54 protein-coding genes, 1 tRNA gene and 1 pseudogene (2 of these 56 cut by a window edge) are annotated in these 57,146 nt (G+C 50.9%); 29 read left to right on the top strand and 27 right to left on the bottom strand.

Annotation, left to right across the window (positions count from 1 at the left end; translation table 11 throughout):
- Positions 1–358, top strand: partial view of a heavy metal translocating P-type ATPase gene (locus EL143_RS11660; protein ID WP_085416258.1) — the 3' end only. Its footprint begins 2,072 nt before the window's first position; 358 of the gene's 2,430 nt are visible here — the last part of the coding sequence; its start codon lies off the left edge, out of view; it ends in the stop codon at positions 356–358.
- Positions 359–621: 263 nt separating this feature from the next.
- Here EL143_RS11660 and rsmI read toward each other — a convergent pair whose 3' ends face one another.
- The gene (gene rsmI, locus EL143_RS11665; RefSeq protein ID WP_085416260.1) at positions 622–1,503 is read right to left on the bottom strand and encodes a 16S rRNA (cytidine(1402)-2'-O)-methyltransferase; all 882 of its coding nucleotides are present in this window, start codon (positions 1,501–1,503) and stop codon (positions 622–624) included.
- A gap of 53 nt (positions 1,504–1,556) precedes the next feature.
- Here rsmI and EL143_RS11670 point away from each other — a divergent pair, with 53 nt between their 5' ends.
- The 4 genes from EL143_RS11670 (at position 1,557) to EL143_RS11685 (ending at position 3,899) form a co-directional block, all read left to right on the top strand.
- A complete protein-coding gene (locus tag EL143_RS11670) occupies positions 1,557–1,904 on the top strand; it encodes a YraN family protein (RefSeq protein ID WP_009117275.1) in 348 nt (115 codons plus the stop codon).
- A gap of 4 nt (positions 1,905–1,908) precedes the next feature.
- On the top strand, positions 1,909–2,502 hold the full coding sequence (locus EL143_RS11675; RefSeq protein WP_009117276.1) for a phosphoheptose isomerase: 594 nt from the start codon (positions 1,909–1,911) through the stop codon (positions 2,500–2,502).
- A gap of 131 nt (positions 2,503–2,633) precedes the next feature.
- Complete coding sequence (locus tag EL143_RS11680; RefSeq protein WP_085416261.1) at positions 2,634–3,236, top strand: BON domain-containing protein; 603 nt, start codon at positions 2,634–2,636, stop codon at positions 3,234–3,236.
- 81 nt (positions 3,237–3,317) lie between these two features.
- Positions 3,318–3,899, top strand: a complete 582-nt coding sequence (locus EL143_RS11685) for a hypothetical protein (RefSeq protein ID WP_085416262.1) — start codon at positions 3,318–3,320, stop codon at positions 3,897–3,899.
- Positions 3,900–4,023: 124 nt separating this feature from the next.
- Here EL143_RS11685 and EL143_RS11690 read toward each other — a convergent pair whose 3' ends face one another.
- The 4 genes from EL143_RS11690 to EL143_RS11705 all read right to left on the bottom strand — a co-directional run bounded on the left by EL143_RS11690 (position 4,024) and on the right by EL143_RS11705 (position 5,995).
- Positions 4,024–4,728: an LrgB family protein gene (locus EL143_RS11690; protein WP_126326791.1), complete on the bottom strand. Its 705-nt coding sequence runs from the start codon at positions 4,726–4,728 to the stop codon at positions 4,024–4,026.
- Positions 4,725–5,060, bottom strand: a complete 336-nt coding sequence (locus EL143_RS11695) for a CidA/LrgA family protein (RefSeq protein ID WP_085416282.1) — start codon at positions 5,058–5,060, stop codon at positions 4,725–4,727. The genes EL143_RS11690 and EL143_RS11695 overlap by 4 nt, the downstream gene beginning before the upstream one ends.
- A 148-nt stretch (positions 5,061–5,208) precedes the next feature.
- Positions 5,209–5,424, bottom strand: coding sequence for a hypothetical protein (locus EL143_RS11700; RefSeq protein ID WP_085416263.1), 216 nt, complete (start codon positions 5,422–5,424; stop codon positions 5,209–5,211).
- Between the two features lie 10 nt (positions 5,425–5,434).
- Positions 5,435–5,995 carry a C40 family peptidase gene (locus tag EL143_RS11705; RefSeq protein ID WP_085416264.1) on the bottom strand — a complete coding sequence of 187 codons (561 nt, stop codon included), beginning with the start codon at positions 5,993–5,995 and terminating at the stop codon, positions 5,435–5,437.
- A gap of 185 nt (positions 5,996–6,180) precedes the next feature.
- On the opposite strand from EL143_RS11705, the gene EL143_RS11710 reads away from it, so the two are divergent.
- Both EL143_RS11710 and EL143_RS11715 read left to right on the top strand, forming a co-directional pair.
- The gene (locus tag EL143_RS11710; protein WP_085416265.1) at positions 6,181–7,836 is read left to right on the top strand and encodes an ABC1 kinase family protein; all 1,656 of its coding nucleotides are present in this window, start codon (positions 6,181–6,183) and stop codon (positions 7,834–7,836) included.
- 202 nt (positions 7,837–8,038) lie between these two features.
- Positions 8,039–8,728: a Bax inhibitor-1/YccA family protein gene (locus EL143_RS11715; RefSeq protein ID WP_085416266.1), complete on the top strand. Its 690-nt coding sequence runs from the start codon at positions 8,039–8,041 to the stop codon at positions 8,726–8,728.
- A 78-nt stretch (positions 8,729–8,806) separates the two neighbouring features.
- Here EL143_RS11715 and ftnA read toward each other — a convergent pair whose 3' ends face one another.
- Positions 8,807–9,301 carry a non-heme ferritin gene (ftnA, locus tag EL143_RS11720; RefSeq protein ID WP_085416267.1) on the bottom strand — a complete coding sequence of 165 codons (495 nt, stop codon included), beginning with the start codon at positions 9,299–9,301 and terminating at the stop codon, positions 8,807–8,809.
- A 227-nt stretch (positions 9,302–9,528) separates the two neighbouring features.
- Here ftnA and coaD point away from each other — a divergent pair, with 227 nt between their 5' ends.
- A complete protein-coding gene (gene coaD, locus EL143_RS11725; RefSeq protein WP_085416268.1) occupies positions 9,529–10,035 on the top strand; it encodes a pantetheine-phosphate adenylyltransferase in 507 nt (168 codons plus the stop codon).
- Between the two features lie 136 nt (positions 10,036–10,171).
- On the opposite strand, the gene waaF is transcribed toward coaD, so the two are convergent.
- The gene (waaF, locus tag EL143_RS11730) at positions 10,172–11,182 is read right to left on the bottom strand and encodes a lipopolysaccharide heptosyltransferase II (RefSeq protein WP_085416284.1); all 1,011 of its coding nucleotides are present in this window, start codon (positions 11,180–11,182) and stop codon (positions 10,172–10,174) included.
- A gap of 77 nt (positions 11,183–11,259) precedes the next feature.
- Entirely contained in the window at positions 11,260–11,448 is a 189-nt protein-coding gene (locus tag EL143_RS11735) for a zinc-finger domain-containing protein (protein WP_009116093.1), read from the bottom strand.
- Between the two features lie 194 nt (positions 11,449–11,642).
- On the opposite strand from EL143_RS11735, the gene EL143_RS11740 reads away from it, so the two are divergent.
- From EL143_RS11740 to rraA, 8 genes are all read left to right on the top strand, one after another.
- Positions 11,643–11,984 (top strand): LapA family protein, encoded by a 342-nt coding sequence (locus tag EL143_RS11740; RefSeq protein ID WP_085416269.1) that lies wholly within the window; start codon positions 11,643–11,645, stop codon positions 11,982–11,984.
- Positions 11,984–13,156 carry a lipopolysaccharide assembly protein LapB gene (lapB, locus tag EL143_RS11745; RefSeq protein ID WP_085416285.1) on the top strand — a complete coding sequence of 391 codons (1,173 nt, stop codon included), beginning with the start codon at positions 11,984–11,986 and terminating at the stop codon, positions 13,154–13,156. The genes EL143_RS11740 and lapB overlap by 1 nt, the downstream gene beginning before the upstream one ends.
- Before the next feature lie 64 nt (positions 13,157–13,220).
- Positions 13,221–13,703, top strand: coding sequence for a DMP19 family protein (locus EL143_RS11750; protein WP_085416270.1), 483 nt, complete (start codon positions 13,221–13,223; stop codon positions 13,701–13,703).
- Between the two features lie 34 nt (positions 13,704–13,737).
- Positions 13,738–14,469, top strand: a complete 732-nt coding sequence (pyrF, locus tag EL143_RS11755) for an orotidine-5'-phosphate decarboxylase (protein WP_085416271.1) — start codon at positions 13,738–13,740, stop codon at positions 14,467–14,469.
- A 51-nt stretch (positions 14,470–14,520) separates the two neighbouring features.
- Entirely contained in the window at positions 14,521–15,468 is a 948-nt protein-coding gene (gene rfaE1, locus EL143_RS11760; RefSeq protein ID WP_085416272.1) for a D-glycero-beta-D-manno-heptose-7-phosphate kinase, read from the top strand.
- A gap of 145 nt (positions 15,469–15,613) precedes the next feature.
- Complete coding sequence (locus EL143_RS11765) at positions 15,614–16,015, top strand: hypothetical protein (RefSeq protein WP_085416273.1); 402 nt, start codon at positions 15,614–15,616, stop codon at positions 16,013–16,015.
- Between the two features lie 190 nt (positions 16,016–16,205).
- A complete protein-coding gene (rfaD, locus tag EL143_RS11770; protein ID WP_085416274.1) occupies positions 16,206–17,210 on the top strand; it encodes an ADP-glyceromanno-heptose 6-epimerase in 1,005 nt (334 codons plus the stop codon).
- A 74-nt stretch (positions 17,211–17,284) separates the two neighbouring features.
- A complete protein-coding gene (gene rraA / locus EL143_RS11775) occupies positions 17,285–17,773 on the top strand; it encodes a ribonuclease E activity regulator RraA (RefSeq protein ID WP_085416275.1) in 489 nt (162 codons plus the stop codon).
- A 191-nt stretch (positions 17,774–17,964) separates the two neighbouring features.
- Here rraA and EL143_RS11780 read toward each other — a convergent pair.
- Positions 17,965–18,040: transfer RNA gene (locus EL143_RS11780), tRNA-Ile, on the bottom strand.
- 217 nt (positions 18,041–18,257) lie between these two features.
- On the opposite strand from EL143_RS11780, the pseudogene EL143_RS11785 reads away from it, so the two are divergent.
- Positions 18,258–19,181: pseudogene (locus tag EL143_RS11785) on the top strand (IS30 family transposase).
- 137 nt (positions 19,182–19,318) lie between these two features.
- Here the strand turns inward: EL143_RS11785 and fabB are convergent.
- Both fabB and fabA read right to left on the bottom strand, forming a co-directional pair.
- Positions 19,319–20,530 (bottom strand): beta-ketoacyl-ACP synthase I, encoded by a 1,212-nt coding sequence (fabB, locus tag EL143_RS11790; protein ID WP_085417407.1) that lies wholly within the window; start codon positions 20,528–20,530, stop codon positions 19,319–19,321.
- A gap of 74 nt (positions 20,531–20,604) precedes the next feature.
- A complete protein-coding gene (fabA, locus tag EL143_RS11795; protein WP_085417406.1) occupies positions 20,605–21,129 on the bottom strand; it encodes a 3-hydroxyacyl-[acyl-carrier-protein] dehydratase FabA in 525 nt (174 codons plus the stop codon).
- A gap of 535 nt (positions 21,130–21,664) precedes the next feature.
- On the opposite strand from fabA, the gene EL143_RS11800 reads away from it, so the two are divergent.
- From EL143_RS11800 to nhaA, 3 genes are all read left to right on the top strand, one after another.
- Entirely contained in the window at positions 21,665–22,861 is a 1,197-nt protein-coding gene (locus EL143_RS11800) for an acetate kinase (protein WP_085417405.1), read from the top strand.
- A 396-nt stretch (positions 22,862–23,257) separates the two neighbouring features.
- Positions 23,258–24,775: a sodium/proline symporter PutP gene (putP, locus tag EL143_RS11805; protein ID WP_085417404.1), complete on the top strand. Its 1,518-nt coding sequence runs from the start codon at positions 23,258–23,260 to the stop codon at positions 24,773–24,775.
- A gap of 227 nt (positions 24,776–25,002) precedes the next feature.
- Entirely contained in the window at positions 25,003–26,148 is a 1,146-nt protein-coding gene (gene nhaA, locus EL143_RS11810) for a Na+/H+ antiporter NhaA (protein ID WP_085417403.1), read from the top strand.
- Between the two features lie 126 nt (positions 26,149–26,274).
- Here the strand turns inward: nhaA and EL143_RS11815 are convergent, their stop codons facing one another.
- Positions 26,275–26,769, bottom strand: coding sequence for a GlcG/HbpS family heme-binding protein (locus EL143_RS11815; protein ID WP_126326793.1), 495 nt, complete (start codon positions 26,767–26,769; stop codon positions 26,275–26,277).
- 403 nt (positions 26,770–27,172) lie between these two features.
- On the opposite strand from EL143_RS11815, the gene putA reads away from it, so the two are divergent.
- Both putA and EL143_RS11825 read left to right on the top strand, forming a co-directional pair.
- Positions 27,173–30,775 carry a bifunctional proline dehydrogenase/L-glutamate gamma-semialdehyde dehydrogenase PutA gene (putA, locus tag EL143_RS11820; protein WP_085417402.1) on the top strand — a complete coding sequence of 1,201 codons (3,603 nt, stop codon included), beginning with the start codon at positions 27,173–27,175 and terminating at the stop codon, positions 30,773–30,775.
- A gap of 195 nt (positions 30,776–30,970) precedes the next feature.
- Positions 30,971–31,105, top strand: a complete 135-nt coding sequence (locus tag EL143_RS11825; RefSeq protein WP_085417401.1) for a DUF3149 domain-containing protein — start codon at positions 30,971–30,973, stop codon at positions 31,103–31,105.
- Positions 31,106–31,304: 199 nt separating this feature from the next.
- Here the strand turns inward: EL143_RS11825 and EL143_RS11830 are convergent, their stop codons facing one another.
- The 5 genes from EL143_RS11830 to EL143_RS11850 form a co-directional block, all read right to left on the bottom strand.
- Complete coding sequence (locus tag EL143_RS11830) at positions 31,305–31,613, bottom strand: hypothetical protein (RefSeq protein WP_085417400.1); 309 nt, start codon at positions 31,611–31,613, stop codon at positions 31,305–31,307.
- Positions 31,614–31,681: 68 nt separating this feature from the next.
- Complete coding sequence (locus tag EL143_RS11835) at positions 31,682–32,173, bottom strand: peptidylprolyl isomerase (protein WP_085417399.1); 492 nt, start codon at positions 32,171–32,173, stop codon at positions 31,682–31,684.
- A gap of 117 nt (positions 32,174–32,290) precedes the next feature.
- The gene (locus EL143_RS11840) at positions 32,291–33,673 is read right to left on the bottom strand and encodes a NarK family nitrate/nitrite MFS transporter (RefSeq protein WP_085417398.1); all 1,383 of its coding nucleotides are present in this window, start codon (positions 33,671–33,673) and stop codon (positions 32,291–32,293) included.
- Between the two features lie 17 nt (positions 33,674–33,690).
- Entirely contained in the window at positions 33,691–34,920 is a 1,230-nt protein-coding gene (locus tag EL143_RS11845) for an MFS transporter (protein ID WP_085417397.1), read from the bottom strand.
- Between the two features lie 265 nt (positions 34,921–35,185).
- On the bottom strand, positions 35,186–35,566 hold the full coding sequence (locus EL143_RS11850; RefSeq protein ID WP_085417396.1) for a hypothetical protein: 381 nt from the start codon (positions 35,564–35,566) through the stop codon (positions 35,186–35,188).
- Positions 35,567–36,056: 490 nt separating this feature from the next.
- Between EL143_RS11850 and efeU the strand changes: the two genes are divergently transcribed.
- The 4 genes from efeU to efeB all read left to right on the top strand — a co-directional run bounded on the left by efeU (position 36,057) and on the right by efeB (position 40,011).
- Positions 36,057–36,875: an iron uptake transporter permease EfeU gene (gene efeU, locus EL143_RS11855; RefSeq protein ID WP_085417395.1), complete on the top strand. Its 819-nt coding sequence runs from the start codon at positions 36,057–36,059 to the stop codon at positions 36,873–36,875.
- 13 nt (positions 36,876–36,888) lie between these two features.
- Positions 36,889–38,064, top strand: coding sequence for an iron uptake system protein EfeO (efeO, locus tag EL143_RS11860; RefSeq protein ID WP_085417394.1), 1,176 nt, complete (start codon positions 36,889–36,891; stop codon positions 38,062–38,064).
- 123 nt (positions 38,065–38,187) lie between these two features.
- On the top strand, positions 38,188–38,457 hold the full coding sequence (locus tag EL143_RS11865; protein WP_085417393.1) for a class IIb bacteriocin, lactobin A/cerein 7B family: 270 nt from the start codon (positions 38,188–38,190) through the stop codon (positions 38,455–38,457).
- Between the two features lie 282 nt (positions 38,458–38,739).
- The gene (efeB, locus tag EL143_RS11870) at positions 38,740–40,011 is read left to right on the top strand and encodes an iron uptake transporter deferrochelatase/peroxidase subunit (RefSeq protein WP_085417391.1); all 1,272 of its coding nucleotides are present in this window, start codon (positions 38,740–38,742) and stop codon (positions 40,009–40,011) included.
- Between the two features lie 209 nt (positions 40,012–40,220).
- On the opposite strand, the gene radA is transcribed toward efeB, so the two are convergent.
- Both radA and EL143_RS12990 read right to left on the bottom strand, forming a co-directional pair.
- Positions 40,221–41,606: a DNA repair protein RadA gene (radA, locus tag EL143_RS11875; protein ID WP_085417390.1), complete on the bottom strand. Its 1,386-nt coding sequence runs from the start codon at positions 41,604–41,606 to the stop codon at positions 40,221–40,223.
- Between the two features lie 615 nt (positions 41,607–42,221).
- Positions 42,222–42,980, bottom strand: a complete 759-nt coding sequence (locus EL143_RS12990) for a hypothetical protein (RefSeq protein ID WP_408634072.1) — start codon at positions 42,978–42,980, stop codon at positions 42,222–42,224.
- Between the two features lie 300 nt (positions 42,981–43,280).
- Between EL143_RS12990 and EL143_RS11885 the strand changes: the two genes are divergently transcribed.
- On the top strand, positions 43,281–49,121 hold the full coding sequence (locus EL143_RS11885) for an Ig-like domain-containing protein (protein ID WP_408634073.1): 5,841 nt from the start codon (positions 43,281–43,283) through the stop codon (positions 49,119–49,121).
- A gap of 266 nt (positions 49,122–49,387) precedes the next feature.
- Here the strand turns inward: EL143_RS11885 and EL143_RS11895 are convergent, their stop codons facing one another.
- Positions 49,388–50,638, bottom strand: coding sequence for an ABC transporter permease (locus EL143_RS11895; RefSeq protein ID WP_085416542.1), 1,251 nt, complete (start codon positions 50,636–50,638; stop codon positions 49,388–49,390).
- Positions 50,635–51,531: an ABC transporter ATP-binding protein gene (locus EL143_RS11900; RefSeq protein WP_085416543.1), complete on the bottom strand. Its 897-nt coding sequence runs from the start codon at positions 51,529–51,531 to the stop codon at positions 50,635–50,637. Before EL143_RS11900 ends, EL143_RS11895 begins: the two co-directional genes overlap by 4 nt.
- 182 nt (positions 51,532–51,713) lie before the next feature.
- On the opposite strand from EL143_RS11900, the gene prmB reads away from it, so the two are divergent.
- Complete coding sequence (prmB, locus tag EL143_RS11905) at positions 51,714–52,616, top strand: 50S ribosomal protein L3 N(5)-glutamine methyltransferase (protein WP_085416544.1); 903 nt, start codon at positions 51,714–51,716, stop codon at positions 52,614–52,616.
- A 251-nt stretch (positions 52,617–52,867) separates the two neighbouring features.
- Here the strand turns inward: prmB and EL143_RS11910 are convergent, their stop codons facing one another.
- A complete protein-coding gene (locus EL143_RS11910) occupies positions 52,868–53,227 on the bottom strand; it encodes an ArsC family reductase (protein WP_197719603.1) in 360 nt (119 codons plus the stop codon).
- Positions 53,228–53,342: 115 nt separating this feature from the next.
- Between EL143_RS11910 and EL143_RS11915 the strand changes: the two genes are divergently transcribed.
- Positions 53,343–53,981, top strand: coding sequence for a hypothetical protein (locus tag EL143_RS11915; RefSeq protein ID WP_085416545.1), 639 nt, complete (start codon positions 53,343–53,345; stop codon positions 53,979–53,981).
- A 114-nt stretch (positions 53,982–54,095) separates the two neighbouring features.
- Here EL143_RS11915 and EL143_RS12855 read toward each other — a convergent pair whose 3' ends face one another.
- The 5 genes in view from EL143_RS12855 to EL143_RS11940 are tightly spaced (at most 21 nt apart) and all read right to left on the bottom strand, a layout consistent with a single transcriptional unit that may run on beyond the window.
- Entirely contained in the window at positions 54,096–54,539 is a 444-nt protein-coding gene (locus EL143_RS12855; protein WP_158087835.1) for a prepilin-type N-terminal cleavage/methylation domain-containing protein, read from the bottom strand.
- A 20-nt stretch (positions 54,540–54,559) separates the two neighbouring features.
- Positions 54,560–55,159: a pilus assembly PilX family protein gene (locus EL143_RS11925; protein WP_085416547.1), complete on the bottom strand. Its 600-nt coding sequence runs from the start codon at positions 55,157–55,159 to the stop codon at positions 54,560–54,562.
- Positions 55,144–56,274, bottom strand: a complete 1,131-nt coding sequence (locus EL143_RS11930; protein WP_085416548.1) for a PilW family protein — start codon at positions 56,272–56,274, stop codon at positions 55,144–55,146. The genes EL143_RS11925 and EL143_RS11930 overlap by 16 nt, the downstream gene beginning before the upstream one ends.
- A gap of 9 nt (positions 56,275–56,283) precedes the next feature.
- On the bottom strand, positions 56,284–56,964 hold the full coding sequence (gene pilV, locus EL143_RS11935; RefSeq protein WP_158087836.1) for a type IV pilus modification protein PilV: 681 nt from the start codon (positions 56,962–56,964) through the stop codon (positions 56,284–56,286).
- Positions 56,965–56,985: 21 nt separating this feature from the next.
- Positions 56,986–57,146: the 3' portion of a GspH/FimT family pseudopilin gene (locus EL143_RS11940; RefSeq protein ID WP_085416550.1), read on the bottom strand. The gene runs 520 nt beyond the window's last position; only the last 161 of its 681 coding nucleotides appear in the window; its start codon lies beyond the right edge, outside the window — the gene reads right to left on this strand; the stop codon is at positions 56,986–56,988.

A 57,146-nucleotide genomic window follows, 5' to 3' on the forward strand; every position in this document is an offset into this window, starting at 1 on the left:
GGAAAACTTGCAGCGGCAGGGGAAGAAAGTGCTGATGGTGGGCGACGGCATCAACGACGCGCCCGTGCTGGCGGCGGCGGATGTGTCCGTGGCCGTGGCGGGCGGTGCCGATGTGGCGCGGGACGGTGCCGACGTGGTGTTGTTAAACGAAGACATGGCCGTGTTGCCCGAAATGCTGGAGCAGGCAGCGCGCACCCAAGCCAACATCCGGCAAAACCTGATTTGGGCAAGCCTGTATAACATTATCGCCGTGCCGCTTGCCGCCGCCGGCTATGTAACGCCGTGGGTCGCCGCGCTGGGTATGAGCAGCAGCTCTTTATTGGTGCTGATGAATGCACTGAGGCTGGGCAGGAAATAAGCCGCTTCGTGGCGGGCGAATTGAGTAATGCCTGTCTGAAAAGTTTGACGGTCGGCAAACTTTTCAGACAGGCATTGTATCCTTGCAAGGCTATAGTTAATCAACACATTTTTAATACAAGGCAGCAAGCCGCAGACAGTACAGATAGTACGGGACTGATTGTGTTGCTGCTTCAGCAGCTTACAAAATCGTTCTCTTTGAGCTAAGGCGCAGCAACGCCGTAGTAAAATTTAAGTTGATTAACTATATACAAAAACAATGGCTTATCCGCCGCTTTTCTTCCATTCCAGCGCCAAATCATAAAGCGCTTTTTTACTTTTGCCCGTAATCTTCGCCGCCAATTCCGCCGCTTGTTTGGTCGGCAATTCGGCGGCCAGCACCTTCATCACATGTTGCGCGTCTTCCGGCAGCGTTTCACTGCGTTGCACGGCCTGCGGCTGCAACACCAGCACCATCTCGCCGCGGCTCTGATTGCTGTCGGCTTGCAGCATGGCGCGCACTTCTTCCACCGTGCCACTCAAAAAAGTTTCAAAAGTTTTGGAAATTTCCCGCGCCAGCATGATGGTGCGTTCGGGAAAATATTCGGCCATCTCGTTGAGCGCCGCTTCGATGCGGTGCGGCGTTTCAAACATCACCACCGGATAATCCGCCGTTTGCCAACGCTCGAATAATTTTTTGCGCTCGCCCGATTTGTGCGGCAGAAAGCCGTGAAAATAAAAATCGGGCTGCGTAACGCCCGCCACGCTCAAAGCCGCCATCACGGCGCTCGGTCCCGCCACAGGCACCACTTTATACCCGACCTCTCGGACCAGCGCGGCAAGCTTGGCGCCCGGATCGCACACGGCGGGCGTACCCGCGTCGGAAACCTGCGCCACGCTCTGCCCCGCCGCCAACGCTTGGATGATTTTGTCGGCCATTTGGCGCTCGTTGTGCTCCCGCACGCTCACCAGCCTGCCCTGTATGCCGTAAGCGCCCAGCAGCTGCACCGTTACCCGCGTATCTTCCGCGCAGATAATGTCCGCGTTGGCCAACACCGCCAGCGCGCGCAGCGTGATGTCGCCCAAATTGCCGATAGGCGTGGCAACCACGTATAATGTCTGCTTCTCAACACTTTCGCAGGCTTTTTGGTAATGTTTCTGCATCATATCGGAATGCCTGTCTGAAAAACTAAAACCACATTATACGGGCGAATCGGATTATGCGCTTAAACCACACATCAGGCGCGGCGGGCGAAGATGCGGCGCTGGCGTTTTTAGAAAGCCGCGGCTGCACATTGGTCGAACGGAACTGGCATTGCCCCTTCGGCGAGATTGATTTAATCGTCAAACACGGTAAGATGTTGCTTTTCGTAGAAGTCAAATACCGCAAAAGCAGCAGCTTCGGCGGCGCGGCACACAGCATCACCCCGGCCAAGCTGGCCAAGCTCACCCGCAGCGCCGAGCATTATCTGCAAACCCGCAAAGCAGGCAGGCTACCCTGCCGCCTCGATGCGGTATTGATTCAGGGCAGCGACGCGCCCGTATGGATTCAAAACATCACAGGTTAAACCCATGACAACATTGCAAGAGCGCGTAGCCGCGCATTTCGAAGAAAGTATCCAAGTCAAACAGCAGGCAGCCGAAGTGCTGGCCGAACCCACCGCCGAAGCCGCCGTGCTGATGATGAACTGCCTGATGAACGACGGCAAAATCCTCGCCTGCGGCAACGGCGGTTCGGCTGCCGATGCCCAACATTTCGCCGCCGAAATGACCGGCCGTTTTGAAAAAGAGCGCATGGAGCTGGCCGCCGTGGCGCTCACCACCGACACATCCGCCCTCACCGCCATCGGCAACGATTACGGCTTCGACCATATTTTCAGCAAACAGGTGCGCGCATTGGGCCGCGCAGGCGACGTGTTGATCGGCATTTCCACTTCCGGCAACTCCGGCAACGTAATCGAAGCCATCAAAGCCGCCCACGAGCGCGACATGCACGTTATCGCCTTTACAGGCCGCGACGGCGGCAAAATCGCCGGCATGCTGAAAGACAGCGACGTGCTGCTCAACGTGCCCCATCCGCGCACCGCCCGCATTCAGGAAACCCATATTCTGCTGATACACGCTCTGTGCGACTCTATCGACACCATGCTGCTCGAAGGCATGTAAATGCCTGTCTGAAAGCTTTTGGCAACCGATTATCGGCAAAAACGTGCCAAACCGGCGATAAACCGTTAAAATATTTTTCTTTTTTCAATACCGGCCGCCAAAGGCCGGATTGCCGCATTAAGGAATACAGCATGAACAAAACCTTAAAAACCCTATTGCTGGCCGCAACCGTATCCGCCGGCCTGAGCGGTTGTGCCGCAGCCTTGCTCGGCGGTGCCGCCGTCGGCACGCAATCCGGCCTCGACCGCCGCAGTACCGGCGCCCAAGCCGACGACCAAGTGATGGAGCTGCGCATCCACAATACCGCCATTTCCTATCTGAAAAACAATAATCAAACCACCGGCTACACGCCGCGCCTCTCCGTGGTGAGCTACAACCGCCACGTTCTCCTGCTCGGCCAGGTTTCCACCGAACAGGAAAAACAGTTCGTCGAACAAATCGCGCGCTCCGAGCAGGCCGTGCAAGCCGTTTACAACTACATCGACGTAGCCTCGCCGCAACGCACGTTTAACGACGTAGGCATCGACACATGGAGTACCACCAAAGTGCGCACCACCCTGCTCGGCATTCAAGGCGTGTATCCCGGCCGCGTCAAAATCGTTACCTACAACGGCATAACCTATGTAATGGGCATCCTCACGCCTGAAGAGCAAGCCGCGGTAACCCAAAAAGTGAGCACCACCGCCGGCGTGCAAAAAGTGATAACCCTCTATCAAACCTACACCCAGCAATAATGCCCGCCTGAACCGCTTCAGACAGGCATACCGCGCCGCCGCACCACGCGGCGGCCAAGCTATACACATCTGAGAAAAATAATGAGCGACACCCAATCCGGTTTCAAATTAACGCCCCGCAAACTGTTATTTATCGCACTGGCCATTGTGGCATTGATCGTATTTGCCTTGGTGGGTTACACCTTTTCCGTCGTAACCACTAAAGAACAAATCAAGCGCACCGACCAAACCGGCACCGGCGCCGAACAGCCCCAAGTAGAGCTGTTGTCGCCCAACGGAGGCAAATCCACGGTCATCAGCGTTCAAAGTGCTTCGCAGGCTCCTAAAGAGAGCGATGAAGAAGGTAAAGACAAAGAGCCGAAAGACGGCGAAAACCAGCCTGAACACGATCAAGAAAGCAGCCGGGAAGAGCCGCCTGCCGAAGAAACAAGCAACAATCCTCCGCCTGCGCCACGCGCCGCTCCCAAACCGCAAGCCGCTCCCAAACGGAATACCCAGTCTGCTGCCGAGAGCGCCGAGCACAACACTCTAAAAGAAACACCGGTAGAACCCATCCGCCGTTCCCGCGAACCGGTACACAACACAGAGCAGCCCGGCCGCAGCCACCGCAACGAACGCCCGGCTCCCGCCCCGCAGCGCGAAGTGATGGATAACTTGTTCTAAACCGTGCAGCAAGATACACAAATGTCTGTCTGAAAAATTTTCAGACAGGCATTTATCGTGTTAGACCATTCACCGTCATACTCGGACTTGGCCGGAATATGACGGGTTTCTGTTTCCAAATCAATTACACACCCATCAAAGGAATCAAAATAGGCACGAATATCGCCGTGAGCACGCCGTTAAAAATCAGACCCAAGCTTGCGTAAGCCGCATATTTCTTGCTGCGTTCCATTGAAATCGCAATGCCCATCGCATGTGAAGCCGAACCCATCGACATCCCTTGCGACATCGGCTTGGTTACGGTGCTGGCACTCATCATGCGGTAGCCTGCCATTTGCCCGAGCATCCCCGCCACAATCACCATTGCCGCCGTAATGGCGGGAATACCGCCTATGGTTTTAGTGATTTCAATCGCAATCGGATTCGTTACCGACTTGGCCGCCAGGCTCAGCGTTACCTCCCTGTCGGCACCCATCAGTTTGGCGATATACACGGCGCTCACGATGCCCGTGATGCTGCCCGCCCCCTGGGAAATCACTATCGGCAGCCATTGCTTGCGGATTTTTTCCCAGTTGTTATAAAGCGGCACAGCCAGCCCCACCACAGCCGGTTTCAACCAGAAATCAATAAACTCGGCCGCTTCGTGATAGGTGGAATAATCGATATTCAGCGCGGTTAAGTAAAGAATAATCGCGGTTGTGCTCAACAACACCGGATTAAACAGCACATTCCCCGTGCGCGTGCGCAGAATATTGGCCACCCAATAAGCGGTAACGGTAAGCCAGAGCAGCACCATGGGATGTTTGAACACGTTTATCGGTTCCATCATTTTCTCCGCAAAAGCTCATGGGTTTTACCCGTAACAAACATCACCGCAAACGTGCTGATGACCGTGGCGGTAACAATCGGCACAAAATCGCGCGCCACCAAATCCAGATAGCTCATCACAGCCACACAAGGCGGCACCAGAAACAGCGCAAGGTTTGCCATCATGGTGTCGACCATATTCTGAAGCTGCGAAGGTTTTACCCACTTCAGCTGCAAAGCCGCAAAAAGCAAGCCCATGCCCACAATGCTGCCCGGAAACTTCAAACCTGTTAAATAAACAACGGCTTCCCCTACTGCGAGAAAGCCGAAAATAATGCTGAGCGATAAAATCATGATGTACCCTTCGTTTGTATTTTTCTTATATTCGTTTTTGGCCGGTTTTGATGAAGTAATAAACAACAACGATCCAATTACACTATACTACAAACAATGCCTGTCTGAAACCGCTTTCAGACAGGCATCATAAACATTTTAACAATCTTTATTTTTTATAAGGGTTCTCCAGTCCCTCCATCAGCCGAACCAGATATTCCCTGAGCTGCGCCTCGCCGCAGCCCATCAAAAGCCCGTCCTCAAACGCATCTTGGGCAAGCTGGAAAAGCTCGGTCATGTTTTCATTCATCACCTTGATTTTTTCGGTACAGGAAACAATGCTTCCGTCATCACCATACCATTTAGGAATCTGCGGCATAGCCATAGCGCACTCCTTAATTCAAGAAACGCGAAGGATCGTTTTTCTTAACGCGCCTCGCCGTAACATAACGCTTGCTCCAATATTTATTGCTCAAACTGGTTACTTCGATTCTTTTTCCCGTGCGTGGCGCGTGGATAAAACGGTCGTTACCGATATACAGACCCACATGCGAAATGCGGCGGCCCGACGTGTTGAAAAACACCATATCGCCCGGCTGCAAAGCACTTCTGCTCACCTGCGCCCCCACTCTTGCCTGCTCCGCCGAAGTTCGCGGCAGGTTAACCTGCATACTCTTGCGGAAAATATATTGCATAAAACCGCTGCAATCAAAGCCGGTTGACGCACTGGTTCCGCCGAAACGGTAAGCCACGCCCAACAGGCTCATGGCGCTGCCGATCAGCTGGTCGGCCTCATTTTGGCTGATGGCCTGACCCGCCGGCATCTGCTCGCCAAAATTAATCCCCCCGGCCTGGAAACGGATAAACTGCTCCAAATCATCTGCCTGAGCCTGCGGCGCCAGCCACAACGCTGCCGAAGCCAGCAGAGCCGCACCCAATTGCTTTAGAAATCTCATGAACACATTCCATTAATATTAAAGGCTTTTGCAGCAATATTCTCTCATCAGCCGACACCTGAGGCCGATAAAAACATTGTTGTAAAAAGCTTTATTCGTTATCCTAAAGCTTGCCGACGGAATATTAAGGATTCATATCCATACACGCCCACTCGGAAGAAAGCCATAAAGATACCTCAAAAACCATGATGATACCAACTTTACTCGCCATACGCGATTTTTCCCGCCTGCGCGAAATCATCGCCATCCTGACCAAATACGGCCTGGGAGAGTTTGTCCAGCGTATCAAATTATCCGGCAAAACACTTACCGAGGAAGACGCCCCACCCGAAAACCGCTACCGCTATATCAACACGCCGCGCCGTTTCAGACTGGCATTTGAAGAATTGGGACCCACTTTTATCAAACTCGGGCAAATTCTTTCCACTCGGGTAGACATTTTCAATGCCGAATGGATTGAAGAATTCGAGCAGCTGCAAAATAACGTTCCCCCCATCCCCACCACCGATATCCACGCCCTTATCGAATCGCATTTGGGCAGGCCGATCGGCGAAGTGTTCCAAAGCATCGATCCCGTGCCCATCGGCAGCGCATCCATCGCCCAAGTACACAAAGCCGTTTTACTCAACGGAGAAACCGTAGCCGTTAAAATCAAACGGCCCGGCATTGAAAAAATCATCAACGCCGATTTGCGCATCCTCACCCATCTGGCCGAGCTGATCGAATCGGAAATCCCCGAAACACGCCGCTACCGCCCTTTGCAAATGGTGCAGTATTTTGCGCGCAGCTTGGCCAAAGAAACCGATTTATCGGTCGAGTTGCGCTATATGCAGCGGTTTGAAAATGCCTTCAGCCAACACCGCTATGTGCACATTCCCAAAGTGTACCGCGACATTTCCAACCGCCAGATTCTGGCGCAAGAATTCATGCAGGGCACGCTGCTGCTGCACACCGACCTCGAAAGCCTGTCTGCCGAAACGCGCGTTCTGATGGCGCAGCGCATCACCGACACCTTGTTTACCATGATACTGAAACAAGGCTTTTTCCATGCCGACCCGCATCCGGGCAACATCTTCATCAACGAAACCGGCACAATCGGCTTCATCGATTTCGGCTTGGTCGGCCACCTTTCCGCCACGCGGCGCCGCGAAATTATCGAACTCATCAACGCCCTGATTCAGCGCGACCAATTTTCCATGCAATATGTATTGAGCAATTGGGCGCAGGGCGAGCTGCCTGACGAAAACCTGCTGGGCGCCGACGTGTTGGAAATGCTGCTCAACTACGAACACACCGCCATCCGCGATTTGCGCATCAGCCAAGTAATCAACGACATCACCCAAATCATGCGCGGACACGAGCTTACCCTGCCGGGCGATTTGGTGATGCTGTTTAAAACCCTGATTACGCTCGAAGGCGTCGTCAAGCGTCTGGACGGCGGCGCCGAGCTGCTCGAGCGCGCCAAACCCATCGTTACCGAAGTAATGAAAGACCGCTTCTCTTCCGAGCACATTCTGCGCAAAGGCCGCATGCACAGCCAAATGCTGGTTCAGGCGGTCGACGAACTGCCCCAAAACATCATCCGCCTCAGCCGCCGCATCCAAAAAGGCCAATTCAACATCAATTTGGACATCAAACGCATCGACCAGCTCAACCACCAGCTCGACCGCACCGCCAACCGCCTGACTATGGGCATCGTTACGGCCGCGCTGATTATCGGCTCCTCAATTGTGATGAGCATAGACACCGGCCCCAAATTTATCGGCTTTATCGGCTATTTACTCGCCTTAATCAACAGCTTATGGATTATCTGGTCGATTTGGCGCTCCGGCAAACACTGAATGCCTGTCTGAAAACCCCATCTATTTGCCTGCAACGGCAAGCCTGTTTTCTTTCACTAAATATCTTTTTCAGACAGGCATTCCTGCCTTTTGCCGGCAAAATCAGTTAAATTTAACAAACCGTCTTGAAATATCACACAAGATACTCTATTTACTGTTAAAATCCGAATCTTAATCCACTCACACAATAAAGGTATGCACCATGAATCATGATGTTTACAACTATACCGACACCGCAGGCGGCGTCAGCCAGAATACCGTTTTACGCAAAACCTACAGCCTGCTGGGTCTTTCTTTCATCCCGGCTGCCATCGGCGCCGTTGTCAGCACCAAAGTGGGCTTCAACGTTTTCGCCATGTTCGGCAGCCCTTGGATTGCTTTGGCTATTTTCTTCGCATTCGTATACGGCATGTGCTTCCTCATTGAGAAAAACCGTTACAGCAACACAGGCGTAACCTTGCTGATGGTGTTCACATTCGGCATGGGCGTGCTGATTTCCCCGCTGCTGCAACGCACCCTCGGCTATTCCAACGGCGCCGAATTAATCGGCATCGCCGCCGCCATGACCGCCGGCGTGTTCCTCACTATGGCCGCATTGGCCCGCCGCGCCAATGTCAACACCAGCTCACTGGGCCGCTTCCTGACGGTCGGCGCCGTGGTATTGCTCATCGGCATGGTAGCCAGCTGGTTCCTGCAAATTCCGGCTTTAAGCTTAACCGTTTCCGCCGGCTTCGCCATTTTCAGCTCGCTGATGATTATGTGGCAGGTTCGCACCATTATCGAAGGCGGTGAAAACAGCCACATCAGCGCTACGCTGACCATCTTTATCTCTATCTACAACATTTTCAGCAGCCTGCTGAACATTTTGGGCGTATTCAGCGGCGAAGATTAATATCCGGCCGCAGCCATAACAAATGCCTGTCTGAATTTCAGACAGGCATTGCTTTATCCGGCGGATGTATTTGTGCGGCTAGGCAGAAGCCAAGCCGGCCAATTCCTTGTCAACGTGGAACAAACCGTTGCCGTTGTCGCCGATCAGGTTGATTTTATCCAAAATAGATTTAAACAGACGCTCTTCCTCATGCTGTTCAGCCACATACCATTGAAGGAAATTAAACGAAGAAAAATCTTTTTCAGCAAGCGTTTGCTCCACCAGCACGTTGATTTTCTCCGTAATGCTTTTTTCGTGTCTATACACCTCTTCAAATACTTCTTTCAAACCTGTATAGCCTGATTTCGGCGCCGCTACCGCCCCGATTTCCGCCAAAGCACCGGTTTCGTTCAAATAGTCGAACAAGCGGTACATATGCTGCATTTCCTCGGCCGCATGCGCTTTCAAAAACTTAGCCGCACCTTCAAAACCATTGTTGTCCGCCCAAGCCGACATTTGCAGGTACACATTGGCCGAATAAAGCTCCAGATTTAACTGTTCGTTTAAACGTTTGATTATATTTGCAGATAGCACAATTTCTCTCCTTGTAATGAAAATATCCAAATAGATGATTGCCTACGGCAATCCCAACCAGCATATCACATTCAAAAACACAAGTTAAATAAAAACCGCTATCATTAACTTATCTTCTCAAGCTGTAAAAGGCATCGTCAGGAAAATCCCGCCCGCCCATACACTTTGACAATTGCGGCCAATCCGTCTATGCTGCCCACCTCAATTGACCTGTAAGTAGTAAAACCATGACCCAACCCACCAGCCGCGCCGTGTATGCGGGCAGCTTCGACCCGCCCACCAACGGCCATCTCTGGATGATACGGCAGGCGCAAACCATGTTTGACGAGCTGATCATCGCCATCGGCATCAACCCCGATAAAAAAAGCACCTACACCATCGCCGAACGCTACGCCATGCTGGAGGCGATTACCCAAGAATTCCCCAATGTGCGCATTTATTCGTTTGAAAACCGTTTTTTGGTGGACTATGCACACGACGTGGATGCCAAATTCATTGTGCGCGGCATCCGCACCGCCTCCGATTACGAATACGAACGCACCATCCGCTATATCAATTCCGACCTCCAGCCCGACATCCTCACCATCTTCCTGATGCCGCCGCGCGAATTCGCCGAAGTGTCTTCTACAATGGTCAAAGGCATGGTCGGCCCCAGCGGCTGGCGCCAGATGATACGCCGCTACGTTCCCGATGCGGTGTATGAAAAAATACTGGCCGATAACGAAGGCCGCTGAAAACCATAATGCCTGTCTGAAAACTTTTTCAGACAGGCATTTCAGCATAAACCGGCTGCACCCTAGTGAATCAGCTTGAAAACAGTACGCTTGCCATACTCGGGCTTGACCCGAGTATGACGATTAAGTGGATTGATTATATATCTTTGTGCGCCCGGTTCCACACGATTTCCGGCGTCAGATTATTCAAACAATCCGTATGCCCCAGCGGGCATTCACGCTTGAAACAAGGCGAGCATGACAGATTCAGGCTGACCACCTCGGCTTTCCCGCTCAAAGGCGGCGTATGGTCGGGGCTTGAAGAACCGTATATCGCCAGCAGTTTGCGCCCCAAAGCGGCGGCAAGGTGCATCAACCCGCTGTCGTTGCAAATCACCGTATCGGCGCAGGCCAATAAATTCATCGCTTCCGACAAGCTGGTTTTGCCGCACAAATTGGCGCAGATGCCGCCACACAAAGCATTGATTTCTTCGCCGATATCGAAATCTTTTTGCGACCCGAAAATCCAGATTTGCCAACCATCTTCCGCATAACGGCGCGCCAGCTCGGCAAAATGCTTGGGCGGCCAGCGCTTGGCCGGGCCGTATTCGGCGCCCGGGCAGAACGCGAGTACGGGCTTTTCCGTGTTCAAACCGTGCGCGGCCAGTGCGGCTTGCTGGCTTTGCGGATTAACGGTGAATTGCGGGTTATCGGAATGGCCGTTAAACGCTTCCTGCGTGGGGTAAGCCAGCGCGGTATAGCGGTCGACCATTAGCGGCAAGCGTGCTTTATTAAGCTTGCGGATGTCGTTAAGCAGCAAATAGCGCGATTCGCCCACATAGCCGGTGCGCTGGCGGATGCCGGTTGCCGCGGCAATCAGCGCAGATTTCAGCGAACCGGGCAGCACAATCACTTGGTCATACCCCTTTTTGCCCAATTCACGCCCGACTTGCCAGCGTTTTTTCAATTCCAGTTCACCATGGCCGAACGGATTTTCAATGATGCGGCTCACTTCGGGCATGCGCTCGAACACCGCCATCGACCATTTCGGCGCAAACACGTCTATCACGGAATTGGGATAAAGCTTGAGCAGGCGGCGGAACAGCGGCTGCGTCATCACGCAATCGCCAATCCAACTCGGGGAAATAATGAGGATTTTCTTAGACATTTTCGTCATCTGATGGCCGATGCCTGTCTGAAACCTAAGCAGACGGCTTTCAGACAGGCATGGTTTGAATCATTTAATTAATGATGGCCTTTGATTTCACCGTCGAGCCGGTAAACCGTACCGCAGTAAGGGCATTCTACGGTGCCGTTCGACTCAATCGGCAGAAACACGCGCGGATGGCCGTTCCAAGTTTCGTTTTTGGGGCCGGAGCAATGCAGCGGCAAATCATGCGGGGTAATCACAACAGGTTCGCGGGTTTCGCTCATGATTGGTTCCTTATTCAGCTTATCAAGTTGGTTTTATGGCGGTTATTGTACGACATAAGTATGCAGTTGTGTATGTTGGCAGCAAGGTGCCCGCATAGGATTTTTTTCCGGCCTGACTGCCATTAAAATTCGTATCGCAGCCTTAAATCGTTTAAACTAGCGGCAAAATGCGTCAACCTGCTCCGGAGCGAATAATGAAATTTATTTCCTTGGTTTTTAAAATTCTGATTCTTATCGTATTTTTGATTCTTGCTGTCAACAACCTGCAAAAAGTGCCGTTTTTCTACCTGCCCGCGCAACAGATTGATCTGCCGCTGATTGCCCTGTTGTTCGGCTTTTTCGTGATCGGAGCGGTGTTCGGCGTATTGGCCATGTTCGGCCGCCTGCTTACCCTGCGCAGCGAAAACGGCCGCCTGCGCCGCGAAGTGGAAAAAACCGCCCGCATAAGCTCGCAAGACTTATACGCACCCGCCCCCCTGCCCCACAATCCCGCACCTGTTGCCGAAACCCATAAAAAAGAAGCGGAAACCAAATGATGGAAACCGAAACTTGGATTTGGCTGGTGCCGATTATTCTTTTGCCGGTATTTTTCGCAATGGGCTGGTTTGCCGCACGGATAGACATGAAAACCGTTTTGCGGCATGCCAAAAGCGTGCCCGCCGGATTTTACAAAAGCCTGGACGCGCTGGTTGACCGCAACACCGGACAGGCCGCCCGCAACTTGGCCGAAGTGGTGGATTTGCGCCCTGCCGACTCCTACGACCTCAGCCTCACCTTAGGCAAACTTTACCGCCTGCGCGGCGAAAACGACAAAGCCATCGCCATGCACAAAGCTTTGTTGGATTCGCCCGACACCGTAGGCGAAAAACGCGAGTGCGTGCTGTTCGAACTGGGCCAAGACTACCAAAACGCCGGCTTGGTTGACCGCGCCGAACAGATTTTTCTGGAATTGCAGCAAAGCAACATGGCCAAACAGGCACACGAAAAACTGCTCAATATCTACCAGCAAGACCGCGATTGGGAAAAAGCCATTGCCATGGCCAAGCTGCTCAATCACGACGAGCTGACCTACCAATTTGAAATTTCGCAGTTTTATTGCGAAATGGCACAGGCGGCTTTGTTTAAGTCCGATTTCGACGCCGCCCGCCAACATGCCCAAGCCGCTTTGGCAGCCAATTCCAAATGCACCCGCGCCAATATGATTTTAGGCGACATCGAGCTCAAACGCGGCAACTACCGCGCCGCATTGGATGCTTATGCCGCCATCGAAAAGCAAAACCATGCCTACCTGAGCATGGTGGGCGAACGGATTTACGACGCCTACGACGCACTGGGCAAACCTGAAGAAGGTCTGCACGTATTGGTAAGCTACGCCGAAGCGTTCCCGCAAATCGATTTAATCAATGTCATTTATGAAAAATCTCTGCTGCTCAAAGGCGAGAAAGCCGCCAATGAAACCGCAGTGGAAATCGTACGCCGCAAGCCGGATTTAAACGGGGTCTACCGCCTGCTCGGCCTGCAAATCAGCGACATGAACCCCACTTGGAAAAGCGATGCCGATATGGTGCGCAGCGTTATCGGCCGCCAGTTGCAGAAAAACTGGATGTACCGCTGCCGCCACTGCCATTTCAAATCGCAAGCCTTTTTCTGGCATTGCCCCGCCTGCAACAAATGGGAAACGTTCACGCCGAACAAAATTGAAGTCTGATACCTTTCAGACAGGCATTGCTCTTACGATGCCTGTCTGAAAGCCAACCACAGCGCCGATTACCATGCTTGACTTAAACCCGCAATCCTACGATTCACCCGAACAATTCATCTACACATTGGCCGACCGTTATTTCGCCTATCTCGAAACCCACGGCGAAACCGCCGCCGACCGGCTTACCGACGAGCAGCACGCCTTGATGGCCTATGTTTATCTCGACAGCCAAGTGCAGGAAGGCGGCTTTGTGCAGCTTATCGCTTCGGGCTATGGCGAATATGTGTTGCTCAACCCGCTTGCCGACAGCCTGCGCCGCTGGAAAATCAAACCCACCCCGAAAATCCTAGACCAAGCCAAAGCCCTTTATCTGAAACACGGCGGGGAAATTGAGCGCTTAAGTTCGGAAGGCGCCGGGCCGGACAGCTTGCGGGCACAGTTTCCCGAATTTGAAGAGTTGGATGCCGATTACTACGACTGCGCCGAAGCCGATATGGCCGCAGCGGCCGAATACATTGCCCGTCACACAGCCAAATTCAGCGCCTTACCATAATGCCTGTCTGAAAGCCATCATTTAAGGATGCATCATGAACCCTTTAATCACCGATTTCACCCCGTCCGCTTCCCATTCGCCCGTGATTGTGGCGCTGGATTTTGCCAACGAAACCGACACGCTTCATTTCGTGCGCAAACTTGATCCCTCACTCTGCCAGCTCAAAATCGGCAAAGAATTGTTCACCGCCACCGGCCGCAGCCTCGCCGAAAAGCTGATTAACCAAGGCTTCAAACTTTTTCTCGACTTGAAATACCACGACATTCCCAACACCGTCGCGCAAGCATGCAAAGTGGCTGCCGATATGGGCGTGTGGATGGTGGATATGCATGCTTCCGGCGGCCGCCGCATGATGGAAGCCGCCGCCGAAGCCGTGGCCAATCACAGCCGCAAACCCTTATTAATCGGCGTAACCGTGCTGACCAGCATGGAACAGAGCGACTTGGCAGAAATCGGGCTTACGCTGCCGGTGGAAGAATTGGTTGTACGTTGGGCCAAACTCGCCCAAAGTTCGGGCTTGGACGGCGTGGTCTGTTCCGCACTCGAAGCCGCTCCGCTGCGCGCCGCTTTAGGCAGCGGATTCGTGTTGGTTACCCCCGGCATCCGCCTCGACATCGCCGGCAATAACGACGACCAACGCCGCATCATGACACCGGCGCAAGCCCTCGCGGCAGGCTCCAGCTATCTCGTGATGGGCAGGCCGATTACCCAAGCTGCCGACCCGGTGGCCGTATTGCGCGAAATCAACACCCTTACCTCAACATAAAACAATGCCTGTCTGAAAACGTAAGCATTTAATCATGCAAGAAAGAACACCATGATTCTCTACGCAGAAACTCTGAAAAGCCGCTTGGCAAACGCCCGCGTCTTGGTGGTGGGCGACGTGATGCTCGACCGTTACTGGTTCGGCGACGTTTCCCGCATTTCCCCCGAAGCGCCGGTGCCCGTCGCCAAAATCGACAAAACCGACCAACGCGCGGGCGGCGCGGCCAACGTGGCGCGCAATATCGCCGCGCTGGGCGGGCAGGCCGCTTTGCTTTCCGTTACCGGAGACGACGAAGCCGCCGACAGCCTCGATATGCTGATGCAAAAATGGGGCGTATCCGCACATCTGCTGCGCGATGCGGCCATTTCCACCACTGTGAAACTGCGCGTTATCGCGCGCAACCAGCAGCTTATCCGCCTTGATTTTGAAGACAGCCCCAACCACGAAATATTGGCGCAAGTGAAAGAGCAATACCGAGCGCTGCTGCCGCATTATGATCTGGTGATTCTTTCCGACTACGGCAAAGGCGGCCTCACCCATGTAACCACTTTTATCGATTGGGCTCGCGAAGCCGGCAAACCCGTATTGGTCGACCCCAAAGGCGATGACTATGAAAAATACGCAGGCGCCACCCTGCTCACACCCAACCGCGCAGAATTGAAAGAAGTGGTCGGCAGCTGGAAAGACGAAGCCGCACTCACCGAAAAAGCCCAACAGTTACGCCGCCGCCTCGGCCTGAACGCCCTGCTGCTTACCCGCAGCGAAGAAGGCATGACGCTCTTTCGCGACGGCGATCCGCACCATCAGCCCACCCAAGCGCGCGAAGTTTATGACGTATCCGGCGCGGGCGACACCGTTATCGCCGGCATGGGCTTGGGTTTGTCCGCAGGTTTGGACTTACCCGAAGCCATGCAGCTGGCCAACATTGCCGCAGGCGTGGTGGTGGGCAAAGTCGGCACGGCCGTCTGCTCTTTCGAAGAGTTGGCAGAAGGTTTGTAATGCGCTATATATACGCCGGAACACACAATATTCAGCAGGCCGCCAACTCGGCAAAGCTTTGTTTGAATATCCGGCTGTGTTCAGCCGCTTTGGGAGAAACCCGTGCCTTTCGGCAGACCCGAACCATAAAAAAGAGTGAGGAAACATGACTAAACATTACCGCACCCGCTTGGAATTCACTTGGGACGACAGCCAATACCAAGACGGCGATTTTACGCCGCAAAAGCTCGAACCGGTCGTAACCGAATGGCTGGCGCAGCACGGCTTCGACCCGAATACCACGCACGATTTCGACGCCACCGTGGATGAGCCGTTTTCCTACGGCTTCACCGGTATGACATCCGAGCAGCTCATCGCCCTGCTCGTCCACATCGCATCCGCCTTTCCCGACGTTCATTTTTACGCACGCGGCGCCGGAGAATCTTTCGGCGACATGTGGCTGCGCGAGTTTCACAAAGGCAAAACCATTTTTTCCGCAGGGCCTTATCAAACAGGCAATCAGGAAATTGAAAAAAAACGCGGCTGGTTCGACCGCCTGTTCCGCTAAACCCAAGCACAATGCCTGTCTGAAAACCATTCAGACAGGCATTTCAGCCCTCCGCAGCATTCCCCGCACCGCCCATAGCAAATTCTTTTGTTATAATACCTTTCAAACATTCCAATAAATTAAACCACATTCTACACAACGCTTACCGCCCCGTTTTCCAACCTCCGCCCGCAACATTAAGGAACCCTCTATGACCATCATCGTAACCGGCGCAGCCGGCTTTATCGGCAGCAATATCGTCAAAGCACTCAACGAGCGCGGCATTACCGACATCATTGCCGTCGACAACCTCACGCGCGGCGAAAAATTTACCAATCTGGCCGACAGCGAAATCGCCCACTACCTCGACAAACACGAATTTATCCGCCAAGTGCGCGAACACATCCTGCCGTTCGACGACATCGAAGCCGTGTTTCACGACGGCGCCTGTTCCGACACCATGGAGCACAACGGCCACTATATGATGGACAACAACTACCAATACAGCCTGGATTTGCTGGATTGGTGTCAAGACGAGCGCATCCCGTTTATCTACGCCTCCAGCGCCGCCGTGTACGGCAAAGGCGAAATCTTCCGCGAAGAACGCGAACTCGAGCGCCCGCTTAATGTATACGGCTATTCCAAATTCCTGTTCGACCAAGTTGTGCGCCGCCGCATGGCCGAAGGCCTCAAAGCCCAAGTGGCCGGCTTCCGCTATTTCAACATTTACGGCCCCCGCGAGCAGCACAAAGGCCGCATGGCCTCAGTGGCCTTCCACCACTTCAACCAATACCGCGAACAAGGCTACGTCAACCTCTTCAGCGGCTACGACGGCTATGGCGACGGCGAACAAAGCCGCGATTTCGTCAGCGTGGAAGACGTGGTTAAAGTAAACCTGTTTTTCCTAGACCATCCCGAAATCGTCGGCATTTTCAACCTCGGCACCGGCCGCAGCCAACCGTTTAACGACCTGGCCGCCGCCACCGTCAACGCCTGCCGCACCGCCGAAGGCAAACCCGCAATGAGCCTGCAGGAATTGGTTAAAGAAGAACTGATACGCTACATCCCCTTCCCCGACGCACTCAAAGGCAAATACCAAAGCTTTACCGAAGCCGATATTTCCCGATTGCGCGAAGTGGGCTACGAAGAACCCTTCTTTGACGTAAACGAAGGCGTCAGCCGCTACGTTTACTGGCTGCTGGAAAACAACCGATAAGCAACCGTGCCTGTCTGAAACCCGCACTTTTTCAGACAGGCATTTTAAAAACCATAAAACACAGGAGAAATACCATGAATCAAGAATTCAGCACCGCCGATTTAATCGACATCGCACCCGACACCCCCTCGTGCGAAACCCAGTTCCGCCATTTCGGCAGAAGAACCCGCTTCTGCGGCCGCGTGCGTACCGTAAAATGCGACCGCGACAACGGCCTGATCAAACAGCTGATGAACACCACCTCCGACGGCGAAGTATTGGTTATCGACGGAGGCGGCTCACTCGCCAGCGCCTTGATGGGCGACTTAATTGCAGGCGCCGGCGCGGCAAACGGCTGGGCAGGCGCCGTTATCTACGGCGTGATACGCGACAGCGACGCCATCGGCATGATGGATTTCGGCGTAAAAGCCCTGGGCACCAACCCGCGGAAAAGCGCCAAAGACTGCGCAGGAGAAGTAGACATACCCGTATCCTTCGGCAACGTTACCTTCCGCCCCGGCGATTACGTTTATTGCGATGAAGACGGCATCTTGGTATCCGATAAACCGATAGAACGCGCGTGATATTCTAAGGAGCCGAAACCGATCGGCTCAAAGTGTGCCGCCAAAACAATGCCTGTCTGAAAATAGTTTTCAGACAGGCATTTCATAAATTGACTCAATCCGCTTCACAGGCGTTTCCACTCTGATGCAAGCTCACTTTGATTAAGCTTAAAAAATTAAATCCGCATAAATAACTTATGCGGATAGGCATTTGGTGGGCCCGGTCGGGTTCGAACCGACGACCAAGGGATTATGAGTCCCCTGCTCTAACCTCTGAGCTACAGGCCCGGCTAGAAGAAACGCGTTATTGTAACATAATATTCAGAACTGGCAAGAAATCTCGGCAAAAAGACATGCCATGGTTCGGCCCAAATATCACGGCAAACAGCCGCGATGGATTACCATATTGTTTACAAACAGGCGGATTCGGATTTGAAGTGCAACTTCCATAACAGAAAAGGCCGGTATGCGGTAGCATACGGCCTTTCCTGCAAGAAAGATTGCCATGAGCTACACACAACTGACCCAAGACGAACGATACCACATCCAATACCTGTCCCGCCACCACACCGTCACCGAAATCGCCAAACAGCTTAACCGCCACAAAAGCACCATCAGCCGCGAAATCAGACGGCACAGTACACAGAAAAAGCCATACAACGCCGAAAAAGCCCAACAGCAAAGCCGGCTTACCAAACAGCGTAAGCGAAAACCCTATAAGCTCCATTCCCGGCTGATTCAACACATCGACACCCTCATCCGCCGCAAACTCAGCCCCGAGCAAGTGTGCGCCTATTTGCACAAACACCACCAAATCACACTCCACCACAGCACCATTTACCGCTATCTGCGTCAAGACAAAAGCAACGGCGGCACTTTGCGGCAGCATCTCGGAATAGCCGGCAAATCCTACCGTAAACGCTACGGCAGTACATGGAGCAGAGGCAAAGTACCCGACCGCGTCGGCATTGAAAACCGACCCGCCATCGTCGACCAAAAATCCCGCATCGGCGACTGGGAAGCCGACACCGTCGTAGGCAAAGATCAGAAAAGCGCATTACTGACCTTGGTCGAGCGGGTTACCCGCTACACCATCATCTGCAAGGCGCATAAAGCCAGAGTCCATACCATTACCATGGATAACGGCAAAGAATTCTACCAACACATGCAAATAGCCCAAGCATTGGAGGCAGAAACCTATTTTTGCCGCCCCTACCATTCTTGAGAGAAAGGGCTGAATGAAAATACCAACGGACTCATCCGCCAATATTTCCCCAAACAAACCGATTTCCGCAACATCAGCCATCGGGAGATACGCAGGGTTCAAGATGAACTGAACCGTAGGCCAAGAAAAACACTTGGCTATGAAACGCCAAGTGTTTTATTCTTAAATCTGTTCCAACCTCTACTGCCTGAGTGTTGCACTTGAAATTCGAATCTAAGACAAGTTTATTTACTATCCATAATGAAATGCCTGTCTGAAAATCATTTTCAGACAGGCATTTCATCAACAAAAAACACCTTATCATCCAATAAGGTGTTTTTATTCAAGATTCAGACAGGCATTTAAATTTTACTGAAAATCAAAGTGGCGTTCGTGCCGCCGAAGCCAAAGCTGTTGGACATCACGGCGTTGAGCTTCATTTGTTTGTTTTCACGCAAAATCGGCAAATCGGCTGCCTGCTCGTCAATATTTTGAATATTGGCGCTGGCGCAAACGAAATCATTCTGCATCATCAAAATCGAATAAATGGCTTCGTTGGAGCCTGCTGCACCAAGCGCATGGCCGGAAAGGGATTTGGTTGAGCTGATAAACGGCACGTCTTTTCCGTCAAACACTTTTCGGATGGCCTCGAGCTCTTTAGTGTCTCCCACCGGAGTGGAGGTACCGTGTGCGTTGATATAGTCCACTTTACCGTCATGCTGAGCCAAAGCCATTTCCATGCACCGCGCCGCGCCTTCGCCTGAAGGCTGCACCATATCGTAGCCATCCGAAGTTGCGCCGTAGCCTGTGATTTCACACAGAATATTTGCGCCCCGCGCTTTGGCATGTTCGTATTCTTCCAACACCAAGATACTGCCTCCGCCTGAAATCACGAAGCCGTCACGGTCGGCATCATAAGCGCGGCTGGCTGTTTGCGGCGCATCATTATATTTGCTCGACATAGCACCCATCGCATCAAACAGCATGCTCATCTGCCACGACACTTCTTCTCCTCCGCCGGCAAACACGATATCCTGCTTGCCCAGCTGAATCAATTCGGTTGCATTGCCGATGCAGTGTGCGCTGGTTGAGCAGGCCGAGCTGATGGAATAGTTGACGCCTTTGATGTGGTAATGCGTAGCCAAACAGGCTGAAACGGTAGATGCCATGGTTTTGGTTACACCGTAGGGGCCGATGCGCTTCACGCCTTTTTCGCGCAACACGTCCGCCGCTTCAACCTGAGCCGAAGAAGATGCTCCGCCGCTGCCGGCCACGATACCGGTGCGGGGGTTTGACACCATCTCCGGCGTTAAACCCGCATGTTCGATTGCTTCTTTCATGGCGATATAGGTAAAAGCGGCGGCATCACCCATAAAACGTATGGCTTTTCGGTCGATATGTTCTTTGGTGTCGATTTTGATGTTGCCCGCCACATTAGAACGCAGCCCCATTTCCTGATAAACAGGATCAAATTCAATGCCTGATTTTAAGTTCTTGAGTGATTCAAGCACTTCTTGGCAGTTGTTGCCCAAGCTCGACACAATGCCGATACCGGTTACCACTACTCGTTTCATGCTACATCTCCAAAATATTAAAGCGAATAAGGTTTTAATTTTCAGCTTAAGGCAAGCGCATTTGGCCTGTTGCTTTAGAAATCGTCGGTACTGGTAAACAGGCCTACGCGTAAGCCGTTGCCTTCGTAGATTTTTTTACCGTCCACGCTCATCTCGGCATCGGCGATACCCAGCACCAGCTTGCTGTTCATCACGCGTTTCATATGAATGTGGTAAGTGATTTTTTTATGCTTCGGCAAAACCTGCCCGCTGAATTTCACTTCGCCGCAACCCAATGCACGTCCGCGCCCCGGCGCACCGCTCCAACCTAAGAAAAAGCCGACCAGTTGCCACATGGCATCCAAACCCAAACAGCCCGGCATAACCGGATCGCCCTGGAAGTGACAATCGAAAAACCACAAATCAGGAGTAATGTCCAATTCCGCAATGATTTCGCCTTTGCCGTATTTGCCGCCGTCTTTCGTGATGCTTACGATGCGGTCGATCATCAGCATATTGGGCAGCGGGAGCTGGGCGTTGCCGGGACCGAACAGGTTGCCTTTGCCGCATTCGAGTAATTTTTCTTTGGTATAGCTGTTTTGAGGAACAAACTGGGTCATGTTAATCCTTGAAATGATAATGATGTGGCTAAAACAAAGCCGGTTTTATGCTTTATTTTTAAGATAAGAACCAAATAATTCTACTGTCGGCTTTGCAGCAACGTCAAGCAGCCGGCCGGCTGTTTTGCAGCAACTTACCTTTCCGCACAAGGCACGAGCGGCTTGATAACGGCAACCCGTTCCGCATATCCAGACGATACCTTATGCAGAATTGGTTTTCAGACAGGCATTTCCAATCAAATTCACCCAATGCCGTTTAATTCAACGCACTGGGTAAAACAATTTACATCTACCCCCAAATTTCTGTAAAATCGCGCCCTTGCTGAAAAACAGAGTTTAAAAAACACGAAGCTTATTGCCTAATTAATAAGCAGACATGGAAAAAACAAAAAGGCATCTGTAAACCATATTTAAAAACGATACCAAACAGCGACGAAGGCAGGTTCAATCAATGCCTGGTCGAACCGGATCGGCATCACGAATCCAAATCTCATACCTTAAATTTACCGACATCTTCAATAAGGAGCTTCACATCATGACTGATAAATTAATTCTCGTATTAAACTGCGGCAGCTCTTCCTTAAAAGGCGCCGTGCTGAATAATGCCGACGGCGAAGTGTTGCTGAACTGCTTAGGCGAAAAGCTGGGCTTGGAAGATGCTTACATCACTTTCAAAGCCAACGGCGAAAAACATAAAGTTTCTCTGGAGGGCCGCACCGACCACACCGGCGCCGTAGAAGCTTTGATGGAAGAGTTGAAGTCCCGCGGGCTCGACAGCGACATCGCCGCTATCGGCCACCGCGTAGTGAGTGGAGGCGAAACATACAGCGAATCCATTCTAATTGATGAGAACGTGATTGCCGGTATAGAAAAATGTATTCCGCTGGCGCCCTTGCACAATCCGGCCAACCTGCTGGGTATCCGTGCCGCGCAAAACATTTTCAAAGGCCTGCCGAATGTGGCCGTGTTCGATACCGCGTTTCATCAAACCCTGCCTCCCCACGCCTATACCTACGCTCTGCCGCGCGAGCTTTACCGCAAATACGGTCTGCGCCGCTACGGCTTCCATGGCACCAGCTACCGCTTTGTAGCCGATGAGGCTGCCCGCTTTTTAGGCAAAGACAAAAACAGCCTGCGCATGGTTATCGCCCACTTGGGTAACGGCGCATCGATTACTGCGGTTGCCAACGGCAAATCCGTTGACACCAGCATGGGCCTGACCCCGCTGGAAGGCTTGGTAATGGGCACGCGCAGCGGTGATGTGGATGCCAGCGTATTCTCTTTTCTGGCCGAAAATGCCGGCATGGATATTGCTCAAATAACCGATTTACTCAACAAAAAATCCGGCTTGCTGGGTATTTCGGAAATCTCGAGCGATTGCCGCACAATTGAAGAAGAAGCGGCTAAAGGCGAAGAAGGCGCGGTTTTGGCTTTGGAAATGTTTGCCTACCGCTTGGCAAAATATGTAGGCAGCATGGCTGTGGCAGCGGGCGGCATTGATGTATTGGCATTTACCGGCGGTATCGGTGAAAATTCCGACATCATTCGTGAAAAAGTGCTGAAGTATGTCGCGTTCTTAGGTTTTAAACTGGATAAACAAGCCAACCTGGACGCGCGTTTCGGCAATGCAGGCGTGATTACCGCAGCCGGCAGCGCCGCCGTAGCCGTGGTGATTCCAACCAATGAAGAGCTGATGATTGCCCAAGATACGGCAAGGCTTTCAGGTTTGTAAGCTTTCCTATCGCGGGATTGAATGCCTGTCTGAAACTTTTTCAGACAGGCATTTTTAATGTTCGGCCACATTTAAATATTGTAAACAATCACATCGCATTCCAATGCCTGCCTGAAAAGGTTTCAGATAGGCATTGCTCAATTCATTAACATAAAAATCAAACAGTTAAAAAAATCCAATGGCAAAGTTCGCATTTTGCAAACGTTGACTTAACTATAAATTTTCAGTATAAATCTTAACCTTTGGTATAAATTTTCCAAAATCAAGCCGGAATGTACGGTTTGTGTTGCCCAAGCTGCCATCCGATGGCAATCATGCCAACGCAAAGCCGTTTGATAACACTTACCGCCCCGTTTCCAGGCTCCGACAAACACAACCTTCATCAAGAGGTACGTTATGAATCCGATGTACATTACCTTCGGGGTGTATCTGGTCGCCGTATTACTGATCGGTTTGGCCGCTTATTTCTCCACCCGCAATTTCGACGACTATATTCTCGGCGGCCGCAGCTTGGGCCCTTATGTAACGGCGATGTCGGCCGGTGCATCGGATATGTCGGGCTGGCTTTTGATGGGTTTGCCCGGTGCAGTTTACGCGGTCGGCCTGAGTGAAGCTTGGATTGCCATCGGCCTGGTAATCGGCGCTTGGATTAACTGGCTGTTGGTAGCGGGCCGCTTGCGCGTGCATACCGAATATGCCAACAACGCGCTGACGTTGCCCGATTATTTCTACCACCGTTTCGGTGCAAAAGGGCAGGCCATGAAGGTCATTTCAGCCATCATCATCCTGTTTTTCTTCACGATTTACTGTGCTTCAGGAGTGGTGGCCGGTGCGCGCCTGTTCCAAAGCCTTTTTGAAGGCATGAGCTACACGCAGGCAATGTGGTTGGGTGCAGGCGCCACCATTGCCTACACCTTTATCGGGGGCTTCTTGGCCGTAAGCTGGACGGATACCGTTCAAGCTACGCTGATGCTGTTTGCGCTGATCCTTACACCGATTATGGTTTATCTGGGATTGGGCGGCGCAGCGGAAATGAATGCGGCGATACAGTCCGTTGCCGCCACCACAGGTAAGGAATACGGCAGCCTGTTTGCCGGAACCACTTTCCTCGGCATTATTTCAACTGCCGCATGGGGCTTGGGCTACTTCGGACAACCGCATATTCTGGCGCGCTTCATGGCTGCTGAAAACGTGAAATCACTTAAAAGCGCCCGCCGCATCGGCATGACATGGATGATCGTCTGCTTGGGCGGCGCGGTGGCCGTGGGCTACTTCGGCATTGCCTACTTCGGCGGCCATCCCGAGCAAGTCGGCGCGATGGGCGGCAATAACGAGCGCATTTTTATCGCTTTGGCGACACTGCTGTTTAATCCGTGGATTGCCGGTGTGATTTTGAGTGCGATTCTGGCGGCAGTGATGTCTACCTTGTCTTGCCAATTACTCGTTTGCTCGAGCGCGATTACCGAAGACTTCTACAAAGGCTTCCTGCGCCCCGATGCGGCTCAGAAAGAGCTGGTGTGGGTTGGCCGCATCATGGTGCTGGCCGTTGCCGTGATTGCAATTCTGATTGCCGCCAACCCCGACAGCAAAGTGCTGGGCTTGGTTTCCTACGCTTGGGCAGGCTTCGGAGCAGCATTCGGCCCTGTGGTCATTCTGTCTGTATTGTGGAAACGCATGACCGCAAACGGCGCGCTGTGGGGCATGATTAGCGGTGCGGTAGTGGTGGTGCTGTGGGCAGAGTTTGCCAACCCGGCACTCAAAGCCGCCGGGCTGCCGACCATGTACGAAATCGTACCCGGCTTTATCGCTTGCTGGATTGTGGTTTATACGGTGTCGTTGATGGGCAAAGAACCTGGCTGCGAAGTAATAGAAAAATTCGAAAAAGCCAATACGGATTATCAAGCAACAAAATAATTGAAAAACACCTGTTTAGAAAAATACCTGCCCGAATTGTTCAGGCAGGTATTTTTTAAACTTCACTATCTATTATAATGACCAAGCAATTTGCATAATCATTTGAGATCCTCTCGGATAAATTACGACAACATAGTTTAACATTCATCCCTTTGCCTAAAAATTTTCCGTTTACCTTTTCCACATTCAAACACACAACACTAAATCATTTAAAAGAAGGGAAGTTAGTGAAAAATAAAATTGTTCATTTTTTCAGCTTAGAGCCGGCCGCGGGCATCATGTTGATGATTGCCGCTGTGTTGGGCATTGTGGCCGCCAATTCGGCATTATCGGTGCACTATTTCGGCATATTGAACACTTATGTTGGCGGCATGAGCGTGTCGCATTGGATTAATGACGGGCTGATGGCGGTGTTTTTCCTGTTTGTCGGCTTGGAAGTGAAGCGCGAATTGCTGCAAGGCGAGCTGGATACCAATGCCAAAAGAATCCTCCCCGGCCTTGCAGCCTTTGGCGGGCTGGTTTTGCCTGCTTTGATTTATGCTTTATTCAATAACCATAATCCCGAAACCATACGCGGTTGGGCGGTGCCGGCGGCTACGGATATTGCATTTGCTTTGGGCGTATTGGCACTACTGGGCAGCCGCGTACCTGCATCATTGAAAATCTTTCTTACCGCGCTGGCGATTATGGATGATCTGGCGGTAATCGTGGTTATCGCGCTTTTCTACACGGAAAGCATCAACTTTATTTATTTGATTTTGGCCGGTATCACATTGGCCGCCCTCTTCTCTCTAAACAGAAAAGGCATATTGAAAACCGCACCTTACCTGCTTTTAGGCTTGCTGCTTTGGTTTTTCGTGCTCAAAACGGGCATTCATGCCACTTTGGCCGGCGTGTTGCTGGCTTTTGCCATTCCGTTACGCGTGCCCGACAGCATCGAAGAGGCGCCTTTGCTGACTTGGGAACATGCTTTGGAAAACCCGGTGGCATTTTTTGTGGTGCCGGTGTTCGGCTTTGCCAATGCAGGCGTATCTTTTGCCGGGTTGGATTTTTCGGTGTTGTTCGAACCTGTGGTGCTGGGCATTGCCGCTGGCTTGTTTGTGGGCAAACAAATAGGCATTTTCGGCGTGGTTTGGGCAACTGTGAAAATGGGCTGGACAAGCCTGCCTGAAAACGCAAGCTGGCTGCAAGTTTACGGTGTGGCGCTGTTGTGCGGTATCGGCTTTACCATGAGCCTATTTATCAGCCTACTGGCCTTTACCGATCCGGCCATTCAGGATTACAGCAAAGTCGGCGTATTCTTGGGCTCTATTTTCTCCGGCGTGGCCGGCTATCTGGTTTTGCGCTATGCAGGAAAAAACAGCATGGCTTGATGTTTTGACTGATAAAACCACATAAACACATAAAGAAAAAGGTTGCGCCCAATACGGGAGCAACCTTTTTTATCGGCAACTTATGTTTCAGACAGGCATTAAATGCCTGTCTGAAAACCGATTGGTTTATCTACTCAACAACGCTTTTGCACCGGCTTCCGCAACACTTTCATCTTCATCCACCGTGCCGCCGCTCACGCCTACGCTGCCGACTATGGTGTCTTTCTTATCCGTCAGCAACACGCCGCCGGCAAAAATCACCAAGCCGTCATTGGTGGTTTCAATGCCGTAAAGCGGCTGGCCGGGCTGCGCGGCTTTACCCAAAGCGCGGGTGGACATATTAAAATAACGTGCCGTGCGTGCTTTGCGTTCGGCAATATCAATGCTGCCTAAAAAAGCATCGTCCATACGGGCAAACGCTTTCAAATTGCCGCCCGCATCCACCACCGCCACATTCACCGGCACTTTTATCGCTTCCGCCTTTTTCACCGCCGCCTGCACCACCGATTGGGCTTGCGCAAGCGTGATATCGCCCGGTAAAGTTTTTACCGGTTCCGCAGCAGAAGCGGAAAAGCCGGCAGCCAAACAAGCCAATGCTGCTAAAGTTCTGGAATAACGCATATTTCTCTCCTTATTTCTATTTCTCGTTAAAAACACACCAATATCGTGCGATAAGCACTAGATACACCGCCTGTGCGCTTCACTCCGATTTTTTTTTATTTTTCTATCATGAATTTAACATTTTTATACAGTTATTGCCAATAAAACTCATAAGCCTAGATATTTAAACGATAAAACCATCCGCATCCGAATTAACTCAACTATCTTTCAAAAAAACAGCGTCCGGCGCAATATTAAACAGGGGTTTACTGTTAAAATTGCATCATTCTGTTGCATCTGATTGATCACAATTCCAAACGTGCCGTTTCCAATCATAAACATACCGGCCTGCCCTGACCCGTGCTTTCAGACAGGCATATTATTCTTTACCCTGATTTAACATTCTAAAGTTCCGGAGAAATTCATGTTCGCTTTCGCCCGCACCCAATCCGACCTGCGCAGCCGCATCACAGCCGCTTACCGCCGCGATGAAACCGAAGCCGTGCAAGACATGCTTCAATGCACCCAAATGTCGCCTGAAGAGCAAAGTGCCGCCGATACCCTTGCCCGCCGTTTGGTAACACAAGTGCGTGAAAACCGAAAAAAATCATCCGGCGTAGACGCTTTAATGCATGAATTTTCCCTTTCCAGCGAAGAAGGCGTGGCGCTGATGTGTCTGGCCGAAGCCTTGCTGCGCATTCCCGATAACGCCACCCGCAATAAACTGATTCAAGACAAACTTGCCGACGGCAATTGGAAAAGCCATCTCAACCAAAGCCCTTCCCTATTTGTGAACGCCGCAGCCTGGGGTTTGCTGATTACCGGCAAACTCACCACCCCGTCAAGCGAACAAAGCTTGAGCGCTGCACTCACGCGCATGCTGGGAAAAGGCGGAGAACCTTTAATCCGAAAAGGTGTAGATTACGCCATGCGTATGCTGGGTAAGCAGTTTGTTACCGGGCAAACCATCGAAGAAGCGCTAGAAAACGGCAAAGAGCGCGAAAAACTGGGCTACCGTTTCTCTTTCGACATGCTCGGCGAAGCCGCCATGACGCAAGCCGATGCCGACCGCTATTATCAGGATTATGTCAACGCCATCCACGCCATAGGCAAAGATGCAGCAGGTGCGGGCGTGTATGAAGGCAACGGCATTTCCGTAAAACTTTCCGCCATCCACCCGCGCTATGTGCGCGCCCAGCACGAGCGCGTGATGGCCGAGCTGCTGCCGCGCCTGAAAAACCTGTTTCTGCTGGCCAAACAATACCATATCGGCCTCAACATCGACGCCGAAGAAGCCAACCGCTTGGAACTGTCGCTTGATTTGATGGAAGCGCTGGTGTCCGATCCCGATTTAGCCGGTTTCAACGGCATCGGCTTTGTGGTGCAGGCTTATCAAAAGCGCTGCCCGTTTGTGATTGACTATTTAATCGACCTCGCCCGCCGCAACAATCAGAAACTCATGATCCGCTTGGTAAAAGGCGCGTATTGGGACAGCGAAATCAAATGGGCGCAGGTAGACGGTATGGACGGCTACCCCGTTTACACCCGCAAAGTGCACACCGACATTTCCTATCTGGCCTGTGCACGCAAACTCTTAGCCGCACAAGATGCCGTGTTCCCGCAATTCGCCACCCACAATGCCTACACGCTTTCCGCCATTTACCGGATGGGCGAAGGCAAAGATTTTGAATTCCAATGCCTGCACGGCATGGGCGAAACGCTGTACGACCAAGTGGTAGGCACGCAAAACTTAGGCCGCCGCGTGCGGATTTACGCGCCGGTGGGCACCCACGAAACCCTGCTGGCCTATCTGGTGCGCCGCCTGCTGGAAAACGGTGCGAACTCTTCGTTTGTCAATCAGATTGTCGATGAAAAAATCAGCATCGGCGAGCTCATCCGCAGCCCGTTCGAAACCATTGCCCAACAAGGCATCCGCCTGCACAGCGCCCTGCCGCTGCCGCACAAACTCTACGGAGCCGCACGCTTGAATTCTTTAGGCATCGACTTAAGCAACGAAGCCGTATTGCAGCAGTTGCAAACCGATATGAATGCGGCCTCCCAACAAAGTTTTCAGACAGGTTCTTTAATCAACGGACAAACCCGCGCTACAGCCGCGCCGCATGAAGTCCGCAACCCCGCCGACCACAGCGACATTGTCGGCACCGCATCTTTTGCCGATGCCGCGCTGGCAGAAGAAGCCGTTGGCGCCGCTGTTGCCACACAAGCCGCATGGCGCGGCACGCCCGCCGCCGAACGCGCGGTTATTCTGCGCCGCTTCGCCGACCTGCTCGAAGCGCACACGCCTGCTTTGATGATGCTGGCCGTGCGCGAAGCCGGCAAAACCCTGCAAAACGCCATTGCCGAAGTACGCGAAGCCGTGGATTTCTGCCGCTACTATGCTAACGAAGCCGAGCAGACTTTACCCGAAGGCAGCTTCGGCGTCGGCACCATCGTCGCCATCAGCCCGTGGAATTTCCCGCTCGCCATCTTTACCGGCGAGGTAGCAGCCGCGTTGGCTGCGGGCAATACCGTGGTTGCCAAACCCGCCGAACAAACCAGCCTGATTGCCCATTATGCCGTGCGCCTTATGCATCAGGCGGGCGTACCCGCCGAAGCGCTGCATTTGGTGCTGGGTGCGGGCGACGTGGGCGCGGCGCTCACCCAAGACCCGCGCATTGACGGCGTGATTTTTACCGGTTCCACCGAAGTGGCGCGCCTGATCAACCAAACCCTGGCCAAACACAGCGACAATCCCGTGTTAATCGCCGAAACGGGCGGCCAAAACGCCATGATTGTCGATTCCACCGCTCTGGCCGAACAAGTGTGCGCCGACGTATTGAGTTCCGCATTCGACAGCGCCGGCCAACGCTGCTCCGCCCTACGCATTCTTTGCGTGCAGGAAGATGTGGCTGACCATATGGTTCGGATGATTAAAGGCGCAATGGACGAATTGTGCGTCGGCAATCCGGTGCGCCTGCAAACCGACATCGGCCCCGTAATCAACGCCGAGGCACAGCACAACCTGCAAAGCCATATCGACAAGATGAAAAGCGCAGCCAAATCTTTCCATCAGATACCCCTGTCTGAAAACGCAAGCAACGCCACCTTTATCGCGCCGGTTATGTTTGAACTGAATAACCTTAACGACTTGCAGCGCGAAGTGTTCGGCCCGGTTTTGCATGTGGTACGCTACCGCGCCGATGAACTCGACAGCCTGATTGACCAAATCAACAGCAAAGGCTACGCGCTCACCCACGGCATCCACAGCCGCATCGATAACACGGTCGAACATATCCGAAGCCGCATCAAAGCAGGCAATATCTATGTCAACCGCAACATCGTCGGCGCCGTGGTCGGCGTGCAGCCCTTCGGCGGACACGGCCTTTCCGGCACAGGCCCCAAAGCCGGCGGCCCTTTTTACCTGCAACGCCTAAGCCGTCTGAACACTTGGCGCATTCCGCAGCTGAGCCGCATCGGCCAAGCGGATGAGCAGGCTTTGGCCGTACTGCAGAATGTATTGCAGCAACTGCCGCTGCCGCAGAGCGAAAAACTGGCGCTGGCAGGCACACTCGGCCAAGCCCGCATCCAAACCCTGCGCCATGCCGAACAGGTATTGCCCGGCCCCACAGGCGAGCGAAACGTATTGAGCTGGCGCGCGCCCAAACGCGTGTGGCTTTACGGCGGTGATTTGGCTGCCGCGTTCTCCGCCCTGGTTGCATTGGCGGCCAACGGCATCACCACCTTAATCACACCCGATCATCCGCTGGCGGGATATGCGCACCCCTTAAACGGCTTGGTGCAAGTCAGCAATCATCCCGAAACACTCGGCCTCAGCCATGTTGCCGCGTTAAACCCGCTGCCCGAAAGCGTGAAACTCACTTTGGCGCATAGCAACGGCCCGCTGATACGCATTTTGCCTGCCGGAAACGGCTTGGATATCCTGCAGATATTCGAAGAAACCGCTTGCAGCACCAACACCACCGCGGCCGGCGGCAATGCCAGCCTGATGGCAATGGCCGATATGTAAGTTTGCTTTATTCTGGCAAAAAACAGCTGTGAAACCGGCGCCGTATCGGCCGGTTTCACAGCTGTTCATTTTCGATATGCTCCGAAATATGGCTGTAATCAAAGCATTCTATTGACCTGAGTCAATGCCGGATAAAAATTATTCACTATAATTACTATGAACTAATATAAACAAACCGATACTGGGAACACGACCATGGAATTATTGACAGAATTATTCAAATCCCCTGTGGGTATTTTGTCGTTTATCACAATTTTCACCGTAATTGTGATTGCAGTATTTTTATTTTTTTGGATCAAAAAACAAGCAGCGCAAACACCGAAGAAATAAAACCTATCTCTTTCCTCTTGATGTGTGTGTGTTTGGGTGTGGCCGTGCCACACCTCTTTTTTTTTTTTGCATGTTCTACCCTGAATCAAATGCGGCAAACTCTCTTTAAAGCCGCCTCATCCGAATAAGCGCCAACAGTCAAAATGCCTGTCTGAACAGGTTTTCAGACAAGCATTTTGACGCTTCGCAACACATCCGGTCAACCGCGCATTTTGCGCCATTCCATATAATCGCGCAGCGGCGGCATGGGCGGATTGATGCAGTGCGGGCAAATGGCGGTGGTGTCTTCTTCGTCGTCAAACTCGATATGCAACGCATTCGGATCGAAACGCGCCTGTTGCGCCACAGCCTGAGCCAGCGCCTGCGCCTGTACCACATCAAACTCGAAAGCTCGGACAATATCCTCCAGCAAACCCTGCTCGGCGGCGGAAAAGCCGGTTCGGTTTTGTTCGATCAGCCTGATATAGTCGGTGTTGCTGATTTTCTGGTGTAGCAATTCTATAAACATGTGCAGCCTTAATAACGATGAATGCCTGTCTGAAACATTTTTCAGACAGGCTTGTATTACAAAAGACCTTATACAATCTCGGCTTTTTCAATCACCACGTCTTCTACCGGCACGTCATCATGGTAGCCGTGGCTTTTGGTTGCCACGCCTTCGATTGCGTCAACCACATCGAAGCCTTCAACCACTTTGCCGAACACGGCATAGCCCCAACCGTGCAGGCTCGGCTCGGTGTGGTTCAGGAAAGTGTTGTCTTTGGTGTTGATGAAAAATTGTGCGGAAGCGGAATGCGGTGCTTGAGTGCGCGCCATAGCGATGGTGTATTTGTCGTTTTTCAAGCCGTTTTGCGCTTCGTTTTGAATCGGCTCGCGGGTTTGCTTTTCTTTCATCCCCGGCTCCATGCCGCCGCCCTGAATCATAAAGCCTTTGATGACACGGTGGAAAATCACGCCGTCGTAAAAGCCGTCTTTCACATATTGCTCGAAGTTGGCGGCCGTTACCGGTGCTTTGTCGTGATCCAGTTCCAGAATAATCACGCCTTTGTTGGTGGTTAATTTAATCATTGCTCTATCCTTAGTTTATTGCAAACGGGTTGAATGTCCCGAAACACATGGGGCTGCCGCCGCAATATTCAATGCCTGTCTGAAAATATTTTTCAGACAGGCATCCGAAAGCGTAAGCTAGCATTTGGCTTCGGCACCGCTGCGCATGTAATACCACCAGTTAATCACACAGCATAAAGCATAGAAAGCAATGAAAAGATACAGCGCGGCGTTCACGCTGCCGGTCATTTCTATCGACGTACCATAGCTTTTCGGAACCAAGAAGCCGCCGTAAGCGGCAAATGCTGCGGTAAAACCAATCACAGCCGCGCCTTCTTTAGTGGCATCTTGCAAGGCCTGCTCTTTGCTTTTCACACCTTGCAAAGCAAGCTGCTCGTGCATATTGAGGAAAATCACCGGCACCTGCATAAAGGTTGAGCCGTTGCCCAAGCCGGTTAAGGCAAACAAGGCCATAAAGCAGGCAAAGAAGCCCCAGAAACTGCCGCCCTGACCGTTGGTCGGTAAAAATGCCAACACACCGAACACGGCGATAATCATGCCGGTGAACACCAATTGGGTGATTTTGGCGCCGCTTTTAATCTTATCCGAAATCCAGCCGCCGAGCGGGCGCACCAGCGCGCCGACCAACGGGCCTAAAAACGCATATTTCACCGGATCCACTTCAGGAAACTGGCCTTTAATCAACAGCGGAAAGCCGGCGGAAAAACCGATAAACGAGCCGAACGTGCCCAAATAAAGAATACACATCAACCAGTTGTGTTTGCGCTTGAAAATTACCGACTGCTCTTTGAAGCTGGCTCTGGCGCTGGCTAAATCGTTCATGCCGAACCAGGCGGCCAATGTCGACAAGACAATAAACGGCACCCAGATAAAGCCTGCGTTTTGCAGCCAAATCTGCTTGGTTTCATCGCCTTTTACCCAAGTTTGCGCTTCACCGCCCAATGCGCCGAACAGGCCCGCGGTAATCACCAACGGCACGGTAAACTGCACCACCGATACGCCCAAATTGCCCAAACCCGCATTCAAACCAAGCGCCGTGCCCTTTTCCGCTTTCGGAAAAAAGAAACTGATATTGGCCATGCTGGAAGAGAAGTTGCCGCCGCCGAAGCCGCACAGCAAAGCCAAAAGCGCCATCAGAAAATAGCTGGTATCGGAGTTCTGCACGGCAAAGCCCAAGCCGATAGCAGGTAAAAGCAGGCTGGCGGTAGAAATCGCCGTCCACTTGCGGCCGCCGAATATCGGCACCATAAACGAATAGAAAATCCGCAAAGTCGCGCCGGATAAAGCGGGCAACGCCGCCAGCCAGAACAATTGGTTGGGTGTGTATTGAAACCCGATATTGGGCAGGTTGACCACCGCTACGCTCCACACCTGCCACATGGCAAACGCCAGCAACAACGCGGGAATGGAAATCCACAAATTGCGCCGCGCAATCGGCCTGCCTGTTTTTTCCCAAAATTCCTTATCTTCGGGGCGCCAATCTTGAATGGTATAGCTCATCTCGAAACCTCCTCAAATTATTCGGCCGCAGGGCGTTTGGCTTTGAATGAAAAGTGCATCCAAATCAGCGATACACACACTGTTCCGTAAAGCAGCATAAAGCTGGTGGAGCGGATGCCGGTCCAGTCTTCCAGAAATCCGAACATAATCGGCAGCAAAAAACCGCCCAAACCGCCCGCCAAACCGACAATGCCGGAAACCGCGCCGATATTGTCGGGATAATCGTCGGCCACAAATTTGAATACGGAAGCCTTGCCCACCGCCATCGCCACGCCCACGGTAAACATCAGGATGGTGAAAACCACCACGTTCAGGCCGATGTGCAGGCTAACTTCACCTTTGGTGGTATGAATCACCAAGTCGGTTTGCGGATAAGACAAAATAAAGAAGCACACCCAACAAATCCACATTACCGCCCAAGTAACCTTATATGCGCCGAATTTATCGGAAAAATAGCCGCCCAAAGCACGCAACACACCGCCCGGCAGCGAGAAACACGCAGCAAGGAAAGCCGCGGTTTGCAGGCTCAAGCCGTATTCGCCCACATAATATTTGGTCATCCACAAAGCCAGCGCCACATAACCGCCGAACACCACGGAATAATATTGGCTGTAACGCAGCACGCCCGGGTCTTTCAAAAGCGCGAGCTGCTGCCCCAAAGTTACCGAAGAAGAAACCTGATGGCTTTTGTCGCTGTAAGAGGTAAACCAAAACAACACCGCAGTACTCAGCATAATCGCCGCATACACGGTGGGCACGAGATGCCAAGTACCGTAGGCAATCAGCGCGGGTGCCAAAAATTTATTTAATGCGGAACCGGCATTACCCGCACCGAACACACCCATAGCCATGCCCTGCCGGTCTTTCGGAAACCAGCGCGCCACATAAGGCGTGCCCACCGAAAACGAACCGCCGGCCAAACCCATTACCAAGCCGATAACCAGAAAATGCCAAAACTGATTGGCGTACTGCATCAAATAAATCGCCGGCACACAGGCAACCATTAACAAAAACAACACGATTCTGCCGCCGTAGCGGTCGGTCCAGATACCCAAAGGCACCCGTACCAGCGAGCCGGAAAGCACCGGCGTGGCCGCCAAAATACCGAATTCGGCTTCAGACAGGCCCAATTCATTTTTAATCGGAATGCCCACCACGGCCAACATCATCCAAATCATGAAGCAGACCGTAAACGAGAGCGTACTGGATATCAAAACGGAATATCGTTTGTATTGTAAGGAAGCCATGCTATTTACCTTTTAGGCATCTGGTTTAAGTTCCCGAACAAGCGCCGCCACACGACATCTTATTCATCTGAACATAACCTTACGCCAAGCGCACTTCCATTTACATTATTACAAAGCACGGCTCAGGCAGCATGTAGAACTAGAGCACCGATACGCCACATGAATGCCGGGCTAATGAAAAAGAACTAGAGCATGTTGTCAGTATGTAAAAACAACAATGCCTGTCTGAAAACTTTCAGACAGGCATTGTCGGGCACTATAAAGATTATTGTGCAGCCGGAGCCACATTGATGCCGCCCTCGGCAGGCGCGGCCGGAACCATCGCACCTTCGGCCGGCAACGCAGGCGGCGCATCTACCTGCACGGGCGTGGTGTCAACCGGAGCAATCGGCGCATCCGAGCCGGCAGGCGCAGCTTCCACGGCAGCACCCGCAGCCGGAGCAGCAGCAGGAATACCGGCGGCATTCGGATCAAACTGGAATTTCACGCTGTCGTCATTTTTAGAGCTGCGGGTGATGCTATCGTTTTCCACAGCCTGCAAACCCGGAATGTCGCTCGGCACGCCTTCGGCAGGTGTTTGCGCATTAGCCAATGCGCTGCCCAAAGCAGCTACTGCGGCCAAAGACATTACGATACTTTTTTTCATGAAGATTCCTTTCTTATCTACTTCAAAGGACAGCAGCCGCTCCGCTCTATCCGGAAATGCGGCGCTTATCCCGATTCTCTCTGTTTAGTTTAAATATTCTGTTTTGCGGTTAGGGCATTCTTGGAAAAAACCGAATCCCCCAATCCTTTACGGCACATAAACTTTCTTTACTTGATACAAAGCGGCAAAGCGCAGCAGAAATAAAGCTATTTGCCGTAAACACTCATCCGAACATTTTCAGACAGGCTCCGTTTTGGAGCATTCAAGCTGATTTAAGTTTTTCAAGAATCATTAAACAAACTCAAGTTTGCGGCAAGATTTCGTTAACCGCTTTCTTTTTAAAAGAATAAATCTGCTGCAAATGCCTGCCTGAAAAAAGTTTCAGACAGGCATTCGTCCCAAACTATCACCAAAGAAAACAAAAACGATTTGCATTTAAAAAAAGAAAGCGCGATAATTTACATATCTTAAAAATCCGCATGCATTAAATATGTTGATCGCATTACTCATCATGCTGCGCGAAGGCATAGAGGCAGCATTGATTGTCGGCATCGTGGCCGGCTTCCTCAAGCAATCGGGATACAGCCATCTGATGCCCAAAGTTTGGTTGGGTGTCGCACTGGCCTCCCTCATCTGCATCGTTACGGGATTGGCCATTTACAAAACCACAGGCGAAATTCCGCAGAAGCAGCAAGAATTTGTGGTGGGCGTTATCGGTTTGGTTGCCGTAGGCATGCTGACCTATATGATTCTCTGGATGCAGAAAGCATCCCGCTCCATCAAACAGCAATTGCAAAGCTCAGTTCAGGCCGCGCTCAACCGGGGCAGCAGGCAAGGCTGGGCTTTGGTGTTGATGGCTTTTCTCGCCGTTATCCGCGAAGGTTTGGAAAGCGTGTTTTTCCTGATTGCCGTGTTCCAGCAAAGCCCCACGCCTTGGATGCCTGCCGGCGCCGTGCTCGGCCTGCTGATTGCCGTTGTGATAGGCTGGCTGATTTATCAAGGCGGCGTGCGGATTAATCTGGCCAAATTCTTCCGTTGGACGGGCGTGTTCCTGATTTTTGTGGCGGCCGGTTTGTTTGCGGGTGCCTTCCGCGCTTTGCACGAAGCCGGCGTTTGGAATATCGGCCAAACCGTTATCGCCGACTTCTCATCCGTGCTGCATGAAGACAGCCCGTTGGGCGTGCTGCTCGGCGGCTTTTTCGGCTACACCGATCATCCCGTTACCAGCGATGCAGTGCTCTACTTCGCTTATCTTATTCCCGTTTTATTCTTGTTTTTTAAAAGCAGCCGACCCGCTGCGAAACCATAATGGAGAGAGAAAAATGAAGAAATCCAATCTAACCGCTTTATCTGTGTTAATCGCTCTGGGCCTGTCTGCCTGCCAACCGCCCGAAGCGGAAAAAACCGCCGCGCCCGCTTCCGGCGCATCTGGTGCGGCACAAGCCAAAAATGCCGATGGTTCGTTCAACATTGCCGTTAACGACAGCGCCTGCGACCCGATGGAGCTTACCGTTCCCAGCGGCGAAACCGTGTTCAACATCAAAAACAACAGCGGCCGCAAGCTCGAATGGGAAATCCTCAAAGGCGTGATGGTGGTGGACGAGCGTGAAAACATCGCCCCCGGCCTGTCCGACAAAATGACCGTTACCCTCCTGCCCGGCGAATACGAAATGGCCTGCGGCCTGCTTACCAACCCGCGCGGCAAACTGACCGTAACCGACAGCGGCTTCAAACCTGCCGACAACACCGCCAACTTGGAAAAACTCGCCCAACCACTGGCCGATTACAAAACTTATGTTCAAGCCGAAGCCGCCGAACTCGTGAAGAAAACCGCCGCTTTCGTTGCCGATGTGAAAGCGGGCAAACTTGAAGATGCCAAAGCCAAATTCGCCGACACCCGTACCCATTACGAACGCATCGAACCGATTGCCGAATTGTTCAACGAGCTCGACCCCGCCATCGACGCGCGTGAAGACGATTTCAAAAAAGGCCCGAAAGACCCGGAATTTACCGGTTTCCACCGCATCGAATACGCTTTATGGGTTGAAAAATCCACCGACGGCGTGAAAGAAGTGGCCGACAAGCTGGAAGCCGACGTGAAGAAACTGCAGGCCGAAATCGACTCACTTAACTTCCCGCCGAGCAAAGTTGTGGGCGGTGCTGCCGTATTGATTGAAGAAGTGGCCGGCAGCAAAATCAGCGGCGAAGAAGACCGCTACAGCCACACCGATTTGAGCGACTTCAACGCCAACGTGGAAGGTGCGCAAAAAATCGTTGAGCTTTTCCGCCCGATGATTGCCGAGAAAAACAAAGGGCTGCTGGATAAAACCGATGCCAACTTCAAGCAGGTAAACGACATTTTGGCCAAATACAAAACCGTCAACGGCTTTGAAACCTACGACAAACTTTCCGAAGCCGACCGCAAAACCCTGCAAGCGCCCATCAACGCATTGGCCGAAGACTTGGCTCAATTGCGCGGCACACTGGGCTTGAATTGATGCCTGTCTGAAGCTAAAGTTTGAACTTTTTTAAAACTATACCTTCCTAATTTAAGTATGTTCATACATACTAACTTAATTTACTTTTAATTTTAACTTTAAATAAGGAGTATAAAATAAAAAATGAAAACTTTAACCATTCAAGAATTACAATATGTTAATGGTGCTTTTGGACCGATTGGAGCTGCAATAGGCGGAATTGGAGGTGCTGCTGGATACTTGTTAAACCAACAGCTGAGTGGAAGTAAATTTTCCCCTACCTCATTAGCATGGGCTACAGGAGCTGGTGCAACAGCAGGAGCAACAACAGGCCCCGTAGGCGTTGTATGGGGTTTCAATGGCGCTTTAGCTGGAGGCATGGTTACAGGAGTTGCCTCAAGGTATGGTAAATAAGCCATTAGCAATCAAGATTTTTCTCTCTTTTATATTTATAACAATCGCTTTTTTTATTAGAAACCTATATGTTTCTGCTGGCGTAGCAGACAGCTCTTTTTTGATAGCTATATTTGCAATCATTTTTACATGGTCTGTGTCTCTTAAAGAGAGAAAAAAATTATTTGCATTTGGAATAGTTTTATTTTTAATAGCTTACTTAAGTCTTTATTTAGAAATAAAATAATAATGATGCCTGTCTGAATTTATCTTCAGTCAGGTATTATTTAAAGGATACACATTATGTCAGATGCTGGAAGTCCTCTCCAACCTAAAAAACGCACTCTATTGAAAACCGCTTTAGCAGCGGGCGCCACAGGAATAGCAGCCGCAGGAGGTTTTATTTGGGGCGAACAAAAGAGTAAAAACAAAACCGAAACCTTATATCGCCAGCATTCTAGTGAACGCTACGACTGCTACGGCACCCATCAGGCAGGCATTACCACGCCGCACCAACCTTTCGCCATCATGTGCGCCTTCGACATCACAGCCAACGGCGCATCTCAGCTTATCAACTTCTTCCGCGTACTTACCACCCGCATCGAGTTCCTCACGCAAGGCGGAGAATTGCAGGACGGCGATGCCAAGCTGCCGCCTTCAGGCAGCGGTATCTTAGGCAAAAAAGTGCCGAGCGACGGCCTCACCGTTACCGTATCCGTCGGCGACAGTCTGTTTGACAAGCGGTTCGGCCTGGAAGCCAAAAAGCCCAAGCGCCTGCAAGAAATGAAACGCTTCCCCAACGACAAACTGGCCGCCGAATGGTGCGACGGCGACATCAGCCTTCAAATCTGCGCCCTCAGCCCCGAAACCTGCCAAAACGCCCTGCGCGACATCATCAAAAACACCGCCCAATTTGCCGTAGTCCGCTGGAGCATTGACGGCTTCCTGCCCAAAACCACGCCCGGTTCCGCTCCCCGCAACCTGCTCGGCTTTCACGACGGTTCGGCCAACCCCGACGTTTCCAACCTCAAAACCGCCGATGCTGTGTTATGGACAGGCGTTGCCCCCAACAGCCTCGACGAACCGGCATGGGCCAAAAACGGCACCTATCAGGCCGTGCGCATTATCCGCCACTTCGTAGAATTCTGGGACAGAACGCCCCTGCAGGAACAGGAAGCCATATTCGGGCGCGAAAAATACAGCGGCGCGCCATTAGGCATGAAAAAAGAACAGGATACGCCCGACTATGCCAAAGACCCCGAAGGCAAAACCATCCCCCAAGACAGCCATATGCGCCTAGCTAATCCCCGCGATCCCGAGTTTATGAAAAAACACCAACTTTTCCGCCGTCCGTTTAACTATTCGCGCGGCCTGGCCAAATCGGGTCAACTGGACGTGGGTTTGGTGTTTATCTGCTATCAGGCGAACCTTGACGACGGGTTTATCTTCGTGCAGAAACTGCTCGACCTCGAGCCGCTGGAAGAATACATCAGCCCTTTCGGCGGCGGCTATTTCTTTACCCTGCCCGGCGTGAAGAAAGGCGAATTTATCGGTCAGAGTCTGATGTTGGGCTAATTCCGCCGCAATTAAAATGCCTGTCTGAAAGTTTTCAGACAGGCATTTTTATGGTCTCAGGCAGCTAATCAACCCGCTATAGTGGATCAACGTAAAAATAGTACGTTCGTCATACTCGGGCTTGACCCGAGTATCTCCTAAAGTTAGCGGAACTCAAGATACTCGGGTCAAGCCCGAGTATGACGGAAATGCTACTAAAATTAAGTGTTTTAGCTATATTCTTCACTATTCCGGCACACCTCCACCGCCTCCTGCAAACTGCTCACGCCGAAAATCTGCAAGCTGGGGAATTCTTTCGGGTTGCGCGGCAGATTGGCTTTAGGCACGACGGCGCGTTTGAAGCCGAGTTTTTCCGCTTCTTTCAAACGCTCCTGCCCGCGTGCCACGGGGCGGACTTCGCCGCTTAAGCCGATTTCGCCGAAGGCCACCATTTTTTCGGGCAGCGGGCGGTTGCGGAAGCTGGAGAGCATGGCAAGGATAATGGCAAGGTCGGCGGCGGGTTCGTTGATTTTTACGCCGCCTACGGCGTTCAGGAATACGTCTTGGTCAAAGCAGGCGATGCCGGCATGGCGGTTTAACACGGCCAGCAGCATGGCGAGGCGGTTTTGTTCGAGACCGACGGTGAGGCGTTTGGGCGTAAAGCCGTGTGCGTCGTCCACCAATGCCTGAATTTCCACCAACAGCGGGCGGCTGCCTTCTTGAGTGACCAATACGCACGAGCCGGGCACGTCGTCGCGGTAACTGGCGAGGAAAATCGCCGAAGGGTTGGACACGCCTTTCAAGCCGTGTTCTGTCATGGCGAACACGCCCAGCTCGTTGGCCGCGCCGAAGCGGTTTTTGATGGCGCGGATCATGCGGTAGTTGGAGTGCTGGTCGCCCTCGAAATAAAGCACGGTATCCACCATATGTTCGAGCACGCGCGGGCCGGCGATGGCGCCGTCTTTGGTAACGTGGCCGACCAAGATCATGGCCATGCCCATCTGCTTGGCCATGCGGGTAAGCTGGGCGGCACACTCGCGCACTTGCGATACGGAGCCGGGCGCGGAAGTGATTTGGTCGGAATACATGGTTTGGATGGAGTCGATTACCACCACGGCCGGTTCGTGCTGTTTCAAGGCTACCTGAATCGCTTCCATGCGGATTTCCGCCAACAGGTTGACGCCTTCGCTGTGCAGGCCCAAGCGTTGCGCGCGCAGGGCGACTTGTTGGGCGGACTCCTCGCCGGAAACATACAGCACTTGGCGGCTTTTCGCCATCATGGCCACGGTTTGCAAGAGCAGCGTCGATTTGCCGATGCCGGGGTCGCCGCCGAGCAGAATCACCGCGCCGTTTACCAAACCGCCGCCCAATACGCGGTCGAGTTCGCCCATGCCGGTGGGTTCGCGCGGTACTTCGGTGGCGGTTACTTGGGAAAGCTCCTGCACCTGTGCCGTGTCGGCCGCCCACGATTGGAAGCGCACATTTTTCGGCTCGGGCGCGGCAAGGCTTTCCTGCAAGGTGTTCCACTCGCCGCAATGCGGGCATTTGCCCTGCCATTTCGGGGTAGTGCCGCCGCATTCGCTGCATTGGTAAACGGTTTTCGGTGCTTTTGCCATAAATTCATAATGCCTGTCTGAAAACGCGATTGTAACATTTTCAGACAGGCATCCATTTCTTAATCTCTCATGTTATCCGTTTAAAAACAACCCTCAGAAGCGATTTATGCATAACGCCTATTTAAAGATTATTAAAGATAATTAAATTTACAATAGTAACTATGAAAGCAATATCTAAAGAAACCACTTTAATCTATAATTAAATTACATTAATTTTAACTATCCAATTAACATAATTAAAGAATCATTACTATGACACATTACAAACTCAATATTACTCATAACGGCCAAACCGAATCTATTACGCTTCCCTCAGACCAACCCCTTTCCCTTCCCGCCCAACCGGATACCGTTTACCAAATTTTCGACGAACAAGGCAACCTGATCGCCCAGCCCGAAGTGCAGCTGGTTAACGAAGATTTATGGGTACACCTCGGTTCAAACGCCGAGGGCACACCCGATCTGATTCTGCAAAATTACCAAAATATCTACCCGACACCGAATGCCGGCCAGTTGGGCGCCATCGGCGTCGTATCGGTTGAAGCAGCCGCACCCGTGGCAGAACAAGTGGCCATCGGCGGCACACTCACCAGTTTTCAGACAGGCCTGATCGGCTTAGGCGTTGCCACAACAGCAATCGCAGGCATTGCTATTGCCAACAGCGGCAAAGACTCCAACCCTAAAAAACAGCCTGAAGTTAAACAGCCTGAAGTTAAACAGCCTGAAGTTAAACAACCCGAGGTTCAACAACCCGAGGTTAAACAACCCGAGGTTAAACAACCCGAGGTTAAACAACCCGAGGTTAAACAACCTGAAGTTAAACAACCCGAGGTTCAACAACCTGAAGTTAAACAACCTGAAGTTAAACAACCTGAAGTTAAACAACCTGAAGTTAAACAGCCTGAAGTTAAACAGCCTGAAGTTAAACAACCTGAGGTTAAACAACCTGAGGTTCAACAACCTGAGGTTCAACAACCTGAGGTTCAACAACCTGAGGTTCAACAACCTGAGGTTCAACAACCTGAGGTTCAACAACCTGAAGTTAAACAACCTGAAGTTAAACAACCTGAAGTTAAACAGCCTGAAGTTAAACAGCCTGAAGTTAAACAGCCTGAAGTTAAACAGCCTGAAGTTAAACAGCCTGAAGTTAAACAGCCTGAAGTTAAACAGCCTGAAGTTAAACAGCCTGAAGTTAAACAGCCTGAAGTTAAACAGCCTGAAGTTAAACAGCCTGAAGTTAAACAGCCTGAGGTTCAACAACCTGAGGTTCGACAACCTGAGGTTCAACAACCTGAGGTTCAACAACCTGAGGTTCAACAACCTGAGGTTCAACAACCTAGTTCTGCAACAGTTACAATCAACCCTATTTCGCATCAAGATGTGGTCAATGCCCAATCTGCCCAAGGAACTGTTTTAATTTCCGGCATAATCAACAGCGACCAAGACATTAGCGATGCCGATGTTATAGTTTACTTAAACGGCAAAGCCTACCCCGCCGTCGTTAATGCTGCTACTTTCAGCGTGGAAATAAACGGCAGTGAATTTGCTAATGCAAATACCGTCAGCGCAATCGCCACAATTCGGAACCAATCGGGCAAAAGCATCGAAGTCCTGTCTGAGCGCGCATACAGTTATGATACTGAAGCACCCGAAGCGTTCATTAGAATGAACAGAATGTCAGACAACAGCACCATCAATATTGCCGCCAAAAAAGATACATTCACTCTTTCAGGCCCCCTTAAAATTGGTGAAGACAGTATTAGAGAAAGCGTTACCGTCAAAATCAACGGAAAATCTTATCCTGCAGAAATTCATGGCCAAACTTGGTCTTTCAAAACTACCGGTAAAACACTTGCTTATGCCGAAGGCGCCCAAACCCTACAAGTTATTCTGCAAACGGAAGATTTGGCAGGCAATACCAATACTGCCTCAATGGAATACGTTTATTTGGTAGATACCGTAATTGAGCAGCCTGTTGTTACGCTCAACCCTATTACAAAAGACAACATCATCAACGCAGAAGAAACCCAATCCAATATTCTGGTTTCCGGCCAAGCTGAGCATGTGAATGAAGGCGATACGGTTACACTGACAGCCGGCACATATGAGACCACAACCACGGTTAAAAACGGTCGATTCAGCCTCGAAATCGCAGGCTCCGTATTGGCGTCGGCCGAAAGCATCAGCGCGCGTGTCGACACCGAGGACGAAGCCGGCAATACCGCCTCGGCCGTAACCACGCAAAACTACACGTCGGACACCGAAATCGACACGCCTGTCATCACGTTTAACGCCATCGCCGAAGACGACATCATCAATCTGGCCGAATCCCAAACCGAAAACACCATTCTTTCCGGCACAGTCGAACACGCAAAAGAAAATGACGAAATCATTATCACGGTCGGCGAAGCCGTTTATAAAGGTGTGGTTTCAGACAGGCAATTTGCCGTTGCCGTCAGCACCAAAGCCCTGCTTAACCACGGCAAAGTGACCGCCAGCGTTACCACTACCGATGAAGCGCTCAACAGCGCGACCGGTCATGCGGAACGCGCCTACTCAATCGATACGGAATACACGCCTACCATCAGCCTGAACGCAATCGCAGGCGATAATGTGCTCAACCTTGCGGAATCCGAAAAAACCGTTACCGTTACCGGCACCGTTACCGATGTTGCCGACGATGAAGACATCATTGTTTCGTGCGGCTGCGAAAGCTGCGGCAGCGTGAAATGGATCGACATTCTTACCAAGGTGAAAAACGGCGGTTTCTCCGTTGATTTCGAAGGCACCCAATTATCAAAAAGCGGCTACACCCTGGTGAAAGCCAGCGTTACCTCCCAAGATGCTGCCGGCAATACGGCCACCGCCGAAACCTCGCAAAGTTTCACCAAAGATTTAACTGCGCCTGAAGTGGCCGTAAACATTAACGAAATCGCCGGCGACGATGTACTTACCAAAGCCAAACAAGAGCAAACCCACCATTCCGTCAGCGGTGCCATCAACGGCCTGCAAAACGGTGAAACGGTTAATCAGGTTCTCGTTCAGGTAGGCAATCAAAAATACAAGGCGGTCGTTACCGATAATACCTACGCTGCCGACATTCCTTCTTCGGAATTGGCCGCAGCAAACCGCGTTGATGTAAGCGCAACCGTAACCGATGCCGCAGGCAACAGCAGCACGGCGGAAAACAGCCGCGCCTATAAAGTGGGCAAGCCATTACCCGTGCTGACGCTCGATATGGTTGCCGAAGACAATTTCATCAACAAAACCGAATCCGATAAAGGCAGCTTTATTTTGTCCGGTTCGGTAGAAAACGTAGAAAACGGCACGGAAGTTACGCTCCAATCCGGCTCTAATGAACTGACCGCGCAAATAGACAACGGCAAATTCAGCATTACTGCCGACCGTGCATTCTTAGGACTGGCCAACAATATAAACAATGCCGTGAAAACACTTGTCGCGCGTATTACCGTGCCGGATGATTACGGCATAAACCAAACCTACACGGCCAGTCAAGACTATATTATCGACTTAAATAACAATACAGCCATTACTATTTCCCCCCTTACTGATGACAACATCCTAAACGCTGCCGAGATGGAGCGCCCCTATGTTACTGTTAGCGGTAAAGTGACCGACGGAGCCGCAGGCAACCTGGTTACAATCAAAATCGGTAAAACAACCTACCAAGCCGAAATCCAGGCCGACGGTTCATACAGCGTAGATGCGGAAGTTGCACAGATCATACCCAACGGAAGAGAAGGCAAATACGGTATTTCTGCCAGCGTCGAACGTGTGGATGCAGCGGGTAACCGGGGCAATGGCGAAGCAACCTTTACCCGGACCTTCTCTGTCGACAAATCCGCACCCAAAGGACGGGTGGTGTTTGACCCCATTACCGGCGACAATATAATTAACCAAAACGAAGCCGCCCGACCGACTTTGCGTATTACAGGCAAAGTAAACGGCTTACAGGAAGGAGATGACGTTACCTCAGTAACCATCAATGTCGGCAACAATCAATACACGGCCCAAACAGCCGGCTCTTCTTTCAATGTCGATATTCCTGCCGACGTATTGTCTGCCAACAACCAAGTCAGAGGCACAGCAGAATTGAAAGATGCCGGCGGTTCCACATCTTCTGCAGCAGAAGGCACACAAAGCTACGCCTATCAAACCAATCCGCCAACGGCCGATATTACCGTAACAGGCATCAACGGAGGCAAGCCTTTAAACATCCGAAGCCTGTCTGAAAACATTTTGCTGACCGGTTCGCTGGTGTTGGGCGATACCGTTGCCCGAGGCACGGAAAAAGTAAATATCCACATTAACGGCGCAGATTATGCGGCGCAAGTTTCCAACGATACTTGGACGTTAACCCTGCCTGCCGTAACTTTGGCAAAAACCGACGGCATCCATAACATCACTGCTTCCGTAACCGTAGCCGACGAATATGGCAACACAGGCGGCGACAGCACAGTTCACTCTTACCAAGTGGATACGGCCGCCCCCGCTCCTTCCATCACGCTGGACGCTTTAAACAATAACAACGTGCTCGAACAAGACGCCCAAGGCCAAATCGTGCTCGCAGGCCGTGTGGGCGGCAATTTCAAAGAAAACGACACCATCGTGCTAACTGTAAACGGCGTCAAGGAACAAACCACTGTCGACAGCACCGGCGCATTCAGCATCACGGTTGACGCAGCCCGGTTAACCGGCGCAGAAAAACCTGTGATTACCGCCGCCGTTACAACCGCCGATGACGCAGGCAACAGCGCTTCCGCACAAACCGCCTTGGCATACAGCGTGAAAAAAGGCGACATCAATATCCGATTGGATGTGATTACCGGAGATGATTTGATCAACGTTACCGAAGCCAAGCAAGAAATTACCATTTCCGGCTCGGTTTCCGGCAGCGCCGCTAGAGAAAATCAAACGGTTGAATTGTTGATTAATGGGAAAACCATTCAAGCACAGGTACAGAAAAATTTAAGCTTCAGCACCACCGTTTCCGCAAAAGAGCTGATTGCCGACTCCGGTTATGTCATTAAAGCAAGCGTTTCAGACGGACAGGAGGTCAACGCTGTAACTTCGCGCAGCTACGAAGTGGCGCCTGAAGCCGCCGCGTCAATCAACATCACCGGCATCGACACAGATTTCAATGTCGATGTGGCCCAAGCTTTCTCCAACACCCGGATTGAAGGCGTGATCGAGCTTAACGGTGCATTTGCCAAAGGCATGAACAGCGAACGCATGCGCCAGATTACCGTGAATATCGGTGAGAAAACTTACACGGCCGGTGTCAAAGCAGACCGCAGTTTCTTCTTGGATATCCCCACCAAAGAGCTTGCCAAGCTCAACGGAAAAACACTCAGCTTCAAAGTGGAAGCCGACCCGCAATTGTTTGATGTGGAGCAAACCGGCAACAATACCTACCGCATCCACAATTTGGCACGCTTCGAGGAAGTTCAGGTCAAAGAAATCGTGTTTAAGAGTCCTTACATCACCAAAGATCCGACAAATAATGACTACATCGTGTCCAATGTAAAAGAGCCGGCTGTAACCGTCAGCGGTTCCGTAGGCGGCACAGCCAAAGCCGGTGACACGATTATGCTGGAAACAGGCGGCAAAATTTATCAAACCACCGTAGACTCCAGCGGCACCCGTTTTTCGGTTGACATATCGGCCACGGATTTGGCTGCCGATGAAAACCGTACCATCAAAGCCGTTTTACATACAACCGACTCATCCGGCCAAGCTATCAGCATCAGTAACAGCGGGCGCTATGCCGTATTGAATCAAGTGGACGGAAAATTTTCAGACAGGCATGCCAAACCTGTCTCGGTAAACAGCGACCACACTTTACCTGATTACAATTTCCCTTATTTCATACAAAAAACAGGCAATATCAATGGAAAAAGCTATAACATCCCTTTAGGCGGCACTCCTGACGGCCCTACTGTATTGAAATATCATTTCCTCACACTGGACGAAATCAGCACTCTGCCCGAAAACCATAACCGGTATATCGACAGAGCAACCATGACCAGCTACTCAGCAGAACTTCAAGACATCGTACGCAACGCCTATAAAGAAATCAGTGCGGTTACCAATATCGAATTCGTCGAAGTCGGCAGCATGCTCGAAGCCAACACAAAATATTACATGGGCAATCTTATGTCAGGTTTTGAAGACGCTTCTGCCGTTGCGGCCAGCGGCGGTTTGATTGCTTGGAACAGCCGCCACAATTATATGTCATGGGGAAAAGAATTCCTGCACTATACCGTGTTACACGAAGTTACCCATACCTTGGGTATGACACACACATCAAGAGGTTTTACCGGCGATTATGCGAATGAAGAAAATATTGAATTTTCAAATATGTCGTATAAAGCCTATATAAACAACGATTTATTTCTAAACAAAGGCCAATTGCGCACCTACGATTTAGCTTACCTCCACTACACGGTAGGCATGAACAAGACCGTTCGTACGGGCAACGACATCTATACATTCAAAAACTACAATATGTACAGCCAAGATTCCGACCGCTATATCTGGGATGCCGGCGGGGTGGATACTTTCGATGCCTCGCAGGAGAAAGCCGGGGTACACGTCAACCTCACGCCGGGTTCATGGATTTACGTTGGCGACAACCTATCCAAAACGTTCAGCGTGCAAAACGCCGCCACACACGATATGCGCAGCTACTTCAAGCTTCCCGAAGATGCCTCAATCATCGGCAATTCCAGTGCGAAAGTCACGCTAAACACCTACACCGAAGGACAGGCATTTATCGGATACGGCACGCAAATCGAAAACCTAATCGGCTCAGCGCATGATGATATATTGACCGGTAACAGTGCCGACAACAATATCTACGGCGGTTCAGGCAACGATACTATCCGGGGCGGTACAGGCAACGACTACCTCGACGGCGGCGAAGGTGAAGACACCTTAATCGGCGGCGAAGGCAACGACAGCTACATTATCGACAGTGCGTCAGACACCATTCAAGAAGCTCAGGATCAAGGGGAAGACCATGTATACAGCAGCATCAGCCATACCTTGGGCGGACATCTGGAAAACCTGACCTTGATCGGCAGCAACAGCATCAACGGCACAGGTAACGCACAAGCCAACGTTTTACGCGGCAACGGAGCGGACAATGAGCTCAAAGGCATGGAAGGCGACGACCGCATCATCGGCGGAGGCGGTAACGACACCCTAACCGGCGGCGACGGTAACGACACATTCGTGTTCGACACCGTTTTAGACGGCAGCGTAACCACCATCAAGGACTTCCTGCAAGGCAATGACACCATCGAATTGTCGTCTGCCGTTTTCGGCAACCCCAAAACCACCGTTTCGGAGTTTGGCGATTACATCAGCTACCAGTCCCAAACCGGTTACCTGTATTACGACAGCGACGGTAAAGGCAAGGCCGACGGCATCCACTTTGCAACGCTCAGTCCGAACTTGACCATCAACGAAAGCCACTTTGATATTGTGTAAGTAGGCCGCATCAAAAATGCCTGAGACTTTTGCAAAAATAGTCTATTAACGAAATTTGACGCATAAAAATGTGCTAAAAATTTTCAATTGACTAAAACCTTTCTGATTTCGAGTAAAAAATAGGCAAAATCAGAAAGGTTTTTCATTTTGAGGATTTTATTGAGCATAAAATTTTAGTAACTTATGTTATTGCAAAGGTCTCATGCCTGTCTGAAAACTTTCAGACAGGCATTGTTTTATGGTGCATCAATCTTTGACACACCCGATCAAAACCGCACTTGCGTTCTCAACTGGCGGCGGTAAAGCAGCAGCGATACCGCTATGCACACCAGCGAAAAACCCGCCAGCAATTGCAGATAAAGGCTGATACCGCCTATGCCGCTTTGCTTCAGCAACAACTCCTGAAATGCTTTCAGCCCCCATGCCATCGGCGAAATCCAAGTAAGCCGCTGCATGGTTTCCGGCATCACATAATCGGGCACCATAATACCGCCCAGCCCGGCCATCAAAATAATGCCGCCGCCGCCCAACACCACCGCATGCTCGGTACTTTTCGCAGAAACACTAATCAAAAGTGCATAGCCCAAAGCCGCGCCGCTCACCGCTACCGACAACACCGCATAAGGCCACCATGTATTACTCAGCACCAATGCCGGCGCACCCAACACCGGCAATAGATAACGCCCGAGCAGCAGCATTCCGACAAACTGCAATTGGTTAATCAGAAAATACGGCAGCAGCTTGGCCGCCACCAACACCCCGGCCGGCGCCTGCGCCAGCCGAAGCCGCGTGATGGTGTTGGTCTGCCGCTCCAATGCCATCACGTTAGACAAAGGAATCATGATAAAAAACATGCCGAAAATCAGCCATGCAGGCACACTGTGCTGAACCGCATTCGGCTTTTCCACCGCGCCGCTTTCAGTCAGATAAGTTTCGCTAAACAGGGTTTTCTTCAAATAAGCGGCCACCGTATCGAATTGTTTGCCGTTTTCCTCGTTTACCGATTTCTGGATTTTTTTCTTTATGGATTTGGGCAGGTTTTTCGCCTCGATTTTCAAATCGTCCAGCACGTCAAAATAGCTGTTGAGGCGGACTTCTGTGTAATGCTGCTGCAACACGCCTTTCACCGCCGAAAGCCAAGAAGGGTCGATATCCGGCGGCACAATCAGCTGCAGCACCTGTTCTTCATCCAGCTTGCCGCCCGCTTGATTCGGATTCACCACCAGCAATTGGTAGCGCCCCTGATAAAGCCCGCTTTTCGCCTCGTCCAACCGGTTTTCAGACAGGCTTACCAAATCCACCTGCTCTTTACGCAGCGCGGCAGCGAAGTCTTTGTTTACCGGATTATCCGCCGCGCCCACCAGCGCAATCCGGCTGTCGATATGAGGATCTTCATCGCGGCTCAAAGCGAGCGACATAATCAACATAAATGCTATCGGCATCACAAATAACACGGCCAAACCATGCAAATCATGCCGCAACAATTTCAATTCTTTAATTAACGATGAACCAATCATGCCGCTGTCCGCCTTAGAAAATCGAGATAAAAAGCCTCCAACGAGCCGTAGCCTTGTTGGAAATACCGGATTTCCACCCCTGACTGCCTAAGCTGCCCGTAAAGCGCGGCAGCCTGTTCGGCAGTGGCGGCGGCTTCCCACATATTGCGGCCGATATCTTTTGCCTGCCACTGCTGCAACACCGCATCATCCGGTGCAGGCTCCGTCATAAAGCGCACGCCCGGCTCCTGCGCTTGCAGCAAATCGGCCAAACCGCCCTGATACACCAGCCTTCCTTTATCCAACAAAGCAATATGGCTGCAAAGCTGCTCGATTTCCGGCAAGTAATGCGAAGTGTAAACCACGGTAATTCCGGCACGGGTCAAATCAGCCACGCTTTGCAAAATAAAACGGCGCGACTGCGGGTCGATGCCCACGGTAATTTCGTCTAAAAAAACCAGCTTCGGCCGGTTTACCAAACCGATCGCAAAATTCAGCCGCCGTTTCAACCCGCCGGAAAGCTGCTTGGCCGCTCTGTTGCGGTAATCCGCCAGCCCGGCCTTATCCAGCAGAGACTGCAGATAGGCCTTATCTGTCACGCCATAAAGAGAAGCGAAAAACAACAAGTTATCCCACACGCTCAGCTGCGGGTAAAAAGCAAAATCCTGCGGCACCAAGCCGATTTTCTGGCGTTCGTCACGCGCGAGCCTGCCGATTTCAACGCCGTGAAACAACACCTGCCCCTGCTGCACTTCCTGCAAACCGGCCAAAAGCGACATCAGCGTGGTCTTACCCGCCCCGTTGTGGCCGAGCAAGCCCCAACACTCTCCCGGGCGGATATCTAACGATACACTTTGCAACGCCGCAATATCCGAGCCCGGATAGCAGTGTGATAAAGATTGGATTTGAATCATTTTTCTCTTTCTCTGCGGTTGGAAAGCAAAACCGGCGCGCAGAATGATGTAAACGGTTTAACTATAACCGAGAAGTATAGCCCAATCCACAACAATGCCTGTCTGAAAACACTTTCAGACAGGCATTTGCCTTAACAAGCTGTTGTATAATCCGCCCTAAATTCAATCAAGAAAGTATCGCCATGTTTAAAGAAGCCACCCGCAACCTTACCACCCTGCGCGATTTGCTGCGCTTTGCCGTCAGCCGTTTCAACGAAGCCGAACTCTTTTTCGGCCACGGCAGCGACAATGCGCACGACGAAGCCGCCTACCTGATTCTGCACACACTCAACCTGCCTCTGGATACGCTGGAGCCTTATCTGGATGCCGTGATTCTGCCCAGCGAAAAAGAGCAGGTGCTACAACTTATCGAACGCCGTGTAAAAGAACGGTTGCCGGTTGCCTATCTCACCCATCAAGCCTGGCAGGGCGAATTTGACTTTTATGTAGATGAGCGCGTTATCGTGCCCCGCTCGTTTATCTACGAATTATTGGGTGAAAGCCTGCGCCCTTGGATAGAACATGACGAGCTGGTACACAGCGCGCTCGACTTGTGCACCGGCAGCGGCTGCCTTGCCATACAAATGGCACACCATTATCCCGATGCCTCAATTGACGCCGTCGACCTCAGCCTCGACGCGCTCGAAGTGGCCGCCATCAACGTAGAAGCCTACGGCCTGCAAGAACGCATCAACCTCATCCACACAGACTTATTCCACGGTTTGGACGCCACATACGACCTAATCGTGTCCAACCCGCCCTACGTCGATACAGAATCGGTTGAAGACCTGCCGCAAGAATACCTGCACGAGCCGGAGCTTGCGCTCGGCAGCGGTCAAGACGGCTTGGACGCCACCCGCCAAATCCTGTTGCACGCCGCCAAATACCTCAACTCCAAAGGCGTTTTACTGGTTGAAATCGGCCACAATAGAGAAGTGTTAGAGCAAGCCTATCCCGAACTACCGTTTACCTGGCTCGAGACCAGCGGCGGCGACGGCTTCGTATTCTTGTTAACACGCGAACAGCTTTTAGGCGAAGAAAAATAAAATCATCCGCTTATACGGAGCAATGCCTGTCTGAAAACCTTTTCAGACAGGCATTGCTATGTTGACACAGCAAACAAACTTAATTTTTATCATGGTTTCGTCATGCTCACGCTTAACCCGAATATTTCCTAAGATTACCAAACCCATCCCGAGTATCACGGATGCAATGCTTTTTAAATTTATTTGCAATAGTACGCCTGCCTACTCCGGTTTACAGCGTCCAAACAGGCCAAGCGGAGTTTATTACCGTCTCACTTAAAGACACCTTGATACATATCAGCCGTAAACCCGCACACACAACGCCCGCTATGCACCAAAACCGGTCGCTTGATAATGCTCGGTTGCCGAACCATCAGCCCAACCGCCGCATCCCGATTTTCTGCCGCAGCCTTTTCTTCTTCGCCCAATTTGCGCCAAGTCGTCCCCCGCTTATTCAGCAAAATATCAAGAGGAACCTCTTCCAGCCATTCTTCAAGCAAAGCCTGCGACGGAGCCGACTTTTTAAAATCGACAAATTCATATTCAATACCGTTTTCAGCCAACCATGCGCGGGCCTTTTTAACGGTATCACAATTGGGAATCCCATATAATTTTGTTGCCATAAAATACATCTTTTTTGCGTTTGAACAAAACTATTGTAGCAAAAAACCTTGTTAAAAACCCCCAAAATAACTATTCTTATGCTTTTTAGCCCATAATCAAAAAGCCTTTTCTCCGGAGAAATTCATGAAAAAAACCACTCTTCTAACCATAGCCGTACTTACTCTCGCCGCATGCTCCGACGGCAGCCAAATCAGCGAATCAGCCCTGAAAAAAGGCATTGAAGATTTCGCATCCCGCCAAAACGTGTGTATCGCCATGCCGTTAACTATTTTAGATGCAGCAGGCCAACCGCTCCGCAACACACTCATCGGAGAGCCTAAACTGACCATCACAAACCGCAACAAGGAAGGCAAACGCATCAATAAAGAAGTTATCGAACAAATGGACATCTTGGTAAACGCCGGCATCTACCGAGAAGCGGATAAGAAATCGGTTGAACAAAACGATATGCTGGTAAAAACCGTTACCTACGAACTAACGGAAAACGGCATTGCCGCTTTAAGACACGGCTCACAAGGGCCTTTGGTATGCGTAGGCAATCTGAAAGTATCCAAAATCAACTGGTTCACCGAACCCACACCAACCAACGGCATGACCGTTTCCAAAGTTTCTTACCAAGCCGATTTGGTACCTGAAAAATGGATGAAAAAACTATTGAAAACCGATAGCGGCGACTGGAAAAACTTATCAGAACCGCAAGAATATACGGCCACAATGGTAAAAACCAACAAAGGCTGGCAGGATCTGCGCCAATTACACTAATCCAAACACAATAAATGCCTGTCTGCATATTTCAGACAGGCATTTTGATTATGGAACCAAAAACAAACAGCACTACCCTATTATTTATCAACAATAATACACTTTATTATTTGACTACAAATCACCTAGTGAGGCCTTACATTTATTATCATCAACAGGGTCACTTTTTACAGATTCAACATCCTTGCAAAATAGAGCATTACCAAATTGATCTATTCTTACTGAAAATCGATAACCCGTATCAATCTTTGGGGTAGCAAAAATGTTTTTACCTGAAGAAGTAATATCATAACGATCACTAACACTTTTATCTACGCTGTTTTGAGCTTTACCTAACCAATTTTGAAATTCAGCATCGGTAAATTTAGGTTGTACAACCATCTCTTTTTTTATCAAACTTTGAATCTGTATTAAAGCTGCTTTGGCATTTGTAACATGCCCTCGCTCGATATAACGCACATAAGATGGTATGGCGATGGCAGCTAAGATTGCCAATATTGCTACAGCAATCAACACTTCAATCAGGGTAAAGCCTTGCGCTTGAATTTTTGAACTCATTAATTTATCCGACATAAAATTTAGTTAACGTTATAAACGCCTTCAACATACGATTGCAAGGTTACCGATGTATTAGGGTTTTTACCCCATGCGCGTGAAGTTACCCGATAAATTACTCTTATCCCTCCATCCGGCTGCTCCGAAGAGCCTGTTGCTTCTATAATGTAACGTGCCGGCTTGTTTGCCGAATCGGCCGCAACGGAGTATTGCCGCCCCTCTTCCTCCAAAAACAGTTTACCTTTATTGTCTTTACGCTCCCAAGCATTAATATTTGCACATTCTTTTGTACTACATGCCTCAAGCGTAAGAGTCCCCATTACTGTAGGAATGGTACCTGCTTGTTGTTGGCCTGCTTCGGCACATAAACCATCTTCGCAATTGGCACTAAATTTAGCATCGGTAAAATTAGCTATATCCGTTTCACCCTGTCTTAAGGCCGCTTCTGCAATTGAAAATGCAGCTTTCCTGTCTGCATCATTACTACTGATACGCATTTCGGTATTATAAGATTGGGTTGCAGCAATTACTAAAAAAGCAATTACCAACATCATGATCAAAACAATAAACAGCGAAAAGCCTTCTTGTTTCTGAGGTAAAGCTGTAATTAACGGTTTGCGCATCGGTTCCCCCCTCGGATATTCGCATCAATATTGTGAATATATACATTTCCGGCATTTTCTCGAGAAGCCGCATTTTGCATTGTTTGACCTTCGGCTACCAAATTATTGCCATTCAATACCAATCTGATACTTGCTAGCGGCCTCACCATATCACTTGTTAATTGCTGTTTAGTAAAACGGAAAGTTTCCGGTACGCTTGCCGGCTTGGCCTCTGTATCTATATCAGGGTTCACCCCCTGACAGTTTTCAGCGTAACCATATAATATACTCATATCATTAATACCGGGAAGCAAGAGCTGCGGCGTTTGCCATTCATTATTTGCACCTAGCTGGATACGATACAAGCCTTGATCTCCGCCATTAGGTCGGCCTACAACATACACATTGATTATGTATCGGGTCAACGAAACTTGATGTTTAAATTTCGGATCGGTGATTGAAGAATCAAGCGAACCTTGGGTATTTGTTCTAATATTAATTATTTTCGAATTATTATCTGCTCTATCAATCAGATAAAGTCCAAGTGTATCACACGTACTTACCGCTACAGGCGAGTTATTAACCAATGTTGCCGCGGTCACATCTCCGTTTGGCTCAATTGTTACATGATTACTCGTTACCTCGGTAATAGCAGGACTACCGTCACCGTACTGAAAAACCAGTGCGTCTGATTGCGCAGTAAATCCCGAAATCTTCATAACAGAAGCAAAGTCAGCTCGAGCAATACTTTTTACCCCCTCTGAAAGCTCTATTGCATCAGCTGAACCCTTAGTTCCAGCAAACAAAAAATTTTGCAACTTATGAATATCTTTATCATTATATTTTGTCCAATCCGGAGAAATTTTAATGTTTTTATTATCCAAATTACTTAAATTAAAACAGCCGAAACTTCCGGCCATCCTGGCATCATAAACAATCATATTCGATACATTGCGGATATCCTGTTGAGCATTCAAGCGTGCAATAGCCACATCATTTACTTTTCGGGCAGCAAAATAGCCTGAGCCTACTGCAATCATCACAATCATACTCAATAAACTGGCGACCATAAACTCAATTATGGAAAAACCTTTAGGTTTCGCCGCATATCGACTGGTGTATATCTTTTTTTTCATATTTATTCTTTATTCCGTAACGCGTGCCTGATATGTGTAAACAGCTTTACCATCATCAATATTGATACCTCCTGAGACAGCCGCTTTATTTTCGGTATCCATTTGCCATAAAACCTTTACAACGGTATAAGCCCGCCGGTTGGCATTAACTCGGCAATTCCAATCAACCATCCCTCTAACAACAGTAGGCTCCCTGTCTTCACTATCCAAACAGATATGTCCGCGCAGTAGAGCAACATCTGGCAAATTTTCCCCCAAAGTCAACCCAAAATCACATACTTGAGACAAAGCCAAATCTTCCTTGCTAATAACGTTTACCGTATCCAATCTATTGCAATTCGCTGCAATACTTTGCAAATTACTCATAGCATTAGCATAATGATTGTAACTTTTCCTATGCCATGTAACGCCTTGTATACCATTATCGGCATCCTCATTAATTTGTTCCCTATGCAATTCGGGATTCATTAACATACCTTCAATCAGATTCTGGGTAGCTTGGGCAACAATAGTTTGATTTTCAGCTTCCCTCACGCCTGAGACCGTTTTAAGCTGTGTAGCAAGCAGAACCAAAACACCCAAACCAAGCATCAACATAGACACCAACACCTCAATCAATGTTGCACCTTTTTGCTTCTGAGTAAGCATTCTTCCGCCTATTTGAATTTCTATAAGTTGGTTTTTTCTCATTATCTTCATTCTAACAACAGATTAAAAAGTACATTTCTTATTATTGACATCCGTGATTTCTGATTTCTTACAAGTCTGCAACCTGCCACTTCCATCAAACAAAAGAACTTGTGCTCTGCTTTTTTGTTTATTTTCCGGTTGTTTATCCGTCAAAACAATTTTAATGATACTGTTAGCAGGTG

This window comes from Neisseria canis (genome assembly GCF_900636765.1).
Classification (GTDB): domain Bacteria; phylum Pseudomonadota; class Gammaproteobacteria; order Burkholderiales; family Neisseriaceae; genus Neisseria; species Neisseria canis.

What these genes read in the sequence shown, in the direction of transcription:
- rsmI (WP_085416260.1), bottom strand. Translation starts at nt 1,503, where the DNA reads ATGATGCAGAAACATTACCAAAAAGCCTGCGAAAGTGTTGAGAAGCAG.
- EL143_RS11670 (WP_009117275.1), top strand. Translation starts at nt 1,557, where the DNA reads ATGCGCTTAAACCACACATCAGGCGCGGCGGGCGAAGATGCGGCGCTG.
- EL143_RS11675 (WP_009117276.1), top strand. Translation starts at nt 1,909, where the DNA reads ATGACAACATTGCAAGAGCGCGTAGCCGCGCATTTCGAAGAAAGTATC.
- EL143_RS11680 (WP_085416261.1), top strand. Translation starts at nt 2,634, where the DNA reads ATGAACAAAACCTTAAAAACCCTATTGCTGGCCGCAACCGTATCCGCC.
- EL143_RS11685 (WP_085416262.1), top strand. Translation starts at nt 3,318, where the DNA reads ATGAGCGACACCCAATCCGGTTTCAAATTAACGCCCCGCAAACTGTTA.
- EL143_RS11690 (WP_126326791.1), bottom strand. Translation starts at nt 4,728, where the DNA reads ATGATGGAACCGATAAACGTGTTCAAACATCCCATGGTGCTGCTCTGG.
- EL143_RS11695 (WP_085416282.1), bottom strand. Translation starts at nt 5,060, where the DNA reads ATGATTTTATCGCTCAGCATTATTTTCGGCTTTCTCGCAGTAGGGGAA.
- EL143_RS11700 (WP_085416263.1), bottom strand. Translation starts at nt 5,424, where the DNA reads ATGGCTATGCCGCAGATTCCTAAATGGTATGGTGATGACGGAAGCATT.
- EL143_RS11705 (WP_085416264.1), bottom strand. Translation starts at nt 5,995, where the DNA reads ATGAGATTTCTAAAGCAATTGGGTGCGGCTCTGCTGGCTTCGGCAGCG.
- EL143_RS11710 (WP_085416265.1), top strand. Translation starts at nt 6,181, where the DNA reads ATGATGATACCAACTTTACTCGCCATACGCGATTTTTCCCGCCTGCGC.
- EL143_RS11715 (WP_085416266.1), top strand. Translation starts at nt 8,039, where the DNA reads ATGAATCATGATGTTTACAACTATACCGACACCGCAGGCGGCGTCAGC.
- coaD (WP_085416268.1), top strand. Translation starts at nt 9,529, where the DNA reads ATGACCCAACCCACCAGCCGCGCCGTGTATGCGGGCAGCTTCGACCCG.
- waaF (WP_085416284.1), bottom strand. Translation starts at nt 11,182, where the DNA reads ATGTCTAAGAAAATCCTCATTATTTCCCCGAGTTGGATTGGCGATTGC.
- EL143_RS11735 (WP_009116093.1), bottom strand. Translation starts at nt 11,448, where the DNA reads ATGAGCGAAACCCGCGAACCTGTTGTGATTACCCCGCATGATTTGCCG.
- EL143_RS11740 (WP_085416269.1), top strand. Translation starts at nt 11,643, where the DNA reads ATGAAATTTATTTCCTTGGTTTTTAAAATTCTGATTCTTATCGTATTT.
- lapB (WP_085416285.1), top strand. Translation starts at nt 11,984, where the DNA reads ATGGAAACCGAAACTTGGATTTGGCTGGTGCCGATTATTCTTTTGCCG.
- EL143_RS11750 (WP_085416270.1), top strand. Translation starts at nt 13,221, where the DNA reads ATGCTTGACTTAAACCCGCAATCCTACGATTCACCCGAACAATTCATC.
- pyrF (WP_085416271.1), top strand. Translation starts at nt 13,738, where the DNA reads ATGAACCCTTTAATCACCGATTTCACCCCGTCCGCTTCCCATTCGCCC.
- rfaE1 (WP_085416272.1), top strand. Translation starts at nt 14,521, where the DNA reads ATGATTCTCTACGCAGAAACTCTGAAAAGCCGCTTGGCAAACGCCCGC.
- EL143_RS11765 (WP_085416273.1), top strand. Translation starts at nt 15,614, where the DNA reads ATGACTAAACATTACCGCACCCGCTTGGAATTCACTTGGGACGACAGC.
- rfaD (WP_085416274.1), top strand. Translation starts at nt 16,206, where the DNA reads ATGACCATCATCGTAACCGGCGCAGCCGGCTTTATCGGCAGCAATATC.
- rraA (WP_085416275.1), top strand. Translation starts at nt 17,285, where the DNA reads ATGAATCAAGAATTCAGCACCGCCGATTTAATCGACATCGCACCCGAC.
- fabB (WP_085417407.1), bottom strand. Translation starts at nt 20,530, where the DNA reads ATGAAACGAGTAGTGGTAACCGGTATCGGCATTGTGTCGAGCTTGGGC.
- fabA (WP_085417406.1), bottom strand. Translation starts at nt 21,129, where the DNA reads ATGACCCAGTTTGTTCCTCAAAACAGCTATACCAAAGAAAAATTACTC.
- EL143_RS11800 (WP_085417405.1), top strand. Translation starts at nt 21,665, where the DNA reads ATGACTGATAAATTAATTCTCGTATTAAACTGCGGCAGCTCTTCCTTA.
- putP (WP_085417404.1), top strand. Translation starts at nt 23,258, where the DNA reads ATGAATCCGATGTACATTACCTTCGGGGTGTATCTGGTCGCCGTATTA.
- EL143_RS11815 (WP_126326793.1), bottom strand. Translation starts at nt 26,769, where the DNA reads ATGCGTTATTCCAGAACTTTAGCAGCATTGGCTTGTTTGGCTGCCGGC.
- putA (WP_085417402.1), top strand. Translation starts at nt 27,173, where the DNA reads ATGTTCGCTTTCGCCCGCACCCAATCCGACCTGCGCAGCCGCATCACA.
- EL143_RS11825 (WP_085417401.1), top strand. Translation starts at nt 30,971, where the DNA reads ATGGAATTATTGACAGAATTATTCAAATCCCCTGTGGGTATTTTGTCG.
- EL143_RS11830 (WP_085417400.1), bottom strand. Translation starts at nt 31,613, where the DNA reads ATGTTTATAGAATTGCTACACCAGAAAATCAGCAACACCGACTATATC.
- EL143_RS11835 (WP_085417399.1), bottom strand. Translation starts at nt 32,173, where the DNA reads ATGATTAAATTAACCACCAACAAAGGCGTGATTATTCTGGAACTGGAT.
- EL143_RS11840 (WP_085417398.1), bottom strand. Translation starts at nt 33,673, where the DNA reads ATGAGCTATACCATTCAAGATTGGCGCCCCGAAGATAAGGAATTTTGG.
- EL143_RS11845 (WP_085417397.1), bottom strand. Translation starts at nt 34,920, where the DNA reads ATGGCTTCCTTACAATACAAACGATATTCCGTTTTGATATCCAGTACG.
- EL143_RS11850 (WP_085417396.1), bottom strand. Translation starts at nt 35,566, where the DNA reads ATGAAAAAAAGTATCGTAATGTCTTTGGCCGCAGTAGCTGCTTTGGGC.
- efeU (WP_085417395.1), top strand. Translation starts at nt 36,057, where the DNA reads ATGTTGATCGCATTACTCATCATGCTGCGCGAAGGCATAGAGGCAGCA.
- efeO (WP_085417394.1), top strand. Translation starts at nt 36,889, where the DNA reads ATGAAGAAATCCAATCTAACCGCTTTATCTGTGTTAATCGCTCTGGGC.
- EL143_RS11865 (WP_085417393.1), top strand. Translation starts at nt 38,188, where the DNA reads ATGAAAACTTTAACCATTCAAGAATTACAATATGTTAATGGTGCTTTT.
- efeB (WP_085417391.1), top strand. Translation starts at nt 38,740, where the DNA reads ATGTCAGATGCTGGAAGTCCTCTCCAACCTAAAAAACGCACTCTATTG.
- radA (WP_085417390.1), bottom strand. Translation starts at nt 41,606, where the DNA reads ATGGCAAAAGCACCGAAAACCGTTTACCAATGCAGCGAATGCGGCGGC.
- EL143_RS12990 (WP_408634072.1), bottom strand. Translation starts at nt 42,980, where the DNA reads ATGCGAAATAGGGTTGATTGTAACTGTTGCAGAACTAGGTTGTTGAAC.
- EL143_RS11885 (WP_408634073.1), top strand. Translation starts at nt 43,281, where the DNA reads ATGTCAGACAACAGCACCATCAATATTGCCGCCAAAAAAGATACATTC.
- EL143_RS11895 (WP_085416542.1), bottom strand. Translation starts at nt 50,638, where the DNA reads ATGATTGGTTCATCGTTAATTAAAGAATTGAAATTGTTGCGGCATGAT.
- EL143_RS11900 (WP_085416543.1), bottom strand. Translation starts at nt 51,531, where the DNA reads ATGATTCAAATCCAATCTTTATCACACTGCTATCCGGGCTCGGATATT.
- prmB (WP_085416544.1), top strand. Translation starts at nt 51,714, where the DNA reads ATGTTTAAAGAAGCCACCCGCAACCTTACCACCCTGCGCGATTTGCTG.
- EL143_RS11910 (WP_197719603.1), bottom strand. Translation starts at nt 53,227, where the DNA reads ATGTATTTTATGGCAACAAAATTATATGGGATTCCCAATTGTGATACC.
- EL143_RS11915 (WP_085416545.1), top strand. Translation starts at nt 53,343, where the DNA reads ATGAAAAAAACCACTCTTCTAACCATAGCCGTACTTACTCTCGCCGCA.
- EL143_RS12855 (WP_158087835.1), bottom strand. Translation starts at nt 54,539, where the DNA reads ATGAGTTCAAAAATTCAAGCGCAAGGCTTTACCCTGATTGAAGTGTTG.
- EL143_RS11925 (WP_085416547.1), bottom strand. Translation starts at nt 55,159, where the DNA reads ATGCGCAAACCGTTAATTACAGCTTTACCTCAGAAACAAGAAGGCTTT.
- EL143_RS11930 (WP_085416548.1), bottom strand. Translation starts at nt 56,274, where the DNA reads ATGAAAAAAAAGATATACACCAGTCGATATGCGGCGAAACCTAAAGGT.
- pilV (WP_158087836.1), bottom strand. Translation starts at nt 56,964, where the DNA reads ATGAGAAAAAACCAACTTATAGAAATTCAAATAGGCGGAAGAATGCTT.